General features: G+C 57.6%; 54 protein-coding genes, 2 pseudogenes and 2 riboswitches (2 of these 58 cut by a window edge). Of the genes and pseudogenes, 32 read left to right on the forward strand and 24 right to left on the reverse strand.

The annotated features are described in order from the left end of the window. Window positions 1-151 carry the start of a Vmh family MBL fold metallo-hydrolase gene (locus IB144_RS12490; RefSeq protein ID WP_004189881.1) on the reverse strand. It extends 701 nt beyond the left edge of the window, so the window shows 151 of its 852 coding nt (coding positions 1-151); it begins with the start codon at window positions 149-151; its stop codon lies beyond the left edge, outside the window. 113 nt (window positions 152-264) lie between these two features. Between IB144_RS12490 and IB144_RS12495 the strand changes: the two genes are divergently transcribed. Further along, window positions 265-1,158: a LysR family transcriptional regulator gene (locus IB144_RS12495; protein WP_032418917.1), complete on the forward strand. Its 894-nt coding sequence runs from the start codon at window positions 265-267 to the stop codon at window positions 1,156-1,158. 67 nt (window positions 1,159-1,225) lie between these two features. Here the strand turns inward: IB144_RS12495 and IB144_RS12500 are convergent, their stop codons facing one another. Further along, complete coding sequence (locus tag IB144_RS12500) at window positions 1,226-1,471, reverse strand: YmjA family protein (RefSeq protein WP_002906114.1); 246 nt, start codon at window positions 1,469-1,471, stop codon at window positions 1,226-1,228. Between the two features lie 196 nt (window positions 1,472-1,667). Then, window positions 1,668-2,582, reverse strand: a complete 915-nt coding sequence (locus IB144_RS12505; protein ID WP_004151242.1) for an SDR family oxidoreductase — start codon at window positions 2,580-2,582, stop codon at window positions 1,668-1,670. A gap of 656 nt (window positions 2,583-3,238) precedes the next feature. Between IB144_RS12505 and IB144_RS12510 the strand changes: the two genes are divergently transcribed. The 5 genes from IB144_RS12510 to IB144_RS12530 all read left to right on the forward strand — a co-directional run bounded on the left by IB144_RS12510 (window position 3,239) and on the right by IB144_RS12530 (window position 6,399). Then, window positions 3,239-3,424: a general stress protein gene (locus tag IB144_RS12510; protein WP_004143718.1), complete on the forward strand. Its 186-nt coding sequence runs from the start codon at window positions 3,239-3,241 to the stop codon at window positions 3,422-3,424. Window positions 3,425-3,789: 365 nt separating this feature from the next. Then, complete coding sequence (locus tag IB144_RS12515; RefSeq protein ID WP_004143717.1) at window positions 3,790-4,005, forward strand: hypothetical protein; 216 nt, start codon at window positions 3,790-3,792, stop codon at window positions 4,003-4,005. 23 nt (window positions 4,006-4,028) lie between these two features. Further along, window positions 4,029-4,535, forward strand: coding sequence for a ferritin-like domain-containing protein (locus IB144_RS12520; protein WP_004151243.1), 507 nt, complete (start codon window positions 4,029-4,031; stop codon window positions 4,533-4,535). A 16-nt stretch (window positions 4,536-4,551) separates the two neighbouring features. Further along, complete coding sequence (locus tag IB144_RS12525; protein ID WP_046654051.1) at window positions 4,552-4,734, forward strand: hypothetical protein; 183 nt, start codon at window positions 4,552-4,554, stop codon at window positions 4,732-4,734. A 39-nt stretch (window positions 4,735-4,773) separates the two neighbouring features. After that, on the forward strand, window positions 4,774-6,399 hold the full coding sequence (locus tag IB144_RS12530) for an alpha-amylase family protein (protein WP_046654053.1): 1,626 nt from the start codon (window positions 4,774-4,776) through the stop codon (window positions 6,397-6,399). Here IB144_RS12530 and IB144_RS12535 read toward each other — a convergent pair. The 3 genes from IB144_RS12535 to IB144_RS12545 all read right to left on the reverse strand — a co-directional run bounded on the left by IB144_RS12535 (window position 6,396) and on the right by IB144_RS12545 (window position 8,668). Beyond that, window positions 6,396-7,391 carry an SDR family oxidoreductase gene (locus IB144_RS12535; RefSeq protein WP_004151245.1) on the reverse strand — a complete coding sequence of 332 codons (996 nt, stop codon included), beginning with the start codon at window positions 7,389-7,391 and terminating at the stop codon, window positions 6,396-6,398. The two genes, IB144_RS12530 and IB144_RS12535, sit on opposite strands and share 4 nt — an antisense overlap. Window positions 7,392-7,709: 318 nt before the next feature. Continuing rightward, on the reverse strand, window positions 7,710-8,156 hold the full coding sequence (locus IB144_RS12540; RefSeq protein ID WP_004148482.1) for a YetF domain-containing protein: 447 nt from the start codon (window positions 8,154-8,156) through the stop codon (window positions 7,710-7,712). A gap of 8 nt (window positions 8,157-8,164) precedes the next feature. After that, window positions 8,165-8,668: a hypothetical protein gene (locus IB144_RS12545; protein WP_046654055.1), complete on the reverse strand. Its 504-nt coding sequence runs from the start codon at window positions 8,666-8,668 to the stop codon at window positions 8,165-8,167. Window positions 8,669-8,812: 144 nt separating this feature from the next. On the opposite strand from IB144_RS12545, the gene IB144_RS12550 reads away from it, so the two are divergent. From IB144_RS12550 to IB144_RS12565, 4 genes are all read left to right on the forward strand, one after another. After that, a complete protein-coding gene (locus IB144_RS12550; protein WP_002906035.1) occupies window positions 8,813-9,217 on the forward strand; it encodes a YdeI family stress tolerance OB fold protein in 405 nt (134 codons plus the stop codon). A gap of 15 nt (window positions 9,218-9,232) precedes the next feature. After that, entirely contained in the window at window positions 9,233-9,379 is a 147-nt protein-coding gene (locus IB144_RS12555) for a hypothetical protein (RefSeq protein ID WP_188006555.1), read from the forward strand. Window positions 9,380-9,502: 123 nt separating this feature from the next. Then, window positions 9,503-9,934, forward strand: coding sequence for an OsmC family protein (locus IB144_RS12560; RefSeq protein WP_002906030.1), 432 nt, complete (start codon window positions 9,503-9,505; stop codon window positions 9,932-9,934). A gap of 104 nt (window positions 9,935-10,038) precedes the next feature. Further along, a complete protein-coding gene (locus IB144_RS12565) occupies window positions 10,039-10,908 on the forward strand; it encodes an oxygenase MpaB family protein (RefSeq protein WP_004176040.1) in 870 nt (289 codons plus the stop codon). 1 nt (window position 10,909) lies between these two features. Here the strand turns inward: IB144_RS12565 and IB144_RS12570 are convergent, their stop codons facing one another. Both IB144_RS12570 and IB144_RS12575 read right to left on the reverse strand, forming a co-directional pair. Continuing rightward, the gene (locus tag IB144_RS12570) at window positions 10,910-11,596 is read right to left on the reverse strand and encodes an ABC transporter substrate-binding protein (RefSeq protein ID WP_004184165.1); all 687 of its coding nucleotides are present in this window, start codon (window positions 11,594-11,596) and stop codon (window positions 10,910-10,912) included. Beyond that, a complete protein-coding gene (locus IB144_RS12575) occupies window positions 11,586-11,768 on the reverse strand; it encodes a hypothetical protein (RefSeq protein WP_004143707.1) in 183 nt (60 codons plus the stop codon). Before IB144_RS12575 ends, IB144_RS12570 begins: the two co-directional genes overlap by 11 nt. Before the next feature lie 49 nt (window positions 11,769-11,817). Between IB144_RS12575 and IB144_RS12580 the strand changes: the two genes are divergently transcribed. The 11 genes and pseudogenes from IB144_RS12580 to IB144_RS12630 all read left to right on the forward strand — a co-directional run bounded on the left by IB144_RS12580 (window position 11,818) and on the right by IB144_RS12630 (window position 25,985). Next, a complete protein-coding gene (locus IB144_RS12580) occupies window positions 11,818-12,741 on the forward strand; it encodes a cation diffusion facilitator family transporter (RefSeq protein ID WP_004151892.1) in 924 nt (307 codons plus the stop codon). A 249-nt stretch (window positions 12,742-12,990) separates the two neighbouring features. Then, a complete protein-coding gene (locus tag IB144_RS12585; protein WP_004148478.1) occupies window positions 12,991-13,908 on the forward strand; it encodes a bestrophin family ion channel in 918 nt (305 codons plus the stop codon). Between the two features lie 315 nt (window positions 13,909-14,223). After that, a complete protein-coding gene (locus IB144_RS12590) occupies window positions 14,224-16,524 on the forward strand; it encodes an FdhF/YdeP family oxidoreductase (RefSeq protein ID WP_004200021.1) in 2,301 nt (766 codons plus the stop codon). A gap of 149 nt (window positions 16,525-16,673) precedes the next feature. Continuing rightward, complete coding sequence (locus tag IB144_RS12595; protein WP_002906016.1) at window positions 16,674-17,555, forward strand: LysR family transcriptional regulator; 882 nt, start codon at window positions 16,674-16,676, stop codon at window positions 17,553-17,555. Window positions 17,556-17,958: 403 nt separating this feature from the next. Continuing rightward, a complete protein-coding gene (locus tag IB144_RS12600; protein ID WP_188006556.1) occupies window positions 17,959-19,194 on the forward strand; it encodes a PTS transporter subunit EIIC in 1,236 nt (411 codons plus the stop codon). Between the two features lie 50 nt (window positions 19,195-19,244). Next, on the forward strand, window positions 19,245-21,857 hold the full coding sequence (locus IB144_RS12605) for a family 78 glycoside hydrolase catalytic domain (RefSeq protein WP_052741621.1): 2,613 nt from the start codon (window positions 19,245-19,247) through the stop codon (window positions 21,855-21,857). Between the two features lie 42 nt (window positions 21,858-21,899). Continuing rightward, window positions 21,900-22,844, forward strand: coding sequence for a helix-turn-helix transcriptional regulator (locus IB144_RS12610; protein ID WP_004180047.1), 945 nt, complete (start codon window positions 21,900-21,902; stop codon window positions 22,842-22,844). A gap of 186 nt (window positions 22,845-23,030) precedes the next feature. Further along, window positions 23,031-24,314 carry a carbohydrate porin gene (locus IB144_RS12615; RefSeq protein WP_032418921.1) on the forward strand — a complete coding sequence of 428 codons (1,284 nt, stop codon included), beginning with the start codon at window positions 23,031-23,033 and terminating at the stop codon, window positions 24,312-24,314. A 32-nt stretch (window positions 24,315-24,346) separates the two neighbouring features. Further along, a pseudogene (locus IB144_RS12620) lies at window positions 24,347-25,302 on the forward strand (alpha/beta hydrolase). 35 nt (window positions 25,303-25,337) lie between these two features. Further along, entirely contained in the window at window positions 25,338-25,661 is a 324-nt protein-coding gene (locus IB144_RS12625) for a PTS sugar transporter subunit IIB (protein ID WP_004180042.1), read from the forward strand. Window positions 25,662-25,670: 9 nt separating this feature from the next. Next, a complete protein-coding gene (locus IB144_RS12630; protein ID WP_004180041.1) occupies window positions 25,671-25,985 on the forward strand; it encodes a PTS lactose/cellobiose transporter subunit IIA in 315 nt (104 codons plus the stop codon). 40 nt (window positions 25,986-26,025) lie between these two features. On the opposite strand, the gene IB144_RS12635 is transcribed toward IB144_RS12630, so the two are convergent. Next, on the reverse strand, window positions 26,026-27,438 hold the full coding sequence (locus IB144_RS12635) for an MFS transporter (RefSeq protein WP_149358971.1): 1,413 nt from the start codon (window positions 27,436-27,438) through the stop codon (window positions 26,026-26,028). Window positions 27,439-28,025: 587 nt separating this feature from the next. Between IB144_RS12635 and IB144_RS12640 the strand changes: the two genes are divergently transcribed. Together IB144_RS12640 and zapE are read left to right on the forward strand one after the other, a co-directional pair. After that, window positions 28,026-28,706 carry an MgtC family protein gene (locus IB144_RS12640; RefSeq protein ID WP_002906011.1) on the forward strand — a complete coding sequence of 227 codons (681 nt, stop codon included), beginning with the start codon at window positions 28,026-28,028 and terminating at the stop codon, window positions 28,704-28,706. Between the two features lie 97 nt (window positions 28,707-28,803). Then, window positions 28,804-29,865, forward strand: coding sequence for a cell division protein ZapE (zapE, locus tag IB144_RS12645; protein WP_031589531.1), 1,062 nt, complete (start codon window positions 28,804-28,806; stop codon window positions 29,863-29,865). A 34-nt stretch (window positions 29,866-29,899) separates the two neighbouring features. On the opposite strand, the gene katG is transcribed toward zapE, so the two are convergent. After that, the gene (katG, locus tag IB144_RS12650; RefSeq protein ID WP_149358970.1) at window positions 29,900-32,077 is read right to left on the reverse strand and encodes a catalase/peroxidase HPI; all 2,178 of its coding nucleotides are present in this window, start codon (window positions 32,075-32,077) and stop codon (window positions 29,900-29,902) included. 343 nt (window positions 32,078-32,420) lie between these two features. Beyond that, window positions 32,421-32,500, forward strand: a riboswitch (ZMP/ZTP riboswitch). A gap of 17 nt (window positions 32,501-32,517) precedes the next feature. Between katG and IB144_RS12655 the strand changes: the two genes are divergently transcribed. From IB144_RS12655 to IB144_RS12665, 3 genes are all read left to right on the forward strand, one after another. Beyond that, window positions 32,518-33,150 carry a LysE family translocator gene (locus IB144_RS12655; RefSeq protein WP_149358969.1) on the forward strand — a complete coding sequence of 211 codons (633 nt, stop codon included), beginning with the start codon at window positions 32,518-32,520 and terminating at the stop codon, window positions 33,148-33,150. Window positions 33,151-33,371: 221 nt separating this feature from the next. Beyond that, the gene (gene mrdA, locus IB144_RS12660; RefSeq protein ID WP_065888674.1) at window positions 33,372-35,282 is read left to right on the forward strand and encodes a penicillin-binding protein 2; all 1,911 of its coding nucleotides are present in this window, start codon (window positions 33,372-33,374) and stop codon (window positions 35,280-35,282) included. Window positions 35,283-35,394: 112 nt separating this feature from the next. Further along, window positions 35,395-36,132 (forward strand): glutamine amidotransferase, encoded by a 738-nt coding sequence (locus IB144_RS12665; protein WP_040026001.1) that lies wholly within the window; start codon window positions 35,395-35,397, stop codon window positions 36,130-36,132. On the opposite strand, the gene pqqF is transcribed toward IB144_RS12665, so the two are convergent. The 7 genes from pqqF to IB144_RS12700 form a co-directional block, all read right to left on the reverse strand. Continuing rightward, window positions 36,129-38,414: a pyrroloquinoline quinone biosynthesis protein PqqF gene (pqqF, locus tag IB144_RS12670; protein ID WP_062920698.1), complete on the reverse strand. Its 2,286-nt coding sequence runs from the start codon at window positions 38,412-38,414 to the stop codon at window positions 36,129-36,131. The two genes, IB144_RS12665 and pqqF, sit on opposite strands and share 4 nt — an antisense overlap. Next, window positions 38,414-39,556, reverse strand: coding sequence for a pyrroloquinoline quinone biosynthesis protein PqqE (gene pqqE, locus IB144_RS12675; RefSeq protein ID WP_048264532.1), 1,143 nt, complete (start codon window positions 39,554-39,556; stop codon window positions 38,414-38,416). The genes pqqF and pqqE overlap by 1 nt, the downstream gene beginning before the upstream one ends. Beyond that, on the reverse strand, window positions 39,543-39,821 hold the full coding sequence (pqqD, locus tag IB144_RS12680) for a pyrroloquinoline quinone biosynthesis peptide chaperone PqqD (RefSeq protein ID WP_004143686.1): 279 nt from the start codon (window positions 39,819-39,821) through the stop codon (window positions 39,543-39,545). The genes pqqE and pqqD overlap by 14 nt, the downstream gene beginning before the upstream one ends. Before the next feature lie 2 nt (window positions 39,822-39,823). Next, window positions 39,824-40,579 carry a pyrroloquinoline-quinone synthase PqqC gene (gene pqqC / locus IB144_RS12685; RefSeq protein WP_004143685.1) on the reverse strand — a complete coding sequence of 252 codons (756 nt, stop codon included), beginning with the start codon at window positions 40,577-40,579 and terminating at the stop codon, window positions 39,824-39,826. Continuing rightward, on the reverse strand, window positions 40,573-41,499 hold the full coding sequence (gene pqqB / locus IB144_RS12690) for a pyrroloquinoline quinone biosynthesis protein PqqB (protein WP_023158303.1): 927 nt from the start codon (window positions 41,497-41,499) through the stop codon (window positions 40,573-40,575). The genes pqqC and pqqB overlap by 7 nt, the downstream gene beginning before the upstream one ends. A 54-nt stretch (window positions 41,500-41,553) precedes the next feature. Further along, complete coding sequence (pqqA, locus tag IB144_RS12695; protein ID WP_002905689.1) at window positions 41,554-41,625, reverse strand: pyrroloquinoline quinone precursor peptide PqqA; 72 nt, start codon at window positions 41,623-41,625, stop codon at window positions 41,554-41,556. A gap of 136 nt (window positions 41,626-41,761) precedes the next feature. Next, window positions 41,762-42,781, reverse strand: a complete 1,020-nt coding sequence (locus tag IB144_RS12700) for a dipeptidase (protein WP_065888676.1) — start codon at window positions 42,779-42,781, stop codon at window positions 41,762-41,764. A gap of 243 nt (window positions 42,782-43,024) precedes the next feature. Here IB144_RS12700 and IB144_RS12705 point away from each other — a divergent pair, with 243 nt between their 5' ends. The 4 genes from IB144_RS12705 (at window position 43,025) to IB144_RS12720 (ending at window position 47,477) form a co-directional block, all read left to right on the forward strand. Continuing rightward, on the forward strand, window positions 43,025-44,017 hold the full coding sequence (locus IB144_RS12705) for an alpha/beta hydrolase (RefSeq protein ID WP_065888677.1): 993 nt from the start codon (window positions 43,025-43,027) through the stop codon (window positions 44,015-44,017). 86 nt (window positions 44,018-44,103) lie between these two features. After that, window positions 44,104-44,844, forward strand: a complete 741-nt coding sequence (locus IB144_RS12710) for a response regulator (protein ID WP_004180014.1) — start codon at window positions 44,104-44,106, stop codon at window positions 44,842-44,844. Beyond that, on the forward strand, window positions 44,841-46,184 hold the full coding sequence (locus tag IB144_RS12715; RefSeq protein ID WP_064145008.1) for an ATP-binding protein: 1,344 nt from the start codon (window positions 44,841-44,843) through the stop codon (window positions 46,182-46,184). The genes IB144_RS12710 and IB144_RS12715 overlap by 4 nt, the downstream gene beginning before the upstream one ends. A 102-nt stretch (window positions 46,185-46,286) precedes the next feature. Further along, window positions 46,287-47,477 carry a cytochrome c biogenesis protein/redoxin gene (locus IB144_RS12720; RefSeq protein ID WP_004184155.1) on the forward strand — a complete coding sequence of 397 codons (1,191 nt, stop codon included), beginning with the start codon at window positions 46,287-46,289 and terminating at the stop codon, window positions 47,475-47,477. Between the two features lie 893 nt (window positions 47,478-48,370). Here IB144_RS12720 and IB144_RS12725 read toward each other — a convergent pair. From IB144_RS12725 to tenA, 7 genes are all read right to left on the reverse strand, one after another. Next, on the reverse strand, window positions 48,371-49,264 hold the full coding sequence (locus IB144_RS12725; protein WP_065807415.1) for a LysR substrate-binding domain-containing protein: 894 nt from the start codon (window positions 49,262-49,264) through the stop codon (window positions 48,371-48,373). Window positions 49,265-49,457: 193 nt separating this feature from the next. Further along, window positions 49,458-50,939 (reverse strand): aspartate aminotransferase family protein, encoded by a 1,482-nt coding sequence (locus tag IB144_RS12730; RefSeq protein WP_072198257.1) that lies wholly within the window; start codon window positions 50,937-50,939, stop codon window positions 49,458-49,460. A 9-nt stretch (window positions 50,940-50,948) separates the two neighbouring features. Then, window positions 50,949-52,334 carry a diaminobutyrate--2-oxoglutarate transaminase gene (locus tag IB144_RS12735; RefSeq protein WP_072198258.1) on the reverse strand — a complete coding sequence of 462 codons (1,386 nt, stop codon included), beginning with the start codon at window positions 52,332-52,334 and terminating at the stop codon, window positions 50,949-50,951. Between the two features lie 306 nt (window positions 52,335-52,640). Then, window positions 52,641-53,576, reverse strand: coding sequence for an ABC transporter substrate-binding protein (locus IB144_RS12740; protein WP_004176075.1), 936 nt, complete (start codon window positions 53,574-53,576; stop codon window positions 52,641-52,643). A 24-nt stretch (window positions 53,577-53,600) separates the two neighbouring features. Continuing rightward, window positions 53,601-54,341 carry an ABC transporter permease gene (locus IB144_RS12745; RefSeq protein ID WP_004180004.1) on the reverse strand — a complete coding sequence of 247 codons (741 nt, stop codon included), beginning with the start codon at window positions 54,339-54,341 and terminating at the stop codon, window positions 53,601-53,603. After that, entirely contained in the window at window positions 54,338-55,066 is a 729-nt protein-coding gene (locus IB144_RS12750) for an ABC transporter ATP-binding protein (protein WP_032418931.1), read from the reverse strand. The genes IB144_RS12745 and IB144_RS12750 overlap by 4 nt, the downstream gene beginning before the upstream one ends. After that, a complete protein-coding gene (gene tenA, locus IB144_RS12755) occupies window positions 55,063-55,758 on the reverse strand; it encodes a thiaminase II (RefSeq protein WP_004189951.1) in 696 nt (231 codons plus the stop codon). The genes IB144_RS12750 and tenA overlap by 4 nt, the downstream gene beginning before the upstream one ends. Window positions 55,759-55,826: 68 nt before the next feature. Further along, window positions 55,827-55,928, reverse strand: a riboswitch (TPP riboswitch). Here tenA and IB144_RS12760 point away from each other — a divergent pair. Together IB144_RS12760 and IB144_RS12765 are read left to right on the forward strand one after the other, a co-directional pair. After that, window positions 55,929-56,015 (forward strand): annotated as a pseudogene (locus tag IB144_RS12760) (hypothetical protein); the annotation flags it as partial. 159 nt (window positions 56,016-56,174) lie between these two features. Then, window positions 56,175-56,834 carry the 5' portion of a DUF4056 domain-containing protein gene (locus tag IB144_RS12765; RefSeq protein ID WP_032418932.1) on the forward strand. 447 nt of this gene lie beyond the right edge of the window, so the window shows 660 of its 1,107 coding nt (coding positions 1-660); it begins with the start codon at window positions 56,175-56,177; its stop codon lies off the right edge, out of view.

Raw genomic sequence — 56,834 nt, forward strand, 5'->3', positions numbered from 1 at the left:
AAAGTACCGCTTCATGCGGACCGGAAACGAGGGTCGAGTTGACGGCAAAAAGTCCTTTTTCCTGCGGGTTGTAAGTTTGCAGCGTCAGAGGCGCCGCGAAGACCGCGCCGCTGAACAGGGCGGTAGCAACAGCAAGGGCAGATAATTTCATGATTTATTCTCAGTAACAGGTGAATGCGTTCCATTGTACGGATTTCGCTATTTGATAAAATTCCTGAAACAAGAGATGCTGAGTTTCATAAAACGTGCAGATCAGGGGGAGTGATGGACAGGGTGATTGCTGCGCAGGTGTATCTGCGCATCTGCGAGCTGGGAAGTCTTAGCGCCGCGGCGCGGGCGCTGGGTATGTCGCGCCCGATGGTGAGCCGCTATCTGGAACAGATGGAGAGCTGGGCCGGCGCCCGGCTGATCCATCGCTCAACCCGGCGGCTGACGCTGACCCCGGCCGGGGAGAAGGTATTGCTCAAGACCCGCGGTTTGACGCGGATCGCCGATGAAATCGCCGGCGAGCGTCAGCGGGCCGATCCCAGCGGCACACTGCGCGTCGCCTGCGCGCACTTTACCGCCATGCAGCTGATCTCTCCGCTGCTGCCGGACTTTCTCGCCCGCTATCCACTACTGCGCCTGGAGCTGGATATCAATAACCATCCGGTCAGCCTGATCGGCGAGCGTATCGACGTGGCCATTCGCATTACCGACAACCCGGAGGCGGGGGCCATCGCTCGTCGCCTCGGAGTGTGCCGTTCGCTGCTCTGCGCCGCGCCGGGCTGGATGCGCCAGCATGGCCCATTGACGACGCCCGACGATCTGCAACGACATAACTGCCTGCTATACAGCCATTTCGCCAGCCAGCACTGGCAGTTCAGCGATGCGCAGGGGCGGGAAGCGTCGGTGGCGGTGAACGGTAATCTGAGCGCAGGGATATCTTCATTGCTGCTGGAGGCGGCGGTTGCCGGGTGCGGCATTGCGATGCTTCCCGAACTGGAGGCCCGGGGCGCGATTGCCAGCGGCACGCTGGAGGTGGTGCTTCCGGAGTGGACGCCGAAGGCGTTGAGCGTTTACGGCATCTATCTTTCCCGCGACTACCAACCTGACGGATTACCGCTATTTCTTGATGAGCTGCAGAGGCGTCTGGGAGAGGAGACTGGCCACGGCTGAGTCTTGGCGCTTCGCGCCCCGACAGCACCGGCGGAAGGCAATTCCGCCGGTAGGCTGACGTTGAGCTTTATTCGTTGCCCCACTGATTAAGGAAATTAGCGATATCGTCAATGCGGTCTTCGTTAATGGCCGCCTCGCGGGCCATTTCTCGCTGCGCCTCTTCGTCAATCTCTTCGTTATTAGTTAACCGCGCAATCAGCAGTTGGAAATAGCGCGCCAGCGCATCGCGTTCTTCATCCTTTACCGGCGCAGCCGCTTCGGTCTCGTATTCGTCCACGATGTCATAAAATTTCAGGGGGATGTCATTACTCATCTGTCGTCCTCAGGGGTGGCGTCGGGGCCAGGGTTAGCGCACAGCGGCGGGCGGACATCATAGCATGCGGCCAGAGTAACGGAGTGGAGGAAAGAAAAAATTGCCGCAACCGGGAGGCGAGGGGCCAGTATATAGCCGCAAGGGTTGGCCGGGAAAATACCGGCGCGCGCTGGCGCGCGTCGGTATGCCGGGAGGCTTAGACCACACCATCCCCGCCGTCAGAACACCACACCTGTCCGGAGGTATATGAGCAGGCATCGGATGCCAGGGTGACATACAGCGGGGCGATCTCTACCGGTTGTCCCGGGCGCCCCATCGGCGTGTCTTTGCCAAACTGTTTCACCTTCTCGTCCGGCTGGCCGCCGCTGGATTGCAGCACCGTCCAGTAAGGGCCAGGCGCTACGGCGTTCACGCGAATACCTCGTTTCGCCACCTGTTTAGCCAGCGATTTAGTGAAGATCGCGAGACAGGCTTTGGTCTGCGCATAATCGAGCAGGATCGGGCTGGGTTTATACGCCTGCACCGAGGTGGTATTGATAATCGCGCTTCCGGCCTGGAGGTGAGGCAGTGCGGCGCGGGTGATCCAGAACGGCGCGTAGACGTTGGTTTTGAAGGTAGCGTCGAAATCTTCGGTGGTGAGTTCCTCAAGGGTTTCGCAGTATTGCTGACGTCCGGCGTTATTAACCAGGATGCTCAGACCTCCCAGCTGTTCCACCGCGTCGGCCACCAGCGACTGGCAGAAGGATTCTGAGCGAATATCACCCGGGAGGGCGACCGCGGTGCGCCCTTCGGCTTTGATCAGGGCGATAACTTCATCCGCATCCTTTTGCTCTTCGGGCAGATAGTTTATCGCGACGTCGGCCCCTTCGCGGGCAAAGGCGATCGCCACCGCACGGCCAATACCGGAGTCGCCGCCGGTAATTAACGCTTTCTTACCGGCCAGTCGCCCGGAGCCGGTGTAGCTGGTTTCACCGTGGTCCGGGGATGGCTCCATTTCCGCATCCAGACCCGGCGGGGTTTGTTCTTGCTCCGGGAACTCCGGACGTGGAGCCGTCTCTTCTGGCAACATGGAGGTGGGTAACTTCTTCATTGGCGGTTTTTCATCTTGCATAGTCATCTCCTTCAGACAGAACGGGCCAGCTCTAAGAATAGGTCAGCTTCTCCTGGCGAAAGCCCCTGAATGACTCGCAACATCGCAGTCAATGGCCAACCGTAGGCGTAACGGTATGCCTTAACCGACTGATCCTTGGCGTATTTCGGGGGATAGCGTTGCGTTATTATTGCTGACGTTAAATTAGGATTATTCCATCCTTAATCAAGGACCGAGGGCTATTTTCGTAACGCGCATGATCTTTTTCTCAAGTTACGATGAAGGTGCTGCCTGAATAAACGATGAAGATGTTCATTAGCAAACCATGGTCTATAAGGTAATACCTCTTTAGGGGTAATATTTCTGGATATTGTGTTCCGCGAGATAAAGAAATATTTATTCATTAAATTGTTTGCATTTTTTTACAAACGGCCGTTGGACGTTTCTGTTTTACCCGCCGGTGAACATAACCTACGTCAAATAAAGGAGTTGTGTGAGGTATATTTTATCTTACCGCTTCGTTAGTAAAGCTTTATTTTGTCAGTGCGCGGATGGGTATCTGAAATTAATTTGACTCCTGCAGGCATTCCTCTAGTGTTAGATATCGAGGGCGATGATTTGTAACAGGGTCATTTTCCATTTACCAACCGATATTGATCAAACCAAAGGTGAAAATTATGGCAGAGCATAGAGGCGGTTCAGGTAATTTTGCAGAAGATCGTGAGAAAGCATCCGAAGCCGGGCGTAAAGGCGGACAGCACAGCGGCGGGAACTTTAAAAATGATCCTGAACGTGCATCCGAAGCCGGTAAGAAGGGTGGTAAGAACAGTCATGGCGGCGGCCGTAAATCCGGTGACAGCTAGCGACTGATGAGCTGTGACGTCGACAAATCGGCGTTGAGACAAAACCTGTGGGCCAGATGGTCCGCAGGTTTCTGCATATTCAGGGTTTATTTCTCTATAACGACATTCATTATCCGCGATGCGGGGGAACTAAAAGGTGAGGAGGAAATCGCCGCATCACTAGCAATAAAAGAAGGCCGCAGCGGCAATAAATTAGCCGGACGGTAAAGACAGAAAATAACGGAACGGGACAATACGCAACGCTGTTTTCTTTTTTATGCTTAGGCAAAAGAAAGACATTTTCAGCGTAAGGTTTAGCGCCTGACGCTGCGGTCAGAGCGTCGATAAAATGGTCGCTCAATATTGTTCGGTCCTAAGGTAATAAAATGAAGTTGACGCCAGTGTTTATTAAGCGCTGTCATCTTGTCGCCGCCGTTATGTGGGTGGGTCTGGCGATACCCTCGTTGATCTGGTGGAAAGACAGCGTACTGTGGGTCATTCTCATCAGTATTTATGCCAATATTGTTGGCCATTTATCCGGATATAGCGCAGCGCGAGCTGACCAGGCGGCGGAAGAGAGTGAAGATTCCACGTCAAAATAAAAGGTTAATGATCAGAGGTGTATATGACTGATATTGAAAATTATCACAACTGGCTTCGCGATGCGCATGCCATGGAAAAACAGGCTGAGTCGCTGCTGGTGGCCACCATCAGACGCCTCGATAATGAACCGCAGTTACGCACCCGCCTTGAACAACATCTCTATGAAACCCGACGGCAATTGTCCGCCCTGCAGGATATCATCGCCCGCAACCATATTTCCCGCTCTGCGCTGAAGGATGCGATGAGCCGGGTGGCGGCGTTAGGACAGACCATTGGCATCATGCTGCCCGGTGATGAGGTTATTAAAGTGATTATCACTGCCTACGTTTTTGCCCATTTTGAGGTCGCCTGCTATACCGCTTTATTAACGGCGGCGAAAAGAGTAGGCGACCACAGCGCGATGCACACACTGGAGGGTATCCTGGCTGAAGAGAGAGGAATGGCTGATTGGCTGCTCCATTATCTGCCAGCGCTGACCGGGCAATATCTTATGGATACCGATATGCCTGGCGTTGAGGCCGGGCATTAAGCCGCCGGAGAACGCTATGGTCAAACGGCAAACCATCGCGCTCCTCGCCGCCGAGGAACAGATTCCGCTGGTATTAACCGCCAGGCAGCAGGCGCTGGTGGACGCGGTAGCGAACAGGATGCTACCAGCGGAACGCAATCCCGTATCGCCTGTCGGCAAACCGCGCGCGAAGGCCAGGGCGGGGTCCGGATCGCGCTGAGGCGGCTGACAGGGACGGGCAGAACGCGAGGTGAGAGTGATGCAACGGGAAGAGTGGTTTCACAGAGCGGTCATCTATCAGGTTGACAGTTCGCTCTTTTATGATGCCAATGGCGATGGTTTTGGCGATCTCGCGGGCATTCGCCAAAAGCTACACTACATTCGCAGCCTGGGAGCGACGGTGCTTTGGCTAACTCCGTTCTATCTCACTCCTCTGCAGGATGATGGCTATGATATCAGCGATCATCTGCAGCCCGATCCGCGGTTCGGCACTATCGCTGACGTGATTGAGCTGATTGCCCGCGCCCGCGAGCTGGGACTGCGGGTGATCGTTGAGCTGGTGATCCAGCACACCTCCGCGCAGCACCCGTGGTTCCAGGCGGCGCGACGCGATCCCCGGTCGCCGTGGCGGCCGTATTATCTGTGGGCGGATCGGCCGCCGGAAAACGACGATCCTCCCATGTTTCCCGGCGTTGAGGAGAACGTCTGGCGCTGGGACGAACAGGCTGGGCAATATTATCGCCACATGTTTTATCACCACGAGCCCGACCTGAATCTCGCCCATCCGCCGGTGATCGCTGAAATCGAAAACATTATCACCTTCTGGCTGCAGGCTGGGGTGTCTGGCTTTCGTCTCGATGCCGCGTCACATCTGGTCAAGCAGGCCGGAAAGGGCGACGAGACGCGCGGCTACCCGCTGCTGACCCATCTCCGGCAGGTTGTACAGCGCCTCAATCCCGATGCGATACTCCTGGGTGAAGTGGACGTCGCGGTAGAAGATTACCGTCATTATTTCGGCCAGGGCGATCGGCTGCAGATGGTGCTTAATTTCTGGCTTAACAAATACCTCTACCTCAGCCTGGCGCAGCAGCGCGCCGCGCCGGTGGTGAAGGCCCTGCAGGCGATGGTGACCCCGCCGGACGGGTGCTGCTTCGTCAACTGGCTGCGCAACCATGATGAACTGGATCTTGAGGGGATTGGCGAGCGCAACAAGCGCCAGGTTATCCGCACCTTTGCCCCTGATAAATCGATGTCCGTTTACCAGCGCGGGGTACGCCGAAGACTGGCGCCGATGCTGGACGGCGATACCCGACGCATAGCGTTAGCCCATGCTATCCTGCTGGCGCTGCCCGGCGTGCCGGTGATGCGCTATGGCGACGAGATTGGCATGGGTGATGATCTCTCCTTACCGGAGCGCTACGCGGTTAGAACGCCGATGCAGTGGTCGGCCGCGGCCAACGCCGGCTTTTCCCGGGCGGCGCGGGATGATTTGCCGGTAAAACCGGTGGCCAGCGGGCGGTTCCGCTACCAACGGATCAATGTTGAAACGGCGCTGCGCCATCCCAGGTCGCTGCTGCATCGGGTACGCAATATGGTATTGGCGCGCACGGAATATACTGAACCGGGATCCCTCCCTTTTACTCTCCTTACCCTAAAGCCCGACGCGGTGCTGGGCTTGCTCTATCGCAGCGAATCGCGGGAGGTACTGATGCTGGCCAACTGCAGCCAGCAGGCGGTAGAGGTCCTGCTCCCGCCGCTGGCCGAGGGCTACTGGAGCCCAATTCTGGAAGATAAGCTCTATCAGGATGGGCTGCACGGCGGGAAAGATGCGCGGCTGGCACTCTCCGGGTATGGTTACCGTTGGTTCAGCCGCAGCCTGAGTTAGCGCCGTTTTCCGGAACGACGGAACAACGCCCGCAGCGCCATCGTCGCCACCGCTACCCCGACGCCGGCGGCGACTTTACCCGGGAGATCGGCGCTGATGGTGACTGCTTTACGCCGTGCGCCATCGTTAAAGGGGCCGTGGCCCGGATGATTGCCGCGCACCGGCGTGAACAGGTCGTCCTGTTGGTCTGACGACTTTGGCTGACCGGTAAACTGTCCCTCCCACGCTTTTTTCACCATCAGCCGATCGAGCAGGCGAGGGAAGAAGACCTGGCCGAGGATCGACTGGATGGTGCTTTTTCCGACCCACAGCTCGTTGACCGGGCGCTGGATGACGCTGTAAATAGCCTCGGCGGCGACTTCCGGCTGATAGACCGGGGGCACCGGCTGCATGGCCTGATCCATTTTGTTTCGCGCCCAGCCAAACTGGGCGGTGTTCATCCCCGGCAGTTGCACCATGGTCAACTGGATGTGGCTTTTCTCATGCATCAGTTCGGTTCGCACGGCATCGGTAAAGCCGCGGATCGCCGCTTTCGCTCCGCAGTAAGCCGACTGCAGTGGGATTGAACGCCAGGCCAGCGCCGAGCCGGCCTGAATAATCACCCCCCGATCCCGGGGGATCATGACCTCCAGCGCCGCGCGGGTGCCGTTCACGTACCCGAGATAGGTCACCTCCGTCACCCGGCGAAACTCCTCCTCGCTCATCTGACGAAAGGGCGCCAGCACGGTGGTCATGGCGTTGTTGATCCAGACGTCGATTGCCCCGAGGGTGGTTTCCACCTCGGCGGCGGCGCGCTGCAGCGCCCCGGCATCGACGACATCGGCGCTAATAGCCAGCGTTTTAATGCCAAACCGTTCACAGGCCTGTCGCGTCTCCTGCAAACCCGTTTCGTCTCGGGCGATCAGCGCCACGTGATATCCAGCGCGGGCGAAACGCAGCGCGGTAGCTTTGCCCGCTCCCGCGGTTCCACCGGTAATAACCATCACAGACATAGTGACCTCATTATGTTTTGGCTTTCACAATATTGACTGTACGGATCGGTTAATTATTTCTCACCAATGGCAATGACGAGGTGGGAAATATCCTGGAATAAGCGCAATGTGAATCAGGCGGCATCTCCTGGTTAGTTTCGGCAGATCCTACATACTTCGGCGAAGGCGTTCTATAATTTATAGGATCCCTGACAACCAGCGAGGAGGAAAAATGTTAATGTTGAACGTTGTTAACGGTGAAAAAGAAGAGGATGACGCCACTCGCGCTCCGGAATCAGGTGATAAACAACCGGAGCGTGATAAATAGCGAAGCCGATACTATTCCTGCTCAGGAATAATGGATATCTGGCCGTTACGCTCGAGAATAGCGAATTTGATCGCTTTCAATTCATAAATGCCATGGTGCTGCCTGGCCGCCAGCAGGATATCATCGACAGAGATATTGACGAGCTTAATCTTCTCGTCGATGACAGCACCATTTTCCACCACGATAACCGGCGTACCATCGAGAAAATTTTCTGCCTGAGCAAATTTTTTCTTAATATAGCCGAACAAAATATCAATACTAACCAGGGTGACGATAGTCAGCATCGACCCGGTAACCGAATAGTCTGTGCTGAGCATCGCCTGCTGGGTGGCTTCGCTGATAATCAGCAACAGTATCAGGTCAAAGTTGGTTAATTGCATCAGGGTTCTTCTGCCGGCAATCTTAAAAATAATCAACAAGATCAGATAGATTGCTGCGGCTCTAAGGACCATTTCCATAGCGACTCCTACGGATAGACAAACTGCTGCCAGGTTACAGAATAGCGATCGTTAACTACCGCCTGCAGAGAGATATTACCGGCCGTTTTTGGGGTAACGGCTAACCACACAGATATCGGTGAAGGCGGGTTCGACCGCTGATAGACGAGATGTAATTTCCCGTCGGCGCTATACATTTTATCCGGCTGCGGACGGATATCACCGATCTGGTAGCGGGTTAATAACGGGGCGGCGAAGCTGATAATGGTGTCGCTGGCCGTATCCGGTTTAATATGAATATTAAGCTCGGTTTCACTCATCAGCCTGGCATAGCGCTGATAATCGACGCTTAATTCGCCTCCGCCGGTTTCCCGGTGTGCTTCACTGAAATAACCGGAGGACCACAGGCCGCTTAACGCGGTAAGAATGATGAGACTCAAAACAATTATCCCATAGCGGCGGAAGCGATATTCAAAGCGTAAGGAGCGTTCATTCTCATCGACGATAGGACAAGGCTGTTGATTCTTAATCATTAATATTTTCCCCGCGTTTCGTTTCGCCAGGAGCGTAACGATAAGGACATTCTTATATTAGACGATATCAGAACAATTGACTTTGTAAAAATGGCCAGCCTCAGCCAGGCTTTATTCTCATCGTCAGCAAAAAACGGAGGCATGATGAAAAAACTAGCATTGGCCATGGCATGTCTGTTTGCCGTAGGTGTCGCGCAGGCGGACGATAAGGGAGGGTTTAGCCAGGATGCCGCGCCGCCGCCGCCGCACAAACTCGATGACGGCTATCGCGGCGTCGAGGATGGCCGGATCATGACCGTTGAGCAGGCGAAAACCATGCACGATGGCGCGACCGTTTCGCTGCGCGGCAACCTGCTCAAGCGGCAGGGAGATGACCGTTATCAGTTTCGTGATAAAAGCGGCACCATCACCGTTATTATCCCGGTCGCCGCGTTTAACGAACAACACGTAGAGCCAGACGATCTGGTCAATATCAACGGCAGTCTGGATCGCAAAATGACGCCGCCGGTCGTGCGAATCGATCGTCTGCTCAAGCAGTCGCCTAAGTAAGCGGAGCACGTCGATATGAGCACCTTTTCTCATTCGCAAGACGAAGAGCGCGGTAAGCAACCTTCCCGTGAGGCGCCCGGGCAGCAGGGCGAAGTTCCGCGTAAACGGGACGACAGCAAGGATGACAAATCCGATCCCTGGCATCCGCAGGATGGCCGATAGCGTCACCCTGCGTCACCAACGACACGAAAACCAGGGGAACGTGGGAGCCAGAGGCTGCAAAAAGACGCAGCTTCGGCATCACGCACTATACTTTTTGTTCGACATCACTACAGGAGGAATCAAATGGCGATTCATAAGAAAGGGCTAGCGCACTGGGAAGGCGACCTGAAGCATGGCAAAGGCACCGTGTCGACAGAAAGCGGGGCGCTGAGCCAGCAGCCCTACGGATTTAACACCCGTTTTGAGGGGGTGAAGGGTACCAACCCTGAGGAGCTGATCGGCGCTGCACATGCCGCCTGCTTTTCGATGGCCCTGTCGCTGATGCTCAGCGAAGAGGGATATACCGCAACGTCTATTGACACTACCGCAGTGGTCACCCTCAATAAAACCGACGGCGGCTTTGCGATTACCGATATCGCGCTGCAAAGCCAGATCGTCCTGCCGGACGTGTCTCCGGCGGCGTTCGATGAGATCATCCAGAAAGCGAAAGCAGGCTGCCCGGTATCGCAGGTGCTGAAGGCCAACATTACCCTCGATTACCAGCTGAATCCGTAAGCCGTCGTGCCCGCGTGCTGCGGGCACTCTTTCCGCAATATCTCTCCCAATGCTGTCCAACAGTGGTATCTTTTGTCCTTTAGTTGCACGTAAGGGATACCATCATGATCGGCATTCGCCGGATGATCGAGGCGCAGGTGCTCGGCCTGACCGGCATGGCGCTAAAAGAGATCGACTTTGAACGACCCAAAGGAGAGCCGGGGCTGTTTGGTCCCCAGTCGGCCATCTGGCAGGTGCACGGCGATTTTACCTCGATGCTCTGCGGCGGCATTAGCGCGCTGTTGCTGCAGATGCTGCATCCTCTGGCGCTGGCCGGCGTCTGGGATCACTCTCGTTTTCGCGAGGATATTTTGGGCCGCCTGCGCCGCACCAGCCAGTTTATTTCTGCCACCACTTTTGCCACTACCCCCGACGCCGAACGGCTAATCGCCAAAGTACAGGGGATCCATCAGCGGATCGCCGGGGTGGATAAGGACGGAACCCCGTATCAGGCGAGCGACCCGGCGCTGTTAACCTGGGTGCACGTCGCCGAGTGCAGTTGCTTTATGGCCTCCCACCTGCGCTACAAGCGGACGGTGGTCAGTCCCGAGCGCCAGGAGGACTATTTTCGTGAGTCGGCGGAAATCGCCCGGCGGCTGGGGGCTCGGGATATCCCTCAGACACCGCAGGAGGTGGCGGACTATCTCGAGGCGATGCGCCCGCGACTGCGCTGCGACGAACGTACCCGGGAGGTAGCCGAGGTGCTGCTCTCCACCCGTCTGCCGGGGCGGATGAGCCAGCCGGTCGGCCGGGTGATGATGAACGCAGGAATTGACCTTTTGCCGGAATGGGCGCAGGAGATGCTGGGATTGTCGCTCACGCCGCTGCAGCGGCGCACGACGCGCCTGATGGTGCATGGCGTGGCCCGCGTACTGCGCGCCTCGGTACGCAACGGCGCCTGGCATTGCGCCATGCGCCGGATGACGGAGGCGTGATTCAGTTCGCTTGGCCCAGGTGACCGGCAATCAGCGCCTGCAGACTGCCATCCGCCCGCCACTCGCTAAGCGCGTCGTTTACCGCGTGAAAACGGTCCACGTCCGCCCGGGCGACGCAGATGGCCTGCTGGATCTCGGTAAAATTATCCGCCAGTACCCGCACCCCGGCGTGCTGACGGGCTGTCGCCTCCAGCGGCTGGCGGATGCCGGCGACCATATCCCCTTCACCGGCGAGGAAGGCGTCGATTGCCTCCTGCGAAGAGGGAAGGCGATGCAGGCTGGCGTGCTGCAGATGGCGGGTTAGCCATAGATCGTATGCGGCGTTTTGTCCGACGTTAATGGTGGTTGCCGGGCGATCCATGTCGGCCACGCTCTGGCAGGGCGAATCAACGCTGACCAGCGCGGTGCCCTGGATGGTGATATAGGGCGAGGTAAAGCGCAGGGTGGCTTCCCGCGCCGGATCGATGGCCAGAAAGGCAATATCCCAGTGCTCGCCACCGGCGTCAGCCACCACTTTACCCGCGGCAGGATAGGGAACGAATTCGGCGCTGACGCCCCAGCGCGTCGCCAGCCGATGGCTGAGCTCGACGGTGATGCCCGCGGGCTTTCCTGTCTCCCCGAGATGGGCCAGGACCGCATTGCCCAGATTAATGGCGAAACGCAGCCGGGATGGTTTGTTATGTGACATCGCTGACTCCTGTGGTGGCTAAGCTAAAGTGGCCCGACCTGTGGCCACCCTTCAAAAGATAGTTCATAGGCGCAAGGTTGCAGCGTTCCAACGGCACATACAGTAAATAGTCATTACCGACCGCCGCGATATCGTTAAACGGCAAGGCAATGGCTTTTATATTGTTAAGCATAAACTCAGTTTGTCAGTTTATTCTTCCCGCTCACAAAGGGAGAGAAATAATGACACAACATAATTTTGAAAATGATAATAAATATCATGAGCGTTCGGTGCAGGCGCGAAAGAGTACCCTTGTTAGCGTGGTGGTTAATATTTTCCTTTCTGCCTTACAGGTAGTCGTGGGAATATTTTCCGGCTCTCAGGGATTAATTGCCGACGGAATGCACTCTTTTTCCGATCTGGTCGCCGATGGCGTGGTATTGATGGCGAATAAAAAGAGCCGTCGACCGTCTGACCACGATCACCACTATGGCCACTGGCGCTATGAGAACGGCGCCTCCCTAATCATCGGCGCGATGCTGCTGCTCGTCGGGGGTGGCATGCTATGGTCCGCGGCGGGCCATCTCGCGCAACCGCAAACTATTCCGCCGGTGCACAGCGCGGCGCTGTGGATGGCGCTGGTGGCGCTGGCCGTCAAGGAGGGGCTGTTTCGCTATATGCTGGCGGCCGCCAGGCGGCTGAATTCGTCGCTGCTTATCGCCAATGCCTGGCATGCCCGCTCTGACGCCGCATCCTCCCTGGTGGTGGCCCTGGGGATTATCGGTAATCTGGCCGGGTTCGCCTGGTTCGACCCGCTCGCCGCGCTGGCGGTGGGGCTGCTGATTGCGCGCATGGGCTATCGTTTCGCCGTCAGCGCGCTGCATGATTTAATGGACCGTGCGGTTGATGAAGAGATGCAGCAGGCGATCGCCGATACGCTGCGAACCACGCCGGGCGTGGCGGGCCTCCACGATCTGAAAACCCGTAAGGCGGGGGATCTGGTGCTGGTGGATGTCCATCTCGAGGTGGCTGGCGAGATGTCGGTAGCCGAAGGGCATCAGATTGCCCGTCACGCGCGGGAGCGGGTGCTGGCGCAGCATCCGGTGCTTAATGTGATGGTGCATCTCGATCCCTGCGAAGCGCAGGGGTTGACGAAAGCGGTCTGATACACCCGGTAGCCTAAGCGGAAAAATGAATTGGCTCAGCGGTTATTTTTTCTTCTGAGCCATTATTGCTGGCGCATTGATTGCCTGAAATATAAAAAAGGCCCATACTGAAAACGCCATTACCATCGCTAAATAATGGCGCAGATCTGCCCATCGCAGTTAACGATAAAATAAACCAATCGGCTCATAGATAATCTCTATTCTGTATTCAGAGATAATGACCAGAGCGGTAATTCAGGAAGTCAGACAATGATCATTCGGCCAGAACAACACTGGTTTCTTCGCCTATTTGACTGGCACGGCTCCGTGCTGTCGAAAATCATCTTTCGCCTGCTGCTAAATGTGCTGATGTCGATCATCGCCATTATCAGCTATCAATGGTACGAACAGCTGGGGATCCACTTAACCGTGGCGCCGTTCAGCCTGCTGGGGATTGCGATTGCGATTTTCCTCGGCTTTCGCAACAGCGCCAGCTACAGCCGCTTCGTCGAGGCGCGCAATCTGTGGGGGACGGTGCTTATCGCCGAACGCACGCTGGTGCGTCAGCTGCGCAATATCCTGCCGGCGGAACACGATGCCCATCGCCGCATCGTCAGCTATCTGGTGGCCTTTAGCTGGAGCCTGAAGCACCAGCTGCGCAAAACCGATCCGACGGCTGACCTGCGGCGGTTGCTGCCGGAGGAGAGGGTGACGGAGATCCTCGCCAGCTCAATGCCCACCAACCGGATCCTGCTGCTGGCCGGCAACGAAATTGGCCAGCTGCGGGAGGCGGGCAAGCTCAGCGACATCACTTACGGGCTGATGGACAACAAACTCGACGAGCTGGCGCACGTGCTGGGCGGTTGTGAAAGGCTGGCCACCACCCCGGTGCCTTTCGCCTATACCCTGATCCTGCAGCGTACCGTCTACCTGTTCTGTACGCTGCTGCCGTTCGCCCTGGTCGGCGATCTGCACTACATGACGCCGTTTGTCTCGGTCTTTATCTCTTACACCTTTTTATCGTGGGATTCGCTGGCGGAAGAGCTGGAAGATCCGTTCGGCACCGCAGCCAATGACCTGCCGTTGAACGCGATGTGCAATACCATCGAGCGCAATCTGCTCGACATGACCGGTCAGCATCCGCTGCCGGAGACGCTGCGTCCGGACCGTTACTTCAATCTGACCTGAGCCTGGCCCACCGGGCGGTTTCGCTGCCCGGTCATCACTTTCCGTAGCAATTTATCCGTCACAGCACCGCGGTGAAAACCGCAAAATTTGCAAATAAGTTAAATTTAACACCTGATAGATAACATCAATTATACAGAATTGTGGTGTATGTTATTATTCAGTTAACAAACGCAGTACCTACGCTTTCCCATCGTACTATCCTTGAGAAACAGCATTCTTTTCAGGTGACGCCATGCGATTCACGCTTCGTCGCCGGGGTTGTCGTACGCCTTTTTCGGCTAGAGACAGCCAGAACAGAGCAGCAGGAGTAAAGAGATGACCAATAAAAGACGCGCGGTTCCCGGTGTTCACCCCTATGACGGTCCGGCAGGCGGGTGGGGCGCGTTGAAGGCCACGGCCATCGCCGTGCGCACCCAGATGGATGCCTTTGAGGCGCCCGCCACGCTGCTGCGTACCAACCAGCCGGACGGTTTTGACTGCCCGGGCTGCGCCTGGCCGGATAAAGAACATAAATCGACCTTCCAGTTTTGCGAAAACGGCGCCAAAGCCGTGACCTGGGAGGCGACCACCAAACGGGTGACGCCCGCATTCCTCGCGGCAAATACCGTATCTTCCCTGCTGGCAAAAAGCGATTTTGAACTGGAGGGCTACGGCCGCTTAACCCATCCTTTGGTTTACGACCGGGACAGCGATACCCTGCGTCCGGTGGCGTGGGAGCAAGCCTTCGCCCGTATCGGCGAGATCCTCCGCGGCCTGCAGCCGGATGAGGTTGAATTCTACACCTCTGGCCGAGCCTCCAACGAAGCGGCGTGGCTGTTCCAGCTGTTTGCCCGCGAGTATGGCACTAACAACTTCCCCGATTGCTCCAACATGTGTCATGAATCCACCAGCGTGGGCCTGCCACAGTCGATCGGCATTGGTAAAGGCACCGTCTCCCTCGACGATTTTGACCAGACCGAGCTGGTGATCTCCATCGGCCATAATCCGGGCACCAACCACCCGCGGATGATGGGCACCCTGCATGAGCTATCCCGCCGCGGCGTGCCGATTATCGTTTTCAATCCGCTGCGTGAACGGGCGCTGGAGCGTTTTGCCGATCCGCAGAACGTAATGGAGATGGCGACCCGGCGCTCGACGCCGATCGCCTCGACCTACTACCAGGTACGGGCCGGCGGCGACGCGGCGGCGTTGAAAGGGATCGCCAAAGCGCTGCTGCAGCTGGAGGAGGAGCAGGGCAATGTGCTCGACCACGCGTTTATTGCCCAACATACCCAGGGATTCACCGCCTTCGCCGATGACCTCCACGCCACCCGCTGGCAGGACATCGAACAGGAGTCTGGCCTGACGCGCGAATCCCTGACCCAGGTTGCGGCGGCTTACGCCAAATCCAGGGCCACCATCGTCACCTACGGTATGGGCATCACCCAGCATAACAAAGGCACCTCCAACGTGCGTCTGATTGCCGACCTGCTGCTGATGCGCGGCAATATCGGCAAGCCGGGGGCCGGGATCTGTCCTTTGCGCGGTCACTCGAACGTCCAGGGTAACCGCACTGTCGGGATCAGCGAAAAACCCTCCGCGGCTTTCCTCGACAGCCTGCAGCGGGTGATGGGGATTACGCCGCCGCGGCATCATGGCCACGATGCGGTAAAGGCCCTGGAGGCCATGATCGCCGGCGATGCCAAAGCGCTGATCTGCCTTGGGGGCAACTTCGCCGTGGCGATGCCGGACCACGAACGCGCCTTCCCGGCGATGCGCGGCCTTGAGCTCAGCGTTCACGTCGGCACCAAGCTCAACCGCTCACATCTCCTGACGGCGAAAGAGACCTTTATTCTGCCGTGTCTGGGCCGCACCGAGCTTGACCTGCAGGCCAGCGGCCGGCAGTCGATCACCGTCGAGGATTCGATGTCGATGGTGCATGCTTCGTCGGGCAAGCTTAAGCCCGCCTCGCCGATGCTGCGCTCGGAGCCGGCGATTGTCGCCGGTCTGGCGAAGGCCACCTTGCCCGCCAGCAAAGTGGACTGGCAGTACCTCGTGGAAGACTACGATCGCATTCGCGATCTGATCGAACAGACCATTCCAGGGTTCGAGAATTATAACCAGCGCATTCGCCATCCTGGAGGCTTCCGCATGCCGCTGCCGCCGACCGAGCGCATCTGGCCTACCGCCACCGGTAAAGCCATGTTCTCGGTATTTAAAGGGGTGCATGAGAACGTGGTGGTGGAGGGTGAGGACGTGATGCGCCTGGTGACGCTGCGCAGTCATGACCAGTACAACACCACCATCTACGCGATGGATGACCGCTACCGTGGCGTCTTTGGCCGCCGCGACGTGCTGTTTATGAACGAGCAGGATATGGCCGCCCAGGGTCTGGAGCATGGCGATCGGGTGGATATTCATACCGCGCTGCCGGGAAGCGCGCTGACGCTGGAAGATATCACGGTGGTGGCCTACGGCATTGCGCCGGGCACCGTCGGGGCCTATTATCCGGAAGCCAACGTGCTGGTGCCGCTGAACTATCTGGATGAAGAGAGCGGCACCCCTTCGTATAAGTCGGTTCCCGTTCGTCTGACGCTGCGCTCGAAAGAGATCCGTCCGCTGGCCGGCGGGCGCTAAAAAGGTATAGCGCAGAGCGGCGTCGCGCCGTCCTGCGCCCCGCAGCACCTCGTGGTGTCCTCGCTTGAATTTATCGCTAGCGAAACTAACATTCTGGTAACCTGTGCGCGGCCCCGGGGGTGAACGGCGGGGTTCAAACGGGAAAGAGAATGGATATTAAGCAACTCAAGTATTTGATCGCGCTCGATCAGACGCGCCATTTTGGCCAGGCGGCGGCGGCCTGTCATATTACCCAGCCGACGCTCTCCATGCGCATTCGTAACCTGGAAGAGGAGCTGAACCTGACGCTGATCCAGCGCGGCCAACGCTTTGAAGGTTTTACCCCAGAGGGAGAGCGGATCCTGGCCTGGGCGCGGGCGGTGCTGGCCGCTCATGACGGCCTGGCGGCAGAGGCGGCCATCTGTCGCGGGCAGATGGTCGGCCAGCTGCGGGTCGGTATGGTGCCGCTGGCGAGCCTCAATCCGATGCAGTTGATTAAACCCCTGGCGGAGAAATATCCGGCGCTGCAGTTCAGCCTGTTGTCGATGACCTCGGAGCAGATTATCGATGGCGTCAGCCGTAATCAGCTGGATCTGGGGATCTGTTATCTGCAGCATCTGGATGAAGGTCAGTTCAAGATTGCTCGCTTGCCGCAAACCCGGATGGGACTGCTGCACGATAAACGCCATTTCGACTTCAGCGCCGGGACGCCGGGATGGGAGACGCTGGCGACGCTGCCCCTCGGCTTTCTGACCAAGGGGATGTATTACCGGGAATCGATTGAAATCAGCTTTAAGGCCAAAGGGCTAACGCCAAGGTATGTCTTTGAAAGTGATTCGACGTTTCAGATTATCCAGGCGGTGCAGGCGGGGATCTGCTGCGCCATTATGCCGCTTAACAACGGCCTCGAAGCGCTAAGCGATAATCTTGAAATTCTGCCGATCGCCGAAACCCATGTTGATTCACAGCTGGCGCTGATTATGCGCCAGCAGGAACCAGTCTCGACCCTGGCGGAAAAATGCTTCGCCGAGGCGCAGGGGATATTTGGCTGAGGCCGGGCCGCCGACCTGGCGGCTTGTCACTAAAATGCCTAAACGCCCCTCTGATGGGAGAGTGTCAATATAGCCCCGGTGATGCTGGACCGTTGGTAAAAGTGGTATTGCGGCGCCGCTTAATGCTGTCCAGAAGTTACAAGCCTTAATGGCAATTTTTTATCCCTCCTGCAGTACACATCACAAATATTAACTATGGCAACAGCCGTCATTTAAGTTAACAACAACCGATATGTATTACTCCATAATGATATATTAGGCTGACTTCCTGGTTAGATTATGATGCATTAATGTCATGCCGGCATATGAATTCTTAAATGAATATGTCTGAAAACTAATAATATCACGGACTGTTTACATGTCATCTCATACCAACATTGTACAAGAAAAGGCTTTGCAACTGATGCAAAGCATTGGTCAAAATACCTACCTTAAGTCAATCATGAGCGGTATGATGCTCATATTGCCAGTAACGATCATGAGTTCTGTGGCGACTTTGGTTAAAGTGTTTCCGTTTGCTCCATATCAGGATTTTTTGTTACGACACAACTTAACTCGCTTCTTTGATATCCCGATTACCTTCACGAATAATTTTTTAGCCGTGATTGTCGCTTTCTCCGTTGCCTATACGCTAGCGAAAAATTTCGATGTTGATGGCTTCATGTCAGGCCTGATTTCAATGATCTCTTTCTTTATTTTAACGCCGTATGATCTCGGTGAAATAGGGCCGTTAGGGCAATCATTTTCAATCCCTGGCCAATGGCTGGGGCCCATGGGGCTGTTTACCGCCATTCTGGTGGCGATAATTCCAACACGAATATTCGTGGCGATAACTCGCAAGGGGTTGATTATCAAAATGCCAGAAAATGTCCCTGAATTTATCTCCAAATCGTTCTCTTCATTGATTCCAGGAATCGCCATTCTGACGCTGTTTACAATTATCTCCGCAGTCATTACCAGCGTTGGTTATGGGAGCATTCACGAAATTATTTATAAATTAATCCAGGTTCCGCTAACATCACTTGGATCCGGAATCTGGTCACTCATCTTTGTTGCTGTTGTTGCGCAATTGCTTTGGTTTTTTGGGCTGCATGGCCACGCTATCACCCTCGGTATCGTAGCGCCGATCTGGTTTGCCATGGATGCCCAGCAGCTTGCTGCGTATGCTGCAGGCGTCGACTTACCCAACATCACCGGCTTTGCGTTCTTTATGACTTATGGCGCTGCTGGAGATTTATTGCCGCTGGCTATAATGCTCGCTTTTTTCGCGAAGAGCGCACGCTATAAAACGCTCGGTAAGATCGCCTTGCCGCCAGCTATCTTCACCATTGGCGAACCGATGGCTTATGGTGTGCCGCTGGTAATGAATTTTACTCTGGCGATTCCTTATATTTTTATCAATGGCATCATGCTCGGCATTGCATGGTATCTAACGGTCATTGGCGTATTGCCTCGCGTCGCTGGGGTGAGTACCCCGGCCGGCATGCCGATCATTATTTCTGGTTTTATGCAGGGGAGCTGGAAAATTGCCGCTTTCCAATTTATAGGACTTTTTGCGCGATTTGCAGGTTGGTATTTCTTCTTCAAGACTGCCGATCTTGTCGCTTGCCGGGAAGAAAATCAGACGGATACCATTTGAATGCTCCTTAAAAAAATGCCAGCAACGCCAATTTAGCCATGGTGGGAAAGATGTTAAGTATCAATTACCAAACGGAAAACATTATTGTCGATCATCTGCCAATTATGGTGTGCTGGTCTACCAATTATCCTCAAAAGTCATTTACGATAAAAGTGTATAAAGGTGCCGAACTGGTATCTCTTATCGCAAGAGAGGGTAATAAAACAATTGTCACTCTCGATGCAATATCGTTACAAAGCTTTACTTCTTATACCATAGAAGTCCTTACCCACGGTGACAATGGTGAGAACAACGTTTTTAAAAACAGTTTTACGACCAGTAACCTTGGCCATTTTTCTGGCCGCTGGGTGAGCGGTGGGCATCACTTCACTAATGATATTCATTACTATCGCGGTAAACGTAATGTGGTGATGAGAAAAACAATTTATCTCGACGAAGAACTCCTCGATGCCTATATCAGCATTGTTGGTCTTGGTTTTTATAAATTGTATATCAACGGTAAAGAGGTCACACGCGGTGAGCTCAATACTGACTGGACAAATTATGCTAAAATTATTTATTATGATACTTACAATATAAAGCCGTTTATTAATCAGCCGAAAAATGAAGTCATTGTTGAGCTAGCCGATGGCTGGTTTAATCCAGCGCCGCTTAAATTATTTGGTAAATATAACCTGAGAGAGACCTTAACCATCGGTGAACCACAGGTCATCGCTGACATTTATATGAAGTTTGCAGACCGCGAAATGATCATCGGTAGTGATGCCGACTGGCAATATTGCGAAGGCGCTTATACCTTCAATAATATCTATTTGGGCGAGCGCCTGGATATGAAACTGTTTCGCGGAGACAACACCACCGATTTGCTGATGCCTGACTGGAAAAATGTGGTGCTGAGCAACGGGCCTGAAGGCCGTCTGGTCTCGAGTTTTATTCCGAAAATTAACCATACGTTGTCCCTCGGGGCAGAGCATATCCACGTCGTAGACGAAGAGACATTCATTATTGATTTCGGTGCCATCGTCACCGGATTTATCGATTTATCCATTACCGCGTCTGAGAATCAACGTGTGGAACTGCTCTATAGCGAAGACGTTGATGAAAACTACGAACTAAACACTGACTCCACCCTTGCGGGATTTGTCGGCAAACAGGTTACTGAAGGTGTGATTATTGACGGCGGAATTGGAGCACCGGCGAGGGCGGAGCAGAAGGATGCCTTTGAATGCCGCAGTGGGAAGAATCATTTTATCAATGCCTTTACCTGTCATTCGTTTCGCTATGTGCAGTTAAGCGGTATTAATATTGAACAATTAAACAACGTTCAGGCGCTTTCAGTACATACTGTACTAAGGGAAAACGGGGGCTTTTACTGCTCAGATCCTTACATAAATAAGCTCTTTGAGGTTGCTAAAAGAACCAAACTGAATAACATTCATTCGGTCTTCGGGGATTGTGCCCGCGAACGTTTCGCCTATGGCGGAGACATTGTCGCGTTGGCCCGGTCGCAAGTGTATCAGTTTGACTCTGCCGCTATTTATAAGAAAACTATCTTTGATTTTATCAATGATATTCGTCCCTGTGGTGGTGTGACGGAAACTGCGCCATTTATGGGAATTAAGACTAATGGAGTCGGCGGGGAAACGGGCCCCCTGGGCTGGCAACTAGTATTACCTTATTTGATAGCCATTCACTATCGACATTATGGCAATGTCAATCTGCTGGCCGAAAGCTTGCCATTTCTTGAGAAGCAGATCCTCTCCCTGGAAATGCGCGACTTTGATGACCTGGTGACCTGCTGCCTGGGTGACTGGGGAAGCCGCGTTCATGATATGCGTAATTACAAAAATGGCTCGCCAGCTCTCCATTTCACCAGTGCTTGTTTCTATTATTATCATTTGTTAATTATCGCAAAAATATGTGATGATCTTGGCTTTAAAGAAAAATGGCTAAAATATATTGGCAAGGCCAATAAAATTAGAGAGAAAATTTTATCACTCTATAAGAATACGGATGGCAGCTTTGCCGATCGCAGTCAGACCAGCTTTGTTTTTGCAATCTACTTCGATTTGTGTGATGATATCGAGAGTTCATTGAATGCATTGATCGATCTCATCAAAAAAGAGAAAAATGTTATCACTTGTGGGATTTTTGGCCAAAGTTTTGCCTATGAAATATTTCATCGCTATGGTCATAATGAATTAATCCTTGAATGGTTAAGAGTCGAAGCCGGATTCAAGAAAATGCTTAAAAATGATGCCAGCACATTGAAGGAATTTTTCGGTGATAACCTGAATGGTTCGAATAATCATGCGATGTTCAGTTCTTATTCCAGTTGGCTGTTTCAGGCTTTGGGCGGCATTACCGTCGCTGAGGAGGCGGTTGGTGCTGATGTTATTTTAATCAGTCCATCCTTTACTGACACGATTAACTTTGTGGATTGCTGGCATCAAACCATCAGAGGGCGTATTGAGTGTCGCTGGCGGCGCTATAAAAAAGGCATAGAATTAGTCATCAAAGTGCCATTTAACCTCAAAAAATGCACTCTTAAATTACCAAAAGTGTATCAACTTAATAAACAATTACCTGCGCCGATAGACTGTGATACCTATCATCACTTTTATGACATTACCGATGCAGGTGAGATAAAAGTACTATTGTAATGATAGTGCATACCCAAACGTTCGCTCCAGTTAGGTACTTTTATGTTACACCATGATATTCATGAAAAGCTACTGGCTTATACCGATAGAGAACTCGAACTGCTTCGCGCTAACTATCAACTGTGTCATAAATTCAAAAGCCATATGGAACGAAGGTTTTTCAAAGACAACTACATTCATATTGAAAAGCAGACCCGATTTACTAAAATTCCGTTGCATTCTCATGGCTTTATCGAGCTTATTTATATATATCAGGGTAAAATGCATCAGAAGATTAATGAAGAAAGTCTCACTTTAGGTAAGGGGGAGATCCTGCTTATCAACCAGTTTGCCAGACACGAAATTGAAGCCGCAGGGCAGAATGATATTATCATCAATTTTATTATTAAGACCGAATTTTTCGGTCGACTCATGTCACTTTTTGACGAAAATAACATCATTTCCCGTTTTATCCTTTCAGCAATTAATGGCAGAAAAAAACATGGAGAACATATTCACTTTAAAGTGGGGGAAATCGACGCAATTCAAAACATTATGCATGTCATCATTAGCGAGATCTACAGTAATAACCACTTAAAAGAGATACGCGTCAATTTCCTGGTGGGACTGTTGATGACCGAACTGCTCTCGAATGTGCAAGCCAGCGATTACCATATCAACGGCAGTTACAATGAATCACTTGCTATGGCCGTGTTGAGATATATTGATACCGATTATAAAACTGCCAGCCTGAAAGAGATCTCCTGTCGTTTAAATCAGCCTAATTATAAGGTGAGTAAACTGATAAAAGACTTCACTGGTAAGAACTTTAGCGATTTGTTGGTTGAAAAACGCCTGGATGTGTTGATCCATCTCCTTAAGCATACTAATCACTCTATTATTGATGTTATTAATATGACGGGTTATGAAAACGCCTCGCATTGTTATAAGGTATTTAAAGAGAAATATAATATGAGTATTAAGGAGTATCGTGATCTGAACTCCTGAATAGTAAATTGGCTGACAGCGTTCATGCTATTGCATGTTTTTGTAATAAGTAAAATCGGCAACAACCGATATATAAAAAGGCAAGCTGGGTTATAACACGGGTGGCATTCTTTAAATAAAATCAGATAAGCAATAAAAATAATAATTTTATTTATTTTATATCTCTTACCCGATGGAGTCTGAAGAATGAACCCCAGAATTATTATTTCAGGTGTTATCTCATGTTTTCTGCCTGCGACCTTATGCCATGCGGCCAATCTAAGCGACGACGGCAGCTTCCAGTTAAATGGATATGGCATGGTGGCTGGAGATTTTCAGAGCGAACTAAACCGTCCCAAAAACATGTCGTTGCATACCGATCCCACCGGACCTAATCAGGATCCTCGTGGCAAAATGGGCGATTTGGGAAACAGTTTCTGGCACGATTACTGGACATCGCTGGCTATCACTAAAAAATGGCAGGGGCTGGCTTCTCCCGAGCAATGGGCTGATTACACCTATGAAATGGTGGGTTACGGCGATAAAACGGTAGAAACGGCACAGAATTATGGGCGCTTTGGTGGGCTCTCTTTTCTTCCCGAGGGCGCAAACATTTGGGCTGGGCGTCGTTACCTCGATCAACGTATTAATATCTTCGCTTACAATACCAAAGAAGTACATATTGATTCCGGCCTCGGTTATAACAGTAAGAATTTTGATTTGAACGTTGGTACCGACCAGATCGACTGGTCCAGCGATACCGCGCCGCAGGCGATAGAAGGCTCGCGGCGCATCGTTGATATGGCTTATCGTATCGATCAGACAGAGCTGGGTATGACCTATGTTAAAGAAATTGATGACCCATTGGGCACTGGCAAGCAGAAAGCAATTAGTTTTTCCGCGAAATACAGCATGCCGTCTTTTTGGGGAGTGGCAAAGGGACAATCGACAGTCAAATTACAGTATGGTAAAGGGGTTATTGCTCCTTATCTGAACACCAGTCGTATTACCGTCCTTAGCGAAGAGGGCGATTCTTCAATGCGTTTTTCCACCGACGGAAACTTGACGTTATTTGATGATTTTGCCGTCTCGCCGGCTTTCATCTATGAATATACCAAGCGTGAAAAAACTGCTGACCGAACCACCTTTATACCTGATACAGGTTATTCAGGGGGGGACATGACCTATGGTTCCGCAAATGAAACCGGGATCTTTACCGGCGTAAACGTTAAACAAAATATTCATCACCAAAATCTCTCCATGTTGTATGAAGTCATGGTGAATAACACTATCAATAAAAATGGCGTCGAAGGTGCCAGCGGCGTCGGCTACAAAATTGCCGCCGGCCCGGCCCTGCAACTGGATGTTTTACCGTATGTCGCGCCGATTCTCAGTTTGACGGTTACCTACGCAGGCGGGGACAAAGAGGTCACGTTATTGCCGGAAGACTCGGAGTGGCGAGTCGGGTATCGAATGGAAGTCTGGTTCTGAATCATTACTACATCACTACAGGATATTACCCTATGAACAAACACGTCGCTGCTATGCTGACGATGCTTATTATTCCGTCTGCTTTTGCGCAAACACCTTTAACAGACAGCAAAACTATCGTTATTAAACCTAGCGCTCTGGCCGTCGAGATGGTGCCTGATATTGCCTATTCATTTACGCAAAATATCATGGGACGACCGCTCCAGTTAACGATGGATTTGCTCAAGCCTTATGCTGATAAACCGTTACCCGCAGTAGTATTTATTACCGGCGGCGGCTTTCTCGATGCGCCCAAATCAAAATTTATCGGTCAGCGGGTCGATATTGCCCGGGCCGGTTACGTCGTCGCCAGCATTACCTATCGGGTCGTACCCAATGTGACTTTCCCGGGCATGGTTGAAGATGCGAAAACGGCGGTCAGATTTTTACGCGCCAATGCTGAAAAATTAGGCATCGATCCCAACCATATCGCTGTGATGGGCGAGTCGGCGGGTGGGTATTTAGCCGCCATGGTGGGTACCACCAGCGGCCATAAGGAATTCGACCAGGGAGAGTATTCAAATCAAAGCAGCGATGTGCAGGCGGTGGTTGATCTCTATGGCCTGTCCGATCTGACGAAAGTCGGGGCTGACTTTTCTGCGGACATTCAAAAAGCGCATCAGTCACCGGCCATACCAGAGGCGATGCTGGTTAATGGTATTCCCTGGCAAGGCGGTGGCGCGATCTCCGCCTATCCCGAAAAGGCGAAACGGGCTAATCCCATCACCTGGATTTCGAATAAAACGCCGCCTTTTCTGCTAATGAACGGCGATGCCGACAATGTGGTTTCACCCAGCCAGTCAACGCTTTTACACGAGGCGCTGGTAGCGAAAAAAATACCGTCCACCCATTACGTGGTGAAAGGGGCGGATCACGCAGGTTTGATGTGGTATCAGCCTGAAGTATCAAAAATTATTATTAATTTTTTAGACCAAAATCTCAAAGATAAGCATCAATAATACGTTACAGGAACAGGTAAATAAGATGAAAAAAATATTTTTGTGCTGCGCTGCCGGCATGTCAACGAGCATGGTAATGAATAAAATGAAACAAGCGGCCGCGGCGCAAGGCATTGCTGTCGATATTATTGCTGTTTCAATGGATGATTTTGATCGCACGTTACCAAATTACGATTGCTGTCTTTTAGGGCCGCAGATTAAATATAAATTCGAAGAATTTAACAAAAAGGCCGCTGCGGTGGGCAAGAGAGTCGCCGTTATCGATAGCATGGATTACGGCATGATGCGTGGCGATAAAATTCTTGCTGCGGCGCTGGCGCTGCTGGATGAACCTTCACTTAACAAGTAGGGAAACCGTATGGATATGGAAGCAACCGTCATGGAACTCATCATTAACGCCGGTGAGTCCCGCAGTCTGGCGATGCAGGCGCTGCAAGCCGCCAGAAAAGGAGTGTGGCAGGACGTTGATAGGCTGATGCAGGACGCCGCAGATGCCGCAAAACGCGCGCATGATGTACAAACCATGCTTATCGGTATGGATGAGGGCTGTGGCAAAGTACCGGTTAATCTTATTCTGGTACATGCCCAGGATCATATAATGACCTCTATGCTTGCGCGGGAGTTGATCGCGGAGCTTATTGAGGTTCAGCGCCAGCTGCAACATCGCAACTGATAAAATATGTCGCCGCCGGCACCTTCGGCGGCGACCGCCATCAGATATTCTCCAGACGAATGCCCCGCGTTCTCGGGCCGAAGATCCCCACCGACAGCATCACCATCAGCATACTGACGACGATAAAGCTAATTACTCCCGGCGTGCCGGCGTATTGCAGAATAATGCCGATCAGAATGCTGGTCACCGCGGTCGAGAGCCGGCTGAACGAGTAGCAGAAGCCGACGGCGCAGGCGCGAATATGGGTCGGGAAGACCTCGGCCTGGTAGGCGTGGTAGCTGATGGTCAGCCAGGCGTTGGACCAGGTGATCATAAACCCGCAGATCACCAGCAGAATCGGACTGTTTTGCAGAGCGAACAGGGTGCCGAAGATAACGGTCATCAGCGCGGAGAGGACAATCTGCCACTTGTTTTCAAAGCGATGCACGAAGCGGGTGCAGAACAGACAGCCCAGCGGATAGGCGAGGGTGATAAAGAAGGCGTACAGCAGGCTATGGGTGATGCTGGCGCCCTGACCTGAGAGCAGCGCCGGCAGCCAGTTGCCAAAGCCGAAGAAACCGATCGCCTGGAAGAAGTTCATCACCATCAGCATCAGGGTGCGCTGCCGATACTGCGGCGCCCAGATTTCGCGGAAGGTGCCGCGTTTGACGACGCTCTGTGCCGCATGCGCATGCGCATGCTTCGGCGACGGCGTCAGGCCGCAGCGGGCTTCCATCTCACACATCACCGTATGCGCGTCATCATGCCGCCCTTTGCTTTCCAGCCAGCGGGCTGACTCCGGTAGCTTTTTGCGGATAAACCAGATCGCCAGCGAGAACAGTGCGCCAAAGATGATCACCCAGCGCCAGCCGCTGAGGCCGAACAGGGTGGTCGGCACCAGCATCCAGGACATCAGCGCCACCGCCGGAACCGAGAGGAACTGGATGAAGAAGGCAAAGGCAAAGGCTTTATTGCGCAGATGGGTTGGCACCCATTCGCTGAGGTAAGTATCAATGGTCACCAGCTCAATGCCGAGGCCGATCCCCACCAGAAAGCGGAAGAAGATCACCCCTTCCGCGCTACTCTGCGTCGCCATCAGCAGCGAAAAAAGACCGTACCAGGCGAGCGCCACCATAAAGGTCAGGCGGCGGCCCAGTTTGTCCGCCAGCGGCGCCAGCAGACTGGCGCCGATAAACAGCCCCATAAAGGTGGCGGAGGCGAAGGCCGCCTGGTCGGCGATGCCGAAGATGCCCGCCTGTCCGGTGTGGAAAATGCCCTCCGCCAGCAGGCCCGCGCTGATATACCCGGTCTGGAAGAGATCGTAGAGCTCAAAGAAGCCGCCAAGTGAGAGCAGGGTAATAAACGACCATAACCCAAATGAGGCGGGCAGCGCATCAATGCGTCCGGTTAAGCTGGCGTGCGGTTGTCCTGGCGAAGCATAGGGCGTTTCGCCGAGAACCTGGGTGGTAGACATGGTGTTGTGTTCCTCAGGAAGAATGGTTTGCCTGCTAATGTTAATTGATTGTTAATAGTTTTAAATTTTTAATCCTTAGCCTTAGCGACATTCTTTAGCGTAAGATCGCGCTGGGGAGACATAAAGTTGATATTCATGCTGGTTTTCGCCGCATCCCAGCGACGGAATTGAAGTAAATCACCGCTGACGGCATTTTAGTCGCCTGGCGATGTCACGCTACGCAGGACCCGCGAAAGACAAACTAAACGAATCGTCACCGGCGGCGTTTTCGTGCTTTACCCATCATTACCCCGGGCTATAATGTGCCCACTTTTATTCAGGAGTCATACGTTGGACAGTCACCCTTATTGCGATTTTCCGGCAAGCTAACGCGATCATTTCGCTGCTTGCCGTCCCGGCGGGCAGCAATCTCTCAGTTCCGGATTGCCTCCCTCAATAATTTATGCGCCATTGAGCGCGAGAGGCAGCGTTATGTTTATGTTTTCCAGACCCTTATTTCCTCCACCATCATCCACCGGCTAATCGCCCGGCGCGGCTGAGCGCTACATCTGTAATTTTTGGCTTTCTGTTTTCTGGAGGAAGGCGCGATGGTATTTCCTTATATGACACATTTACTCGCGGCAATGTTGTTGGGGGCGCTGATCGGCGCGGAAAGACAGTGGCGACAACGTATGGCCGGTTTACGCACCAATGCCCTGGTGGCCACCGGCGCGGCGGTGTTTATTCTCAGCGCGATGTCGGCCTCGCCGGACAGCCCGGGGCGTATTGCGGCGCAGATCGTCTCCGGTATCGGCTTCCTTGGGGCAGGGGTGATTATGCGCGATGGCATGAACGTCCGCGGCCTCAATACCGCCGCCACGCTGTGGTGTTCGGCCGGGATCGGCGTACTCTGCGGCCTGGGACAGTTCTGGAACGCGACGGCGGCTACGCTGATTATTCTGTGCGCCAATATCCTGCTGCGCGAGGCGGCGCAGCGCATTCATGCCTTGCCGGGGGCCGGTGACGAAGAGAAACGCTATGTCTTACGCGTCACCTGTTTGCGCGAACATGAAAATGCCGTGCGTCAGCTGTTGCTGAATATTGCGCAGCAGCAGCGGTTTACCCTGCAGGGATTGCAGTCGGCGGCGGCGGACACCGCGGACCATCTGGAGATTTGCGCGCAGCTGATTAGCCATAAGCAGCACCAAAAAACGCTGGCGCAAATTATGGCGCAGATGGGCGTTCAGCAGAACGTCACATCGGTGCACTGGCGTGTCGGAGAGGCGTAGGGGCTGGCGGCGGAGCAGCGGAAATGGCCGCTCGTCGCGCGATTCGCCATCCCGCGGGAAAGCGGCTAGAATGGCCTCCTCGCAGGAGGTTATAAGAATGTTAAATAATGGATGTGTACCCTCGGAATCTGGTCCCACAGAGGTGACGGCTGATTTTCGTTTTACCCGCGTGATGGCCGAGCAGGCGGCGCGGGCGCGTCTGACGCTGGACGACGATCAGCTGTCACTCATCGCCCGCCTTGACGCCCTCGGTCAGCAGTTGGTGTCCACGACAGGCAGGCCGCAGGGGGTGTACGTCTGGGGACGTACCGGGCGAGGGAAAAGCTTTATCCTCGACCACTTTTTCGCCAGCCTGCCGCTCGCCGCCAGGCGGCGGGTCCATTTTCATCACTTCTTCCGCGAACTGCACCAGCGGCTGAATGCCCCCGGAGCGCCCGACCTGCAGACGGTGATGAGGCAGATGACATCCGGTTGCCGCCTGCTATGCTTCGACGAATTTCATCTACACGACCCAGGCGACGCCATGCTGATTAAAGCCTTGCTGGAACACCTCTTTCAACACGGTATCGTGCTGCTGGCCACCTCAAACTACCCACCGGAGATGCTGCTGCCCAATCCGCTATATCACGATCGCTTTTTACCGTCGATCGCGCTGATCCGCGCCCATCTAACGGTGGTGGCGCTGAACGGCGAGGAGGATTATCGCGTACGGCATCTTAGCCAGGATAACGCCTTCTGCAGCGGGCGGATGTGGGTTAATCCGAATGCACAACAGCGTCAGCTGTATGACCTGCCGTCGCTGCCTGGCGAACCGGTTTCGCTGACGGTAGGCTATCGCACGCTGCTGGCGGCCGCGGCGTCGCCCGCGTTGCTGCACTTCACCTTTACCCAGCTTTGTCAGGCCGCCACGGCGGTGATGGACTATCTGACGCTCTGCGAAAGCTATGCCGTCTGGCTACTGGACGAGGTGCCGCCATTGGCTACGGTGGGGCCGGCGGCCCAGCAGCGCTTTATCAATGTGATTGATGTGCTGTATGAAAAGCAGATCCGCCTGCTGCTGGTGACCCGCTGCGACCTGGAGACGCTGGTGGCAGGGGTGGAACTGGAGGATATTCAACGAACGCGGAGTCGACTGCAACAGCTGCCGCGGGCGGTATAAGGAAAACGCCCCGGCGGGAGCCGGGGCGAGAGGATTACAGATCGAAGCGGTCGAGGTTCATCACCTTGGTCCAGGCGGCAACGAAGTCATGCACCAGCTTCTGCTGCCCGTCGGCGCAGGCGTACACTTCCGCCAGGGCGCGCAGTACCGAGTTGGAGCCAAACACCAGATCCACGCGGGTGGCGCTGTACTTCGCTTCGCCGGTTTTACGGTCGCTGCCGGTAAACAGCTCCGCGTTATCATCGGCCGCTTTCCAGACGGTAGCCATATCAAGCAGATTAACGAAGAAGTCATTGCTGAGCACGCCGACGCGGTCGGTAAACACCCCGTGTTTGCTGCCGTCGTAGTTCGCGCCCAGTACGCGCAAGCCACCGACCAGCACGGTCATTTCCGGGGCGGTTAGCGTCAGCTGCTGCGCTTTATCGATCAGCAGGGTTTCCGTCGAGACACCGCCTTCGATACGGCGATAGTTGCGGAAGCCATCCGCCAGCGGCTGCAGCAGATCAAACGACTCGACGTCGGTCTGCTCAGGCAGAGCGTCGACGCGGCCTGGGGTAAACGGCACATTGACGCTGACGCCGGCGGCAGCGGCCGCCTGCTCAACGCCGACCACGCCGGCCAGCACGATAATATCGGCCAGCGACGCTTTGCCGGAGGCGCGCTGGATCGCCTGCAGGGTCGGCAGCACCCGGCTGGCGATGGCGTTAACCGGCCAGTCTTTCTGCGGGGCCAGCGCCAGACGCGCGCCGTTAGCGCCGCCGCGTTTATCGCCGCCGCGGAAGGTGGAGGCGGACGCCCAGGCGACCGAGACCAGCTCACTGACCGACAGGCCGGCGCCGGCGATGGCGCTTTTCAGGCTGGCGATATCTTCCGCGCTCGGCTGATGGGTCGCTGCCGGCAGCGGATCCTGCCAAATCAGATCTTCTTTCGGCACTTCCGGCCCGAGGTAACGGGATTTTGGCCCCATATCACGGTGGGTCAGCTTGAACCACGCCCGGGCGAACGCCTCGTTAAAGGCCTGCGGATCGTTGAGGAAGCGACGGGAGATTTTTTCAAACTCCGGGTCGAAGCGCAGGGTCAGGTCGGTGACCAGCATGGTCGGTTTGCGCTTTTTCTCCGGGTTAAACGGATCCGGGATAATCTCCGGCGCGTCTTTGGCTTCGAACTGGATCGCGCCAGCCGGGCTGCGGGTCTGCACCCATTCGTATTTGAACAGGTTTTCGAAAAAGTAGTTGCTCCACTGGGTGGGCGTCTGCGTCCAGACCACTTCCAGACCGGAGGTGATGGCGTCCGCGCCTGCGCCGCTGCCGTAGCTGGAGTGCCAGCCCAGACCCTGCGCTTCCAGCGGCGCGGCTTCCGGCTCGGCGCCGAAGTGGCTGGTTTCTGCGGCGCCGTGGGTTTTGCCCAGCGTATGGCCGCCGGCGATCAGCGCGACGATCTCTTCATCGTCCATCGCCATATTGCCGAAGGTGGCGCGAATGGCCGCCGCGGCGGACAGCGGCTCGCCGCTGGCGTTCGGACCTTCCGGGTTGACATAGATCAGACCCATTTCGGTGGCGCCGATGGCCTGTTTCGCCAGGCTTTCCGGATGACGGTGGGCCAGCCACTCTTTCTCATCGCCCCAGTCGACGTCGAGATCCGGTTCCCAGACGTCTTCGCGACCGGCGCCAAAGCCAAAGGTGCGGAAGCCAGCGTTTTCCAGAGCGACGTTACCCGCCAGCATGTAAAGGTCGGCCCAGGAGATTTTCTGGCCATATTTCTGTTTCACCGGCCACAGCAGACGGCGGGCCTTATCGAGGCTGACGTTGTCAGGCCAGGAGTTCAGGGGGGCAAAGCGCTGCTGCCCACGACCTGCGCCGCCGCGACCGTCAACGGTGCGGTAGGTGCCGGCGCCGTGCCAGGCCATACGAATAAACAAGCCAATATAGCTACCCCAGTCTGCCGGCCACCACTCTTGCGAATCGGTCAGCAGCGCTCTGAGATCAGCCTTCAGCGCGGAGTAATCGAGCTTTTTAAACTCTTCCCTGTAGTTAAAATTCTCACCCAACGGGTTGGAGCGATTGGAGTGCTGGTTTAACAGATCGACACGCAACTGGTTCGGCCACCAGTCGCGGTTGGCGGTGCCGCTGCCGGCGCTCTGTTTTGGCGTCTCGGCGTGGAAAGGGCACTTCCCGGCGGATGCATTGTTGGATGGGTCGTTAGACGTGCTCATATCAGGCTCCGTTTGCTTTTGTGAATGCCGTTACGATATACACTGCTACCAATAAGCGATATTTGAATGAATCTACGGATTTAATAGCTATTTCCGTTCAATGAAGGGTTAGGCAACCCCCTGGTGGGACCGTGTCGGCCTGGAGATTGAGATTAACCTCATTAGTAACCATAGCCGTAACGAGGCGGCAAAGGAAACGATCCGCGTCAAGCTGGGCGAAGGAATGCTAATTGTTTGAGATATGACAATTTTCCTGCGAGAAAAGGATGAGGGCTGTCCGTTGCGCGAGCGTAACGAATGTTCGGTACGGGGGTTGTTGGCGGACACAGAATAAGCTAATACTTAGGCACCATGTGACTGGCGCTGAAGACAGAATACTGTCGGGGAGCATGGTCGACGTCGCCGCGCGCCTGGGCATTACCGATAGCTGGAGATAAGTTATGCCTGAATTCGCTTCATTAATGGCCTTTGCCGCGGTGGCGCTGGGGTTGGTGTTAACCCCAGGCCCCAACATGATGTATCTCACTTCGCGTTCGATTTGCCAGGGAAAACGCGCTGGCTTTATCTCCCTTGCCGGCGTGGCCGAGGGTTTTTTCTTCTATATGTTGTGTGCCGCTTTCGGCATCACCGCGTTGGTTTTCGCGGTCCCATACGCCTACGATGCCTTGCGTTTATGCGGGGTCGCTTATTTGCTCTATCTGGCGTGGCAGGCGATCAAACCGGGAGGGCGGCCGATATTTGCGGTGCGCGACTTACCCGCGGACAGTGGGCGTAAGCTGTTTCTGATGGGATTCCTCACCAGCCTGGCGAACCCCAAAGTTGCCATCCTGTATCTGTCCCTGCTGCCGCAGTTTATCACCCCTGGACTCGGCAGCGTGCTCAGTCAGTCGTTAATATTAGGCTGTACCCAGGTGATGATCAGCGTGGCGGTGAACGGCATGATTATCTTGCTGGCCGGGCAGGTGGCGTTATTTCTTGGTCGGCGGCCGGGCTGGCAACAATTTCAACGCTGGCTGATGGCGACGGTACTGGCGGGAATGGCGGTTAAGATCGCTTTTGAGGCCAGAAAATAAGCGGGTTGATCGTGTAAACAGATGCCAGCCGTCCCCGTTGCTGGCTAACCTCGCACTCTGATGCCTTTCTCCTGCACAGAAAGGCTTCCCACGTTCTAACATGCTGAAACATTTCTGCCAGATCATTAGCAACCTTTCAGTAGGGCTGACGCTGCGATAAGGCTATGCTTCCCGGCCGTTACGCCGTTGGCTTTTCCAGTGATTCAGGTGATGTACCGCTAATGCCCCTTTTGAGAGATGAAATTCGCGACCACTCCGCGGAAGAGATGCTGTTTATCCGCCGGGCCGCAATTGCTTTTCTGCTGGTGGTGGTCTGCTTTGGCGTGCTGATCGTTAACCTCTACCATCTGCAGGTGGAGCAGCACGATTTTTACCAGACCCGGTCAAACCAGAACGACATCAAAATGCTGCCCATCGCCCCCAGCCGCGGGCTGATATTCGATCGCAACGGCATTCCGCTGGTGCAGAATATCACCCTGTATCGCCTGCAGGTGATCCCGAGCAAAATTCCCGATATGGCCGCGCTGTTGCAGCAGCTGACGCCTATCGTCGACCTGACGCCGGACGACATCGCCAGCTTTCGCGACGATATGCACCACACCAGCCGCTACAAAGCGGTCACCCTCAAGCCAGACCTCAGCGATGTGGAGGTGGCCCGCTTCGCGGTCAACGAATTCCGTTTCCCCGGCGTGACGGTGGAGAGCTACCAACAACGGGAATACCCCTACGGCGCAGAGCTGGCGCACGTGGTGGGCTATGTGTCGAAAATCAACGACAGCGATCTGCAGCGGCTGGCGAAAAACGGCGAAGAGGAGAACTACGCCGCCGACTGCAATATCGGTAAGCAGGGCATCGAGGGCTATTATGAAAAAGCGCTCCACGGCACCACCGGCTATCAGGAAGTGGAGGTGGATAACCACGGCCGGGTGGTGCGTCTACTGAAAGAGGTGCCGCCGGTGGCCGGAAAAAACCTCTATCTGACTCTCGACCTTCATCTCCAGCAGTATATTGAGTCGGTGCTGAAGGGACAGCGGGCGGCGGTGGTGGTGGTCGACCCGCGGGATGGCGGCGTGCTGGCGATGGTCTCCAGTCCCAGCTACGATCCTAATCCGTTCGTCAAAGGTATCGGCTATCAGGCCTATAAATCGCTGCTGGAGAATCCGGACCGGCCGCTGATCAACCGCGTCACCCAGGGGCTATATCCTCCGGCTTCGACGGTCAAACCCTATATGGCGCTGTCGGCGCTCTCCGCTGGGGTCATCACCCCGAACACCACCTTCTTCGGGGCGCCGACGTGGACGCTGCCGGGCACGCAACGCCGCTACCGCGACTGGCTGAAAACCGGCCACGGCATGCTCAACGTGACTAAAGCCATCGAAGAGTCAGCGGACACCTTTTTCTATCAGGTCGCCTTCGAGATGGGCATTGACCGGATCCATGAATGGCTGAGCAAGTTCGGCTACGGCCAGTCCACCGGCATCGACCTTAATGAGGAGTACGCCGGGGTGCTGCCCAGCCGGGAGTGGAAACAGCGGGTGCATAAAAAGCCCTGGTATCAGGGGGACACCATCTCGGTCGGCATCGGCCAGGGGTACTGGATCGCCACCCCGATCCAGATGGTGAAGGCGCTTACCACTCTGCTGAACAATGGTAAGGTACAGGATCCGCATCTGCTCTATTCGATGAAGCAGGGCAACCATGTGGAACGTTATCAGCAGCCGGCGAACCTGCCGCAGGTGGGTGACCCGAAATCCCCGTACTGGGGCATTGTGCGCAACGGCATGTATGGGATGGCGAATCAGCCCAACGGCACCGGCTATAAGCTGTTTCATACTGCGCCGTATCAGATCGCGGCGAAGTCCGGGACCTCGCAGGTCTTTAGCCTGAAGCAAAACCAGACCTATAACGCCAAAATGATCCCGGTGCGTCTGCGCGACCATATCTTCTACACCCTGTTTGCCCCTTATCAGCATCCGAAGGTGGCGATGGCGCTGATTCTGGAGAACGGCGGCGGGGATGGGGTGGTGGCCGGACCGACGGCGCGCGCCATCCTGGACCATATTTTTGTCCCGCAGCAGGCGTCTTCGGCGGCAGCCGATGTGCCGCAGCGTGACAGCGCCGATGCCCAGTAAGCGACAGGACTTATTCCGCAGGCGCATCGTTCATAGATATTGGTTATTTGTCCCATCGTCTTCCCGGCGGCATAGTGTTTTACGGGAACATGACCCGGAGCGAGGAGGAAAGGTGACACGTAACCGATTACTGCTGGTCCAGACCGGCACGCCGCCGACGGCCATTCGCCAGGCGCATGGCGATCTGCCGCGCTGGTTTCGCACGCTGCTGGCGCCGTGGCAGACGCAGCTCACCACGGTGCGGGTGTTTGAAGATGAACCGCTGCCGACGCCGGATAACCAGACCATAGCGGTGCTGACCGGCTCGTGGGCGATGGTAACCGATCGTCTGGCGTGGAGCGAACGGACCGCCGACTGGATCCGGCAGGCGGTGGCTATCGACATGCCGCTGTTCGGCGTTTGTTATGGTCATCAACTGATGGCCCATGCCCTGGGGGGCGAGGTGGCGTATCATCCTGGCGGGCGGGAAAGCGGCAGCCAAACCATTACGCTGTCGCCATGGGGTATCGATGATCCGCTGCTGAGCGGCCTGCCGGCTACATTTCCTGCGCATCTGAGCCATTTGCAAACCGTGACTCGTCTGCCGGAAGGGGCCACGGTGCTGGCCGCGTCCGTCCACGATCCCCACCAGATTGTGCGCTATGGGCCGCACGCGGTCTCTACGCAATTTCACCCGGAATTTACCGCGCCGATAGCCCGTTCGCTGATCCGCCACCGGGAGGCGGTGCTGCAGGCGGAAGGTATTGACGCGCAGCGGTTACACGACGAGGTGCAGGAAAGCCCGCAGGGCGCGGCGATCCTTACGCGCTTCGTCAGCGCCTTTCTGACCCCGGATGCCCCCGGCCATTAATCCCCCGTCGTGAACAGCACCTGCCAGCGGCGACGCCGGCGGGTCATTTCGCATGCCAGATCGGCCACCTCTGCAACGCGCAGCGCGTCAACCGCCTGCGGCGTTAGCTCTGGTAAACCATACTCCTGACGCAGGGCGGACAGCGCCCGCGCCTCTGGCGGTCTGCTGGCGCGGATCTGAGCGGCCAGGCGCTGCTGTAGCGGTCTGAAGGTCGCCTCATCCATGGGGGCCAGCTGGCGCAGAAAGTCTTTACCACAGCGCAGCAATTCCCCGGCGCGGCGATCCGGGGACTGGAGCGCCATCAGCAGCCCGTCGCGATCGGCGACCCGCTGATAGCGGCAGCTCACCACATAGCCAATCTGCTGCTCCACCCGCAGGCGCTGGAAAAATAGCGGCTCACAATGCTGCGCCAGCAGCCGCAGGGCCGCCAGCGAGGCGCCATCCGGCAGCGGAATGAAGACCAGCAGCGCCGTATCGCCTCCCGGATAAACCAGACGTTCGACGCCGCGGCGGCAGGGCGCCGGAGCGGGCATCGGCGGATTAACCGGGGCGGTAATCAGGCTCAGCTGACGCGCTATCCACTGCGCATCTTCTGCGCTGCCGCCGGCCAGGGCCGCCAGCCAACCTTTCTGATGCCCGGATGTACCCAGCCGTTCGGGGAGTTGAGCCATGAGATGACGGATAGCGACACTTTCCGGCGGTGGGGTCAGCGAGGCGACCGGGAGCGCGAGCTGCCGCAGAATGGCCTGCAGGATCGCCTCCGGCCGTCGGCCTGACTCCGGCAGCTGGAGGGTCAACTGCCAGCTGCCGTCGAACAGATGCCACTCGCCGTGTCCCCCGGCATGGCGCAGGGCGGCAAGCAGTGGGCGCAGCTGTTCCCCACGCGCCAGTCCTTCGGCCTGATCGGGCGAGCAGTAGAAGGGCGGTCGCAGCAGGAGCCTCGGCGGATCTCCCGGTGACGGGAGGTGGAGCAGCGGCGCGGCTTTCTCCGGGCATTTGGCAACGAGATCGCCAGCGGCCTGCGGATAAAAAGCGAACGCCAGCGCCGGGTCAGACTCAGGGCGGCGGCGCCAGCGGCTAAGCGGCAAGCTAAAGCCCTGGGTGGCAACAGGCTCCCCTGGGGAAACGGTCTGACAGGCCAGGCTGACCGACGGGGCGGCCTGCAGGGCGGCGCAAAAATCGGCGAACCCGGCGGGCGGCGCGCCGGGGGCAAAGCCGAATGCCCGCTGGCGCAGCTGATCGAGAGGCGACAGCGCCTGAAAGCGGCGGCGGGATAGCTGATAGTAGTGTAGCTGCTGCTCAGGCGTCGTTTGCTGTAGCGCCTGCAGCCAGTGGGTTATCTGCCGGTCGACCTCTTCCGGCCGGTCGCTGGCGAAGACCAGCGCCAGCCAGCCGAGGTGCCGATCCTGATACAGCCAGTTCAGCGCCACATCCCCGGCCAGCCGGCGCTGGCGCAGGCCGGCCATCAGGCTGCCGGGGGCTTCATCCAGCAAAAACTCGCGCAGTAACGTGACGTTGTCACTTAAAGCGATCAGCGGGCAGCGCCACAGCGCGGGCTGGCTGGAGACCGCCAGCTGCAGTGCAGTGAACTCGCCCAGGCGCAGCGGCGGCGCCGGCGGCGGAGCCTCGCCTGCGGCAAGCCCGGCGGCGAAACGGGCCGCCAGCTCGCCGAGCGCCTCCAGCGACTGCGGCCCCTGCAGCCAGAGCTGCATTCGCCGGGCGACGTAATGGGTGCGGTGAAAATCGCCTAAGGCGGCCTGCAGCGCAGCGAGATCGCCCGCCAGCGCGTCGGCGCTGCCTACCTGAAAGCGGCGAAACGCCGCGGGCGCGCTGGCGGCGTGGCGCACCGCGGCTTCCCGGCGCGATGGCTCATGCTGCTGGATCAGGCGGTACTCGGCGTCAATCACCGCCACTTCGCGCTGAATATCTTCCCTGAGCAGCAGCGGGGCCTGCAGCATCTCCTGTAGACGCGCGACACCATCAGCCAGAGCATCGGCGGCAACCTCGAAAAAGAACGCGCTATGGCGAGCCAGGGTGGTGGCATTCACGCTTCCGCCCTGGCGCTGCACCCAGCCCATCAGTCGGTCATCATCCTGGTAGCGCTCTCCGCCGTAAAACAGCAGGTGTTCCAGCAGGTGCGCCAGCCCAGGGAAGCGCGACGGTTCGTGGTGGCTGCCGGCGGCGACCCGCGCCAGGGCAGCCGCACGATCCGCCTGCGGCTGATGGACCAGGGTGGCCTGCAGGCCGCCCGGCAAAGTGACGGTGCGGGTCGCCAGCGTCATTACAGGTCCCGGGTTTGGTAAATCAGCTGCGAGCGGGTACGGTTGCGGAACTGCAGCTGGCTGACTTTTATGTCGCTGCAGGCCGCTTCGCGCCGGGCCTCGAGGATTTTGTGATGATGCGGGGATTTGCTGCACACCGGGTCGGCGTTATCGGCGCTGCCGGTCAGCATAAAGGCCTGGCAGCGGCAGCCGCCGAAGTCCTTCTCTTTTTCATCACAGGAGCGGCACGGCTCCGGCATCCAGTCATACCCGCGGTAGCGATTGAAGCCGAATGAGTCATACCAGATCGATTCCAGACTCTGCTCCAGCACCGACGGAAACGCCACCGGCAGCTGGCGCGCGCTGTGGCAAGGCAGGGCGGTGCCTTCCGGGGTGACGCTGAGAAAAATCGATCCCCAGCCGCCCATGCAGCCTTTCGGCCGCTCTTCGTAATAGTCCGGGGTGACGAACAGCAGGTTGGTGAGGTTGCCGCTGGCGGCCATTTTCTGCCGGTAGTCAGCGACCACCTGCTCGGCGCGGGCGATCTGTTCCCGGGTCGGCAGCAGCCCTTCGCGATTAAGAAACGCCCACCCGTAGAACTGGCAGGTGGCCAGCTCAACGTCATCGGCTTCCAGCTCAATGCACAGCTCGATAATTTTTTCGAGCTGGTCGATGTTGTGCCGGTGGAGAACGAAGTTGAGCACCATCGGGTAGTCGCGCGCTTTCACGGCTTTGGCCATGGCCAGCTTCTGCTGGAAGGCTTTTTTGTTGCCGGCCAGCGCGGCGTTGAGCACTTCATCGCTGGCCTGGAAGCTAATCTGGATATGGTCCAGCCCGGCCTCGCTGAAGGCGTCCAGTTTGCTCTCCGTCAGCCCTATCCCGGAGGTGATCAGGTTGGTATAGAACCCGAGGTCGCGCGCGGCGCGGATCAGCTCCGGCAGATCTTTACGGGTCAGCGGCTCGCCGCCGGAAAAGCCCAGCTGAACGCTGCCCATCGCCCGCGCCTGGCGAAAGACCTCGATCCATTGTTCGGTGGTCAGCTCCTTATCCTGCCGGGCGAAGTCCAGCGGATTGGAACAGTAGGGACACTGCAGCGGGCAGCGGTAGGTCAGCTCCGCCAGCAGCCACAGCGGCGGATTGACGGTGGGTTTACTCTGGCTCACGGCAGGTGATCCACTTCTGTTGACAGGCGATCTGCAGGAACTCGATGACGTCGTCATCGACGCCGCCGGCTTCCGGGAAACGTTCATTAAGCATGGCGATAATCGCCGCGACGTCGCGCCGGCCATCGACCAGCTCGAGGATCGCCGCGGCGGTCTCATTGAGTTTGGCCATACCCTCCGGATAGAGGATCACATGGCTCTCCTGGGCGGCTTCCCACTGCAGTCGGTAGCCGCGACGAAAGGCAACGATGGACGTTTTCTGCATGATTACACCAGTCGGGTCGTGTGCCAGGCCGCCTTGTCGGTGACCGTGTGATAGGGCGGGCGCTGCAGGGCATAGGCCATGGTCATGGCATCGAGCATCGACCACAGAATGTCGAGCTTAAACTGCAGGATCTCCAGCATCCGGTTCTGTTTTTCAGCGCTGTCGCAGTAGGCCTTCGCCAGCGCCAGGCCATGCTCAACGTCGCGATTGGCCTGGCTCAGACGACTGCGGAAGTAAAAGTAGCCTTCCTCTTTGATCCATGGATAATGCTGCGGCCAGCTGTCGAGGCGCGACTGATGGATCTGCGGGGCGAACAGCTCGGTCAGGGAGCTGCAGGCCGCCTCCTGCCAGCAGGCGCGACGAGCGAAATTAAGATAGGCATCCACCGCGAAGCGCACGCCGGGCAGCACGTGACGCTCGCTGAGCAGATCGTCGCGGCTCAAACCGACCGCTTCCCCCAGCCGCAGCCAGGCTTCAATCCCGCCGTCCTCGCCGTGGCTGCCGTCGTGGTCGAGGATCCGCTGCACCCATTTGCGCCGGGTCTGCGCATCCGGGCAGTTGGCCATAATTGCCGCGTCTTTCAGCGGAATAGTGGTCTGGTAATAAAACCGGTTCGCCACCCAGCCCTGAATTTGCTCGCGGGTCGCGTCGCCGTTATGCATGGCGATGTGGTAAGGGTGGTGAATATGGTAGAAGGCGCCTTTAGCCCGCAGAGCCTCTTCAAAGGCCTGCGGCGACAGCGTGTCAGTGATCAGCATGCGGTATCCTGAAGGGTGATTGCCATCCCGTCCCAGCTCACTTCGATCCCCTGTTGCGTTAGCGCCTGGCGCTGGGGAGACTGCTCGTTAAGGATCGGGTTGGTGTTATTAATATGAATGAGAATTTTGCGTTTTGCCGGCAGAGAGGCCAGCAGGGCCATCATCCCGTGCTCGTCGCCGAGCGCCAGGTGGCCCATATCGCGCCCGGTATTGCGCCCGACGCCGGCGGCCTGCAGCTCGTCATCCTGCCAGACGGTGCCATCGATCAGCAGACAGTCCGCTTTTTGCAGCCACGGCAGAAGGGTTTCATCAGGCTCACCCAGCCCCGGGGCATAGAACAGCGTCTGCCCGTTGCGGCGGTTTTCGATAAACAGCGCCACGTTATGACCCGGCAGCGGCCGGTCGCGATACGGCGAATAGGGCGGCGCGTTGCTGGCGATAGGCACCGCGGTAAACTGCAAATCAGAACAGGCGTCAACGGTAAAAGGCTGCTGCGGAGCGATGGGATGATGCACCAGGCCGCCGTTCCAGTGCTGCAGCATGGTAAACACCGGGAAGCCGGTGGAGAGATCCTCATGAACCTCCGGGGTGCACCAGACCTGATGTGGGCAGCCTTCCCGCAGGCTCAGCAACCCGGTGGTGTGGTCGATCTGGCTGTCGGTGAGAATAATGCCGCCGATATGCGTTCCGCGCAGTACGCCGGCTTTATTTAACTCGGGGGTATGGGCAATCTGCTGGCTGATATCCGGCGAGGCGTTGCACAGCACCCACTCTTTACCGTTGTCGCTGACGATAATTGACGACTGGGTGCGGGGGACAGCCTGAATGGTGCCATCGCGCAGACCCTGACAGTTGGCGCAGTTGCAGTTCCATTGCGGGAAACCGCCGCCGGCGGCGGAACCGAGGACTTTAATGAACATGAAGACGGACCGGGTAATGAATGAAGGTGCCCGCGCGAACGGCGGGCGGGGCGATTAACGGTTAGAAATGTACAGCGTCACTTCCAGACCGAGACGTAAATCGATAAAAGCAGGTTTCTTCCACATGTTTTGTTCCTCTTAAAAATGACTACAGGCCTCACGGATAATGGTGGATCTGTGACGGCTGCCGCATATTGCGCTTCACCGGGAGAGAGATCAACCCGGAATCTGTAAGGAATTAACTTTATGTTTACAATATAACCTATTGTTGCCAAACATTTTTTAATACCCGTAGCCAGTTCCCCCACAGCAGCTTATCCAGCACCAATTGATCATAGCCGCTAGCGCGCAACGTATTGATAAGCCGCGGTAAGCCGGCCACATCGCCCAGCTCGTCCGGCAGGGTGATGCCGTCAAAATCCGAGCCAAGGGCCACATGATCCTCACCCATTATGTTAATAAGATAGTCGATATGCCGGACAATGGTGGTTAAGGGCGTGTCGCTATCGCGCCGGCCGTCGGCGCGCAGGAAAGCATTGCCGAAATTGACGCCCACCACGCCGCCGCTGTCGCGGATCGCCCGCAGTTGCTGGTCGGTCAGATTGCGCGGCTGCGGGCACAGGGCGTGGGCATTGGAGTGGGTGGCCACCAGCGGTGACGTTGCGTGATGGGCGGTATCCCAGAACGCTTTTTCATTCATATGAGACACGTCAATCTGCATCTTCAAGGCATTGACCTGCTTAATCAGATCGATACCTGCCGCTGTCAGTCCAGGCCCAGTGTCCGGGCTACCGGGAAACGAACCGTTAACGCCGCTGCCGAAGCGGTTCGCAATATTCCAGAACGGACCAATGCTGCGGACTCCGGCGGCATAAAAGGCCTGCAGGTCGCGGCCCTCGCCATCAAAACCTCCGGCACCCTCAATATGCGCCACCATCGCCAGTACCTTATCCTCGCGGCAGCGCTCGATATCCGCCGCGCTCAGACACAATCTCAAGCGTCCAGCGGAGTGGGCGATAAGTTGCTTCAGGATGGCCAGTTGCTGCCAGAGGATATCGATCGGATCCCATCGTTGGCTGGCGTATTGCGGCGTCATACGGGCAATATATTCCTGCGGTGGCACGAATAGCGCGAATAGCCCGCCGGCAAATCCGCCTTGCAGCATGCGCGGATAGTCGAGATGGCCGTTCTCTATCCCGGCAAAGAAGGCGCTCACCGGATCCTCGCGATGGTGAAGCCAGAGATTCAGCAGCAGGTCATTGTGACCATCAAAAATCGCCATAGCGGGTTCCTGCGTTCTTAAGTGGTGAAAAATGCCTGCCACGGTAACGGATTTATCTCCCGGGGCAAGCATAAATTCACATGCCCGCAACAATTGCCAACCTCGACTTTGTATCACACTGTATCTCGCGGCGCAGCGCTGACATTAAGAGATAAAAATGGCCCCGGTCGGGCACATGGCGGATACAAATTTCCGCTTTACTGGTCACGTACTCTCTTGATGACGATAAAAGGTGAGAAAACGATGAACAGATTATCCCTGATCCGCTATACCAGCGCCGTGGCGCTGGGGTTATCCACCCTGTGGTCCGCCGCCGTTTGCGCCGCTGAAGACGCGGGGGCGTTCGACAAGATCCAGCAGATCCGCGCCGGCGACCTGAATATTGGCTACGTGGATATCGGCCCGCGCGACGGCCAGCCGGTGATCCTGCTGCACGGCTGGCCCTACGATATTCAGAGCTATGCCCAGGTGGCGCCGGCTCTAGCGCAGAAGGGTTACCGGGTGGTCGTGCCGTATCTGCGTGGCTACGGCACGACCCGTTTCCTCTCCGCCAGCACGCCGCGTAACGGTCAGCCGTCGGCGATGGCGGCCGATATTGTCCATCTGATGGACGCCCTTAACATCAGGCAGGCGGATCTGGCCGGTTTTGACTGGGGCGCGCGCACGGCGGATATCGTCGCCGCGCTGTGGCCGCAGCGGGTGAAATCCCTGGTCTCGGTGAGCGGGTATCTGATCAGCAGTCAGCAGATTGGCGAAAAACCGCTGCCGCCGCAGGCTGAGCTATCGTGGTGGTATCAATTCTATTTTGCCACCCCGCGTGGGGAGGCCGGTTACCGGCAAAACACCCACGACTTTGCAAAATTTATCTGGCATCAGGCGTCGCCGCAGTGGCAATTCAGCGACGCGACCTTTGCCAAAACCGCCCGGGCGTTGGATAACCCGGACCATGTGGCGATCACCATCAGCAACTACCGCTGGCGCCTGGGGCTGGAGAAAGGGGAAGCGAAGTATGCCGGCTATGAACAACGGCTGGCGGCGCTACCGTCGATAACCGTGCCCACCATCACCCTGGAAGGGGCTAATAACGGCGCGCCGCATCCGGCTCCCGCCAGCTACCGTGCCAAATTTACCGGTAAATATGAGCACCGGGATCTGCCGGGAGCGGTGGGCCATAACCCGCCGCAGGAGGATCCGACGGCGTTTGTGCAGGCGGTGGTGGACGCCGATCGTTTGTAACCCGCGCCTTGCCGGAGGCGCGACGTTGCGCTTCCGGCAACACGGCTTATGCTTGTGAAGAGTTTATTTTGCCGCAGGAGCAGCCTTTGGAGCGTATTGACCACATCCTGGTCGTCGACGACGACCGCGACATCCGGGAACTGATTGTCGACTATCTGGAAAAATCGGGATATCGCGCCAGCGGCGCGGCGAACGGCAAAGCCATGTGGTCGGTACTCAAAAACCATCAAATTGACCTGATTGTGCTGGATATTATGATGCCGGGCGAGGATGGCTTAACGCTCTGTCGCCAGCTGCGCGCTAACCCGCAGCAGGATATCCCGGTGCTGATGCTCACCGCCCGCACCGATGACAGCGACCGGATCCTCGGCCTGGAAATGGGGGCTGACGATTATCTGATTAAGCCCTTTGTGGCCCGCGAACTGCTGGCGCGCATCAAAGCCATTTTACGCCGCACCCGGGCGCTGCCGCCCAACCTGCAGATCACCGAGGCGGGCAGGCTGATCGCCTTTGGCGACTGGCTGCTCGACACTGCCGCTCGCCATTTGCTGGACGACAGCGGGGCGATTGTCGCCCTCAGCGGGGCGGAGTATCGGCTGCTGCGGGTGTTTCTCGACCACCCACAGCGGGTGCTGAACCGCGATCAGCTACTCAATCTGACCCAGGGACGCGACGCGGAACTGTTTGAGCGGTCAATTGACCTGCTGGTGAGCCGACTGCGCCAGCGGCTACGGGAGGATGCCCGCGAGCCGGCCTACATTAAAACGGTGCGCAGCGAAGGCTATGTGCTGTCGGTGCCGGTCTCCATTCGCGAGAGGCATGAATGAGGTTCTGGCCCGCCTCGCTGCAGTCGAGGCTGATGGCGCTGCTGTTTCTGGCGCTGCTGCTGGCGAATACCTTAACCCTGTCGCTGCTGTTTTATGAGCGTATGAGCAGCGCTCGCAGCGTGATGCTCGGGAATCTGGCTTCCGATGTCGCCACCAGCGTGGCGATCCTTGACCGCCTGCCGGCCGCTGAGCGCCCACAATGGCTGCCGAAGCTGGCGCGCGGCAATTATCGCTATCTGCTGGACGCCGGGGAGCGCGGCGATTACCCGGCCAGCTGGCGCGCCCGGGACGCGGCCCGCTCCCTGCAGGAGGCGCTGAGCGCGCAGTATCCGGTAAGTATTGTGGCGATCCCCGGCCCGCGGCAGCATATTCAGGCCCATATTACCCTTCACGACGGCGCGCCGTTGACCCTCGACCTGTGGCCGAAACTACCGGCCATCGCCCGCTGGCTGCCGGTGGTGCTGATCGCTCAGTTTGTCCTCCTGCTGGCCTGCGCCTGGTACGCGGTTCGCCAGGTATTGCTGCCCATCTCCCGCTTTACCCACGCGGTAAATGCCCTGGAGCCGGCCAGCGACACGGCGGGAACTATGGCCGAGCAGGGGCCGGAGGAGGTGCGTCGCGCCGCCCGCGCGTTTAACGCGATGCAGGCGCGCATCCACGATCATCTGCAGGAGCGAGCGCGGATCCTTGCCGCCATCTCCCACGATCTGCAAACCCCGATAACCCGAATGAAGCTGCGGGTGGAGATGGCCGACCAGCCGGAACTGCGCGATAAGCTACTGCAGGATCTCGACAATATGACCCGTCTGGTGCGGGAGGGCATCGCCTTCGCCCGCACCTCGCAGCCGCTGGAGGAGGCGCGACAGCGGCTGAATCTCGATGCGTTTCTCGACACTATCGTCTGCGATTATGCCGATGTCGGCCGGCCGGTCCAGTTTTGTCCCGAAGAGACCGCCGGGGTGGTGTGGGTCCCGCCGCAGGCTCTGCGCCGGGTGATGACCAATCTTATCGATAACGCCTTGAAATTCGGTACGACGGCCACGGTAACCCTGACCCGTGACGCCGTGGGGGATATCACCCTTCATGTGCTGGATGAGGGGCCGGGGATCCCGGAGGCGTCGCTGCAGGAGGTGCTACAGCCGTTTTATCGCCTGGAGGACTCGCGCAATCGCGATACCGGCGGCACCGGCCTGGGGCTGGCGATCGCCGCGCAACTGGTCAGCCAGATGGACGGCGCGCTGCGCCTGGCCAACCGCCCGCAGGGCGGCCTGGACGCCAGCGTTCGCCTTGCCGCGGCGGGATTGTATCCTGATGTATCTTCGGGGAAAACGGATAACTAAGCCGACAATTCTCCCCCTTTCCCGACACATTCGCCTTACATGGCCTTGCTGTAATGTCGTGGCTGCCACTCTCGGCAGCGACGGCATAATGAGGAGAAGGCGATGTCGATATTAATTGCATTTTTGGGCGGGATGTTAACTCTGCTGAGCCCCTGTACGCTGCCGGTGATCCCGCTGCTGTTCGCCAGCGTCCGGGGCCGCCGGGGGCAGCTGGCGATCATGCTGGCAGGAATGGCGCTGATGTTCGGCGCTGTCTCCTGGCTGGTGACGGTCGCCAGCGGCTGGGTGGTGAATCTGACCCTCGCAGGCCGCGGTCTGGCGCTGGCGTTCTTCGCCCTGGTCGGGTTGAGTCTGCTTTCGCAACGCGTCGCGCAACGGCTGACCTCACCCCTGGTAGCGTTGGGGAATCAGCTTAACGATGCCAGTTCACGCCAGCGCGGTTGGATCGGTTCTCTGCTGGCCGGGCTGGCGGTGGGCCTGCTGTGGGCGCCGTGCGCCGGGCCGGTATTGGGGGCGATACTTAGCCTGGGCTTTGTGCATCCGGGGCAGGCGACTACCGGCGGCTTGCTGCTGGCCTACGGCAGCGGCGGGGCGCTGATGTTATTCCTGCTGGGGTGGTGCGGGGCGGCGTTGATCGCCAGATTGCGTCGCGGACAGGCGTTCGGCGAACGGCTGCGCCGGTTGGCAGGGGGGGCAATGCTGGCCTCGGTGGCGCTGATCGCCAGCGGCGGCGATCGCTATCTGCAGAGCGCTGGTGGACTGAGCCAGGCGCTGGAGCAGCGGCTGGCCGCCCGTCTGCCGCAGCCGGAGCAAAAGACCAGCCTCCAGCCGATCGCCGCGCCGCAGCCCAGCAGCGCGATGCCCTCTCTGGCGGGGGGCAGCGCATGGATCAACAGCCCGGCGTTAACTCCGGAGCGTCTGAAGGGCAAAGTGGTGCTGGTGGATTTCTGGACCCGGGAGTGTATCAACTGTCAGCATACCCTGCCTTACGTGCGCGACTGGGCGAACAAATACCGCGCGGCAGGCCTTGTGGTTATTGGCGTTCATACCCCGGAATATCCCTGGGAGCGTTCGTTGCCCCTGCTGCGCCAGGCGGTGAAGGACTGGCGGATAACCTACCCGGTGGTGGCGGATAATGAGTACGCCATCTGGAACGCCTTCGGCAATCAGTACTGGCCGGCGCATTACATTTTCGACGCTCGCGGGCAGCTGCGTTATACCGCCTTCGGCGAAGGGGATTATGCCCGCCAGGAGCAGGTGATCCAGCAGCTGCTGCAGGAGAGCAAAGCCTGACCCGCGGCGCAGGCGTCTGGCGGACGGATCCCTCCAGCCCTTATACCTGATGCCGGGCGGCGCTGCGCTTGCCCGGACTACATGAGCGCGCAGGGAGAATGTAGGCCCGGTAAGGCGCAGCCGCCACCGGGCATTGACGCGGGAGAGGCGCAGAATGCCCATTGTAGGTGACTGCCGGACGGTTCCGTTCATCTCTTGTGCCTGTTGCCGGGCGGCGCTGCGCTTGCCCGGCCTACATGAGCGCGCAGGGAGAATGTAGGCCCGGTAAGGCGTAGCCGCCACCGGGCATTGAAGCGGGAACGGCGCTGGATGTCCATTGCCGGTGGCTGCCGGACGGAACCCTCCAGCCCTTATAGCTGATGCCGGGCGGTGCTGCGCTTGCCCGGCCTACATCAGCGCGCAGGTAGAATGTAGGCCCGGTAAGGCGCAGCCGCCACCGGGCATTGAAGCGGGAACGGCGCTGGATGCCCATTGTCGGTGGCTGCCGAACGGTTCCCTTCATCCCTTATACCTGATGCCGGGCGGCGCTGCGCTTGCCCGGCCTACATGAGCGCGCAGGGAGAATGTAGGCCCGGTAAGGCGCAGCCGCCACCGGGCATTGAAGCGGGAGAGGCGCAGAATGCCCATTGTCGGTGGCTGCCGGGCGGTTCCCTTCATCCCTTGTGCCTGTTGCCGGGCGGCGCTGCGCTTGCCCGGCCTACATCGTTACGGAACCGCGTGTAGGCCCGGTAAGGCGCAGCCGCCACCGGGCATTGAAGCGGGAATGGCGCTGGGCTGCGCTACGCTTGCACGGGAGACAGAATGTGGAGTGGGGTAACAGATGCTGCCGAACGGTTCCCTCTCCCTTCAGGGAGAGGGATAGGGTGAGGATGAATGGAAATGGCGTGACACTGTCACCTGTCGAGCCATCCCTGCAGGGCCTCGGTCATCAGTTCGCCGAGCAGCGCCACGGCGGCGGAATGGTGTTCCTCACGCGGGGTTTGTCGCAGGCTGACGGCCAGACTTCCTGGCGCTGGCAGCAGTCCTCCTGCAGGGAGCAGGTTGCCTGGCATGCCGATGCGGGTGCGTATCGTCAGGCCCAGCCCGGCCTGCACCGCCGCCCAAATGCCGCTCAGGCTGTGGCTGACGAACACCACCTGCCAGGGGATCCCCGCGGCATCGAGACAGGCAATGGCGCGGGAGCGCATCAGGCACGGGCTGTCGAACATCACCAGCGGCAGCGGCTCGCCGGAGACCAGCAGAGCGCGAATGTCCAGGTCAGGATGCGCAATCCACGCCAGCGGGCAGAGGCCCAGCCCGGGACCCTGATCTTCGGTTTGCCACAGCAGCGCCAGATCCAGCGCCTCTTCCGCCAGCGCCTGGCGCAGCGGACCATTGCGATCCACCCTGGCGACTATCCGCACCTGCGGATGATGCCGTTTAAATTGCCCGAGGATCTCCGGCATCAGCGATTCGCCAAAATCTTCCTGCATACCAAGGTGGATCTCGCCGGTGAGCCGCTCACCCTGCAGCGCGCGCAGGGTTTCATCATTGAGCGCCAGCAGGCGTCTGGCGTAGCTCATCAGCTTTTCGCCTTCCGCGGTGAGCACCAGATGGCGCCCCTGTTTGGTCACCAGCGCCGCACCGCACTGACTCTCCAGCTTTTTAAGCTGGGCGCTGACCGCGGAGGTGGAACGCGACAGGCGCAGCGCTGCCTGGGCGAAACTGCCGCACTCCATGCCGGTCACAAAGCTGCGCAGGGCGTCGAGATCCAGCCCTGGTAAGCGTTTCTCCATCATCATCCCCATTTTCAGGACGTTTATCCTGAACGTTGTTATTTTCGAGATAGTACTGTGGCATCGCGAGAGGCAGGGGTCAACGGGCCCTGCGAAGAGAGCATTAGCGGTGCGGAAAGAAATAAAAAAAGCCGATAAGGACATTATCGGCTTATTGCAGGCAAGGCTGACAGCGGGGCGGCAGGCGCCGCCTCGCTAAGGCAGGTTATTGCGCCAGCAGTTCCTGAGCGGTGCGCTCCACCAGGTTCAGCAGAACCTTCACGTCATCCAGCGTCACCACCGGGTTCAGCAGGGTCAGCTTCAGGCAGGTAACGCCGTTGTGCTCGGTTACGCCGACGTTAGCGCGGCCGGAGGCCAGCAGGGCGTCGCCGACGCGCTGGTTGAGCAGCGCGATAACCGCCGCGTCGCTTCCAGCCATCTGCGCCGGACGGGAACGGAACAGCACGCTCGCCAGCTGCGGCTGCATCACCAGCTCCAGCGTCGGCTGCGACTTCACGTACTCCGCCACGTTTTTCGCCATCGTGACGCCGTGATCGATGATCGCCGCATACTGTTTCTGGCCCAGCGCTTCCAGACCCATCCACAGCTTCAGCGCATCAAAGCGACGGGTGGTCTGCAGCGACTTAGACACCAGGTTCGGTACGCCGTGTTCTTCATCGAACTCGGAGTTCAGATAGGCCGCCTGATAACGCATCAGCTCGTAATGGCGCGCGTCCTTCAGCAGGAATGCGCCGCAGCTGATGGTCTGGAAGAACTGCTTATGGAAGTCCAGGGTAACGGAATCCACCAGCTCCAGACCGTCAAGGTAGTCGCGATACTGCTCAGACAGCAGCAGGGCGCCGCCCCAGGCTGCGTCAACGTGCAGCCAGATCTGATGTTCCGCAGCGATACCGGCGATGTCGCGCAGCGGGTCGATAGCGCCTGCGTCGGTGGTGCCGGCGGTGGCGACGATCGCCATGATCTGCTCGCCGTTAGCCTGCGCTTGCGCAATCTTCGCCTGCAGGTCGGACACGTCCATCCGCGCGAATTCGTCGGTTTTCACCAGCGTTACCGAGCGGTAGCCGAGGCCCATCAGCGCCATGTTCTTCTGCACCGAGAAGTGGGCGTTTTCCGAGCACAAGACTTTGTACTTGCGGATATCCCCCGGCAGCCCATCCTGCTGGATGGAGTGGCCCTGACGGGCGAAGAAGGCGTCGCGCGCCAGCATCAGGCCCATCAGGTTGCTCTGGGTGCCGCCGCTGGTGAAGACGCCGGCGTCGCCCGCCGGAAAACCGACCCGGGCGCGCAGCCATTCGATCAGCTTCATCTCGATAATGGTTGCCGACGGGCTCTGATCCCAGGAGTCCATGCTCTGGTTGGTGGCGTTAATCAGCACTTCCGCCGCCTGGCTAATCACCAGGCTCGGGCAGTGCAGGTGCGCCACGCACTGCGGGTGATGCACCGACAGGCTGTCTTTCAGGAAGTACTCGATCGCACGATCAATCGCCGCCTGGTTACCCAAACCCTGTTCGTTAAATTCAAGGGAGATACGCTCACGCAGCTCGTCAACGCTTTTCCCCTGATACATCTCAGGTTGCTTCAGCCACTGCACAACGGCCTGGCTGGTCTGCTCGATAACCTGCTGATAGGCTTCAACGCTCTGCGCTGAACCAGCAAGAATCGGATTCAATGTGGACATGGCGGTCACTTACTCCACTCAGACCGGTTTTACGCCGGCGGCCAGCAGGGCCTGTTCAAATTTGTCGAGGAACACGTCCAGCTCCGCGTCGCTGATCAGCAGGGACGGCAGCAGGCGCAGCACGCAGCCGTGACGACCGCCACGCTCGAGGATCAGGCCCGCTTCGAAGCATTTCTTCTGCAGCAGGGCAGAGAGTTCGCCGTCAGCCGGGTAGCAGCCCATGTGATCCTGCGCTTCGTTCGGCTTGACGATTTCGATACCGATCATCAGACCGAGACCGCGAACGTGGCCAATCACCGGGTAGCGTTTCTGCAGCTCGGCCAGTTTACCTTTCAGCCACTCGCCCTGGGCGGCGACTTTGTCGGCGATCTTGTTGTCGCGCAGATGACGCAGGGTGGTCAGGCCGGTGGCCATCGCCAGCTGGTTGCCGCGGAAGGTGCCGGTGTGGTGACCCGGTTCCCAGGCGTCGAACTGCTTTTTAATGCCCAGCACCGCCAGTGGCAGCCCGCCGCCAACCGCTTTCGACATCACGATGATGTCCGGCTGAATACCGGCGTGCTCGAAGGCGAAGAATTTACCGGTACGGGCAAAGCCGGCCTGCACTTCATCGACGATCAGCAGAATGCCGTGCTCTTCGGTCACTTTGCGGATGCGCTGCAGCCACTCGACCGGCGCCGGGTTGACACCGCCTTCGCCCTGAACGGCTTCAAGGATCACCGCCGCCGGTTTACGGACGCCGCTCTCCACGTCGTTGATCAGGTTTTCGAAGTAGTAGGTCAGGGCTTTCACGCCGGCTTCGCCGCCGATGCCTAGCGGGCAACGATACAGGTGCGGGTAAGGCATGAACTGGACTTCCGGCATCATGCCGTTAACCGCCGCTTTCGGCGACAGGTTGCCGGTGACGGACAGCGCGCCGTGGGTCATCCCGTGATAGCCGCCGGAGAAGCTGATCACCGCGGTACGACCGGTGTATTTTTTCGCCAGCTTCAGCGCGGCTTCCACGGCGTCAGCGCCGGACGGGCCGGTGAACTGCAGGCAATATTCTCTCCCTTCGCCCGGCAGGCAAGAGAGCAGGTATTCGGAGAAGCGATCTTTTAACGGGGTGGTAAGATCGAGAGTATGTAACGGCAAGCCGCTGGTAATGACACTTTGGATGCTCTGCAATACATCAGGGTGGTTGTGGCCCAGAGCGAGAGTACCGGCGCCCGCGAGGCAGTCCAGGTACTGTTTGTTATCCGCATCCGTCAGCCACACGCCTTCGGCTTTAGTGATAGCCAGCGGCAGCTTACGCGGGTAACTCCTGACATTCGATTCGAATTCGGCCTGACGGGCCAAAAAGGTTTCGTTGTTTGCGTCTAATAAATCGGCACGTAAAGTATCAATACGGACTTTATCCGTCATCATATCACTCCCACAACCAGCATTGCGGTTGAACGCTGGTTGAATAATTGGTGTAAGAAATTGAATTGGCATTCATAAAGCGCGCACAATATATGGCTTTTTAAATCCGCATTCAACGTTTTATTGATTGCGCTATTTTGACGTTATTCTTACCAGGGGCAAAATTAACGTAACTCACTGAATTATAATAGAACAACGCTCTGTCACTATAACCCTTTAAAGTGTAATTATTAGTGAGAAAGTCTCTATATTTTTATTGCCGCTACGTTAAAGCGCTGACGGAATGCCTTCCGTCAGCGATAGCAAGACTCAATGCAGTTGCACCGCATAATTTGTTAAAGGTGTAACTTTTTTCACCAACTTATTGTTATATAAAAACTGTTCGTAAGTCTCGTAGCGCGCTTTATCCAGCGCTGCCGGATCGGTGGCGAACAGGGGCACGGTTTGCAACCACGCCTGGTGGTTGAGTTCGGTCCTAAGCTCCGGGTGGGCGGCGGCGAACGCCTCCCAGCTCTTCTGCGGATGGGCGCGCAGATAGCCCACTCCCGCCTGCAGGGCGGTGAGGAATTTACGGATCTTCGCCTCATGAATTGCGTCGCGATGGGCGACAATCACCAGCTCGTCATAGGCCGGCACGCCGTAATCTTCGACGTTCATCACCACCGGCGTTTTGCCCTGCAGCTTCAGCTCCTGCGCTTCTATATTACGATAGCCGCCGATAACCGCGTCCACCTGGCCGGCCAGCAGGGCGCTGGTCAGCTGGAAATTGACGTTCACCAGTTTGATGCTGGCCGGATCGATCCCCGCATGTTGCGCCATGGTCGCCAGGGTGGCCTGCTCAATGCCGCTGACCGAGTAGCCCACCTTCTTGCCTTGCAGATCTGCCGGGGTTTTGATCTGCTTATCCAGGGCGATAACCGTATTCAGCGGCGAATTAATCAGAGTCCCGACGCGCACCAGCGGTAACCCTTCGTCAGCAAAGAAGTGCACCTGCGGCTGGTAGGTGATGGCCAGATCCGCTTGACGGGCGGCCACCATGCGCGGAGGCAGCGCGGGATCGGAAGGGGGGATAATCCTGACGTCCAGCCCCTGGGCCTTAAAGGCGCCGATCTGCTCGGCCACCATAATTGGCGCATGGTCGGGATTAATGTACCAGTCCAGCACCAGCGTCAGCGGTTCATTGGCCAGCGCGTGGCCGCTGAACAGGGCGGTCAAGGTTGCCCCGGCGAATAGCGACTTTTTCATCTGTTTTCCTTTATTACGTCATTCTTATTCCGGCGACCAGTCGATCAGCCGGTGTAGCAGGGTATCTACCGCCAGCCACAGCAGGAGGGTCAGTAGTACTAAAATAAACAGCGCGGCGAAGCAGATATCGGTTTGCAGTCGCGCGTTGGCGTTGAGCATGACGTAGCCCAGCCCCTCGGCGGAGCCGACCCATTCGCCGATGATCGCGCCAATGGGCGCCACCGCCGCCGCCATGCGCAGGCCAGAGCCCAGCGCCGGCAGGGCGGCCATCAGGCGGACATGTCGCAGTTGAGCGCCGAAGGAGGCATTCATGCTGCGCGCCAGATCGAGATACTCCTGGTTGACCCGCCGCAAGCCATCAAAGAAGGCGGAAGTCACCGGAAAGAAAATCACCAGCACCGCCATCGCCACTTTGGCGCTCATGCCAAAGCCCAGCCACAGCACCAGCAGCGGGGCGAGGGCAAAGACCGGGATCGCCTGACTGGTGAGCACCAGCGGCATCAGCCAGCGCTGCAGACGGGGGGAGAGGATCATGCCCAGCGCCAGGGTGACGCCGAGCGTCACGCCCAGCGCCAGGCCGCTCAGGATCTCACTGAGCGTGATAAGCGTATGCCAGCCGAGATAGGCGCGATTAACCCATAGCGCCTCGGCGACCGCCAGCGGGGACGGTAAAAGAAAATGGGGAATGCCGCTGCGGCTGGCCAGACCCCAGAGGAGCATCAGCCCGCCGAATACCATGCCGCCGCGCCAGAGACGTCCGGTCATGGTTGGGCCCTCATCAGCTGCTGCAGCAGGGCGGCCTGGCCGATCAGGAGATCGGGCGCGTCCGGCGCGCGCGGAGGTGTGCCGGCGAGGTGATGGCTATCATCAATGTCGCCGTCGGCCGCCGAGAGGACCAGCAGGCGGTGGCTCAACCGGCAGGCCTCCTGCGGATCGTGGGTGATAAGCACCACCGTGCGACCGGCCAGCAGGGTGGCCGCCAGGGTCTGAATGCGCGTACGGGTGAGGGTATCCAGCGCCGAGAAAGGCTCATCCATCAGCACGATGGGGCGATCCTCATACAGCGTGCGCGCCAGCGCGGCGCGCTGACGCATGCCGCCGGAGAGAGTCGCCGGGCAGGCGTCGGCGCAGGATGAAAGCTCAACCTGTTCAAGCAGAGCGGCGACCCGGGCACGATCGACTTTTTCACCGCGCAGCCGCGCGCCGAGGGCGACGTTGTCCCGAACGCTCAGCCAGGGGTAGAGCAGATCTTTCTGCCCCATCCACGCCAAACGGCCCTGAATCGGTTGCCCATCGCTGGCGACCACTTCTCCGCGGGTGGCGGGCGCCAGACCGGCCATCACCCGCAGCAGGCTGGTTTTGCCGGCGCCGCTGGCGCCGAGCAGCGACACCCACTGCCCGCCGGGGACCGTAAACGACAGGTTGTCGAACAGCCGACGGTCGCCGACATGCAGGCTCAGGCCACGGACCTCGATACCCGGCGCCGTCACGCCCGGGTCTCCGCCGCGGCGTTGAGGCCCATCTGCCAGAACTGCGCCTCAAGGCGGGTGGCGGTGGTGAAAATCTCGCTCAGCTCAGTGATTCGCGCCTCGCTCCCGCGCTGCTGCCACACCGTTTCCAACAGCGCCAGCGCGGCGCTGACGCCCTGCAGATAGCCTTCATCGCCATAGTTGCGGATCCATGAGGCGTAGGGGTTATCGTCCAGTCGGGTGGCGGGATGCTGCAGCAGGCCGAGACCGATTTCGGCGTAGCCCGCGACGCAGGGCATCAGGGCGACCAGCAGATCCAGCGCGTCACCCGAGTGGCCAATATCCAGCACATAGCGGGTATAGTTGAGGGTTTCGGGGGCTTCAGGTTGGGCGGCCATCTCCGGTTCGCTAATCCCCCACTGGGCACAGTAGCCGACGTGCAGCGGCAGTTCGTTGAGGATGGCATTCATCGAGGCGGCCGCGGCCCGCATCTCCGGCAGCGTGCGCAGTTTACTCACCAGCAGCGCGTAGCTGCGGGCAAAGTGAATCAGAAACAGATAATCCTGGGTCAGATAGCGACGAAAGGCGTTTTCCGCCAGCGTCCCAGAGGCAAGTTGCTGGACGAAAGGATGCGCCACATAGCGCTGCCAGTCAGCGGCGGCCAGCTGGCGTAAACGGCCGTAAAGACCTTGGCTAAAAGCGGGAACGATCACAGGACCTCCATTTATTCAGGGGAGATCCGGGCGTGCAGGGGTGTGAACAGGCAATGGCGGTAATGCTGGCAAAATTGCCGACCCGTCCCTTCGCTGGCATGACCCAGATCAGGTTCAAAGGGTTCGGCTTGCGCCATCTCAGCCCTCACGGGACACCCCTCGGTAGCGCTATGTTATACGACATTCACCTTTTGAATACAATCACCGCGCCACCTTGCCGCAGGATGATGGTAATGGGGGATAGCCAGCGCTTTTCCGCGCAAGAACTACTAACCACCGGGCCGCGACGAACGGAAGAGCGGCTTTTACGCGCGCAATAGTTTCGTTGTCGGCGCTGAATACCGTTTTTAACTAAAACCGCAGGCGCTATCTGCCGGTAAGATGCGCGCACTTTTATTGCTGTGGAGAGGCTGTTGATGCGTAAAGCCTTCTGGCTATTATTCGCGCTGGCGCTGCCGGCGCTGGCGCAGGATCCGGTGTTACCCGCCGTGACGGCGATCCATACGGCGCCCACCCTCGGTGAGCTGCCGCCGCCGGAGTCGCTGCGACCGTGCTGCGCTTTTGGTTACGACCTGCACGTGCGCGCGGCGGGCATTCCGATCCCGATGTACCAGATCGGTAATGTGTTGACTCTGGGTACGCTGGGTAAGCACCATTACAACGACAGCGCGTTCGGTGCGGTGAAAAATCTGCTGGGGCTCAGCGAGGAGCAGAACGGGCTTATCTATACCCGCCGCGGCGGGTTTATTGATATCGCCCATGTGCGCGATACGGCGGACAACACCTTTTATCTGTTCAATCGTATTGCGCCGACGCTGGGTCAGGCGGGGCGGATCTTCTACAGTGAAGAACTGGGCGTGCGCCGCGTGCAGCTGAATGCCTTTACGCCGCCGGCGGGCGTCAGGCAGCGCTATCAGCTGGCGGCCTGGCTCGCCGGGCATCTGGCCTTCGAAATCGCCCTGTGGCATGAGATCGCCCAGTGGTATGGCTTCCAGTCGGTCCCCGGGTTTTCCGAAGAGATTTCCGCTTTTTCGCCCGAGGATCTCTACTCCAATTTACTGGGCGCCAGGCTGGCG

Origin of the sequence: Klebsiella sp. K4, from assembly GCF_014596785.2 — a bacterium.
Classification (GTDB): Bacteria; Pseudomonadota; Gammaproteobacteria; order Enterobacterales; family Enterobacteriaceae; genus Klebsiella; species Klebsiella pneumoniae.

Excerpts from the sequence above, each read along its gene's own strand:
- mrdA (WP_065888674.1), top strand. The coding sequence starts at position 33,372 with ATGCCCCTTTTGAGAGATGAAATTCGCGACCACTCCGCGGAAGAGATG.
- IB144_RS12605 (WP_052741621.1), top strand. The coding sequence starts at position 19,245 with ATGTTAAGTATCAATTACCAAACGGAAAACATTATTGTCGATCATCTG.
- IB144_RS12630 (WP_004180041.1), top strand. The coding sequence starts at position 25,671 with ATGGATATGGAAGCAACCGTCATGGAACTCATCATTAACGCCGGTGAG.
- pqqC (WP_004143685.1), bottom strand. The coding sequence starts at position 40,579 with ATGCTGATCACTGACACGCTGTCGCCGCAGGCCTTTGAAGAGGCTCTG.
- pqqD (WP_004143686.1), bottom strand. The coding sequence starts at position 39,821 with ATGCAGAAAACGTCCATCGTTGCCTTTCGTCGCGGCTACCGACTGCAG.
- IB144_RS12570 (WP_004184165.1), bottom strand. The coding sequence starts at position 11,596 with ATGTCACATAACAAACCATCCCGGCTGCGTTTCGCCATTAATCTGGGC.
- IB144_RS12530 (WP_046654053.1), top strand. The coding sequence starts at position 4,774 with ATGCAACGGGAAGAGTGGTTTCACAGAGCGGTCATCTATCAGGTTGAC.
- IB144_RS12610 (WP_004180047.1), top strand. The coding sequence starts at position 21,900 with ATGTTACACCATGATATTCATGAAAAGCTACTGGCTTATACCGATAGA.
- pqqF (WP_062920698.1), bottom strand. The coding sequence starts at position 38,414 with ATGACGCTGGCGACCCGCACCGTCACTTTGCCGGGCGGCCTGCAGGCC.
- IB144_RS12595 (WP_002906016.1), top strand. The coding sequence starts at position 16,674 with ATGGATATTAAGCAACTCAAGTATTTGATCGCGCTCGATCAGACGCGC.
- katG (WP_149358970.1), bottom strand. The coding sequence starts at position 32,077 with ATGAGCACGTCTAACGACCCATCCAACAATGCATCCGCCGGGAAGTGC.
- IB144_RS12615 (WP_032418921.1), top strand. The coding sequence starts at position 23,031 with ATGAACCCCAGAATTATTATTTCAGGTGTTATCTCATGTTTTCTGCCT.
- IB144_RS12745 (WP_004180004.1), bottom strand. The coding sequence starts at position 54,341 with ATGACCGGACGTCTCTGGCGCGGCGGCATGGTATTCGGCGGGCTGATG.
- IB144_RS12535 (WP_004151245.1), bottom strand. The coding sequence starts at position 7,391 with ATGTCTGTGATGGTTATTACCGGTGGAACCGCGGGAGCGGGCAAAGCT.
- IB144_RS12720 (WP_004184155.1), top strand. The coding sequence starts at position 46,287 with ATGTCGATATTAATTGCATTTTTGGGCGGGATGTTAACTCTGCTGAGC.
- IB144_RS12550 (WP_002906035.1), top strand. The coding sequence starts at position 8,813 with ATGAAAAAACTAGCATTGGCCATGGCATGTCTGTTTGCCGTAGGTGTC.
- IB144_RS12505 (WP_004151242.1), bottom strand. The coding sequence starts at position 2,582 with ATGCAAGATGAAAAACCGCCAATGAAGAAGTTACCCACCTCCATGTTG.
- IB144_RS12735 (WP_072198258.1), bottom strand. The coding sequence starts at position 52,334 with ATGATGACGGATAAAGTCCGTATTGATACTTTACGTGCCGATTTATTA.
- IB144_RS12700 (WP_065888676.1), bottom strand. The coding sequence starts at position 42,781 with ATGGCGATTTTTGATGGTCACAATGACCTGCTGCTGAATCTCTGGCTT.
- IB144_RS12600 (WP_188006556.1), top strand. The coding sequence starts at position 17,959 with ATGCAAAGCATTGGTCAAAATACCTACCTTAAGTCAATCATGAGCGGT.
- IB144_RS12525 (WP_046654051.1), top strand. The coding sequence starts at position 4,552 with ATGGTCAAACGGCAAACCATCGCGCTCCTCGCCGCCGAGGAACAGATT.
- pqqB (WP_023158303.1), bottom strand. The coding sequence starts at position 41,499 with ATGTTCATTAAAGTCCTCGGTTCCGCCGCCGGCGGCGGTTTCCCGCAA.
- zapE (WP_031589531.1), top strand. The coding sequence starts at position 28,804 with ATGTTAAATAATGGATGTGTACCCTCGGAATCTGGTCCCACAGAGGTG.
- IB144_RS12495 (WP_032418917.1), top strand. The coding sequence starts at position 265 with ATGGACAGGGTGATTGCTGCGCAGGTGTATCTGCGCATCTGCGAGCTG.
- IB144_RS12655 (WP_149358969.1), top strand. The coding sequence starts at position 32,518 with ATGCCTGAATTCGCTTCATTAATGGCCTTTGCCGCGGTGGCGCTGGGG.
- IB144_RS12575 (WP_004143707.1), bottom strand. The coding sequence starts at position 11,768 with ATGCTTAACAATATAAAAGCCATTGCCTTGCCGTTTAACGATATCGCG.
- IB144_RS12725 (WP_065807415.1), bottom strand. The coding sequence starts at position 49,264 with ATGGGGATGATGATGGAGAAACGCTTACCAGGGCTGGATCTCGACGCC.
- IB144_RS12635 (WP_149358971.1), bottom strand. The coding sequence starts at position 27,438 with ATGTCTACCACCCAGGTTCTCGGCGAAACGCCCTATGCTTCGCCAGGA.
- IB144_RS12625 (WP_004180042.1), top strand. The coding sequence starts at position 25,338 with ATGAAAAAAATATTTTTGTGCTGCGCTGCCGGCATGTCAACGAGCATG.
- IB144_RS12590 (WP_004200021.1), top strand. The coding sequence starts at position 14,224 with ATGACCAATAAAAGACGCGCGGTTCCCGGTGTTCACCCCTATGACGGT.
- IB144_RS12500 (WP_002906114.1), bottom strand. The coding sequence starts at position 1,471 with ATGAGTAATGACATCCCCCTGAAATTTTATGACATCGTGGACGAATAC.
- IB144_RS12510 (WP_004143718.1), top strand. The coding sequence starts at position 3,239 with ATGGCAGAGCATAGAGGCGGTTCAGGTAATTTTGCAGAAGATCGTGAG.
- IB144_RS12740 (WP_004176075.1), bottom strand. The coding sequence starts at position 53,576 with ATGAAAAAGTCGCTATTCGCCGGGGCAACCTTGACCGCCCTGTTCAGC.
- IB144_RS12640 (WP_002906011.1), top strand. The coding sequence starts at position 28,026 with ATGGTATTTCCTTATATGACACATTTACTCGCGGCAATGTTGTTGGGG.
- IB144_RS12545 (WP_046654055.1), bottom strand. The coding sequence starts at position 8,668 with ATGATTAAGAATCAACAGCCTTGTCCTATCGTCGATGAGAATGAACGC.
- IB144_RS12555 (WP_188006555.1), top strand. The coding sequence starts at position 9,233 with ATGAGCACCTTTTCTCATTCGCAAGACGAAGAGCGCGGTAAGCAACCT.
- IB144_RS12585 (WP_004148478.1), top strand. The coding sequence starts at position 12,991 with ATGATCATTCGGCCAGAACAACACTGGTTTCTTCGCCTATTTGACTGG.
- IB144_RS12515 (WP_004143717.1), top strand. The coding sequence starts at position 3,790 with ATGAAGTTGACGCCAGTGTTTATTAAGCGCTGTCATCTTGTCGCCGCC.
- IB144_RS12565 (WP_004176040.1), top strand. The coding sequence starts at position 10,039 with ATGATCGGCATTCGCCGGATGATCGAGGCGCAGGTGCTCGGCCTGACC.
- IB144_RS12560 (WP_002906030.1), top strand. The coding sequence starts at position 9,503 with ATGGCGATTCATAAGAAAGGGCTAGCGCACTGGGAAGGCGACCTGAAG.
- IB144_RS12580 (WP_004151892.1), top strand. The coding sequence starts at position 11,818 with ATGACACAACATAATTTTGAAAATGATAATAAATATCATGAGCGTTCG.
- IB144_RS12705 (WP_065888677.1), top strand. The coding sequence starts at position 43,025 with ATGAACAGATTATCCCTGATCCGCTATACCAGCGCCGTGGCGCTGGGG.
- IB144_RS12520 (WP_004151243.1), top strand. The coding sequence starts at position 4,029 with ATGACTGATATTGAAAATTATCACAACTGGCTTCGCGATGCGCATGCC.
- IB144_RS12715 (WP_064145008.1), top strand. The coding sequence starts at position 44,841 with ATGAGGTTCTGGCCCGCCTCGCTGCAGTCGAGGCTGATGGCGCTGCTG.
- IB144_RS12540 (WP_004148482.1), bottom strand. The coding sequence starts at position 8,156 with ATGGAAATGGTCCTTAGAGCCGCAGCAATCTATCTGATCTTGTTGATT.